The 56,634-nt window shown below is 65.2% G+C and carries 55 protein-coding genes, 2 tRNA genes and 2 pseudogenes (2 of these 59 only partly in view); 28 read left to right on the top strand and 31 right to left on the bottom strand.

Features of this window, described 5'->3' with window-relative positions; genetic code table 11:
- On the bottom strand, window positions 1–778 hold the 5' portion of the coding sequence (uvrA, locus tag G6N36_RS02730; RefSeq protein ID WP_163684736.1) for an excinuclease ABC subunit UvrA. The gene continues 2,126 nt to the left of window position 1, outside the view; only the first 778 of its 2,904 coding nucleotides appear in the window; its start codon is at window positions 776–778; its stop codon lies off the left edge, out of view.
- An 86-nt stretch (window positions 779–864) separates the two neighbouring features.
- On the opposite strand from uvrA, the gene G6N36_RS02725 reads away from it, so the two are divergent.
- Together G6N36_RS02725 and G6N36_RS02720 are read left to right on the top strand one after the other, a co-directional pair.
- Window positions 865–1,536: an MBL fold metallo-hydrolase gene (locus G6N36_RS02725; protein ID WP_163684734.1), complete on the top strand. Its 672-nt coding sequence runs from the start codon at window positions 865–867 to the stop codon at window positions 1,534–1,536.
- A gap of 141 nt (window positions 1,537–1,677) precedes the next feature.
- The gene (locus G6N36_RS02720; RefSeq protein WP_235689953.1) at window positions 1,678–2,007 is read left to right on the top strand and encodes an amino acid aminotransferase; all 330 of its coding nucleotides are present in this window, start codon (window positions 1,678–1,680) and stop codon (window positions 2,005–2,007) included.
- Window positions 2,008–2,158: 151 nt separating this feature from the next.
- On the opposite strand, the gene G6N36_RS02715 is transcribed toward G6N36_RS02720, so the two are convergent.
- The gene (locus tag G6N36_RS02715; protein WP_163684732.1) at window positions 2,159–2,929 is read right to left on the bottom strand and encodes an alpha/beta fold hydrolase; all 771 of its coding nucleotides are present in this window, start codon (window positions 2,927–2,929) and stop codon (window positions 2,159–2,161) included.
- A gap of 167 nt (window positions 2,930–3,096) precedes the next feature.
- On the opposite strand from G6N36_RS02715, the pseudogene G6N36_RS02710 reads away from it, so the two are divergent.
- The 3 genes and pseudogenes from G6N36_RS02710 to G6N36_RS02700 all read left to right on the top strand — a co-directional run.
- A pseudogene (locus G6N36_RS02710) lies at window positions 3,097–3,324 on the top strand (hypothetical protein); the annotation flags it as partial.
- A gap of 70 nt (window positions 3,325–3,394) precedes the next feature.
- Window positions 3,395–3,580, top strand: a complete 186-nt coding sequence (locus G6N36_RS02705; protein WP_163683891.1) for a hypothetical protein — start codon at window positions 3,395–3,397, stop codon at window positions 3,578–3,580.
- Between the two features lie 203 nt (window positions 3,581–3,783).
- Window positions 3,784–4,044, top strand: a complete 261-nt coding sequence (locus G6N36_RS02700; protein ID WP_163684730.1) for a hypothetical protein — start codon at window positions 3,784–3,786, stop codon at window positions 4,042–4,044.
- A 48-nt stretch (window positions 4,045–4,092) separates the two neighbouring features.
- On the opposite strand, the gene G6N36_RS02695 is transcribed toward G6N36_RS02700, so the two are convergent.
- Window positions 4,093–5,394 carry a cytochrome P450 gene (locus G6N36_RS02695; RefSeq protein ID WP_276067457.1) on the bottom strand — a complete coding sequence of 434 codons (1,302 nt, stop codon included), beginning with the start codon at window positions 5,392–5,394 and terminating at the stop codon, window positions 4,093–4,095.
- A gap of 219 nt (window positions 5,395–5,613) precedes the next feature.
- Here G6N36_RS02695 and G6N36_RS02690 point away from each other — a divergent pair, with 219 nt between their 5' ends.
- Together G6N36_RS02690 and lnt are read left to right on the top strand one after the other, a co-directional pair.
- Window positions 5,614–6,498 carry a fructose bisphosphate aldolase gene (locus tag G6N36_RS02690; RefSeq protein ID WP_163684728.1) on the top strand — a complete coding sequence of 295 codons (885 nt, stop codon included), beginning with the start codon at window positions 5,614–5,616 and terminating at the stop codon, window positions 6,496–6,498.
- Between the two features lie 35 nt (window positions 6,499–6,533).
- Window positions 6,534–7,946 (top strand): annotated as a pseudogene (lnt, locus tag G6N36_RS02685) (apolipoprotein N-acyltransferase); the annotation flags it as partial.
- On the opposite strand, the gene G6N36_RS29730 reads toward lnt, so the two are convergent.
- The 4 genes from G6N36_RS29730 to G6N36_RS02665 form a co-directional block, all read right to left on the bottom strand.
- Window positions 7,912–8,358 carry a universal stress protein gene (locus tag G6N36_RS29730; protein WP_163684724.1) on the bottom strand — a complete coding sequence of 149 codons (447 nt, stop codon included), beginning with the start codon at window positions 8,356–8,358 and terminating at the stop codon, window positions 7,912–7,914. The pseudogene lnt and the gene G6N36_RS29730 sit on opposite strands and share 35 nt — an antisense overlap.
- 156 nt (window positions 8,359–8,514) lie before the next feature.
- Complete coding sequence (locus G6N36_RS02675; RefSeq protein ID WP_163684722.1) at window positions 8,515–10,146, bottom strand: UbiD family decarboxylase; 1,632 nt, start codon at window positions 10,144–10,146, stop codon at window positions 8,515–8,517.
- A 10-nt stretch (window positions 10,147–10,156) separates the two neighbouring features.
- Window positions 10,157–10,579, bottom strand: a complete 423-nt coding sequence (locus G6N36_RS02670; RefSeq protein WP_197746599.1) for an SRPBCC family protein — start codon at window positions 10,577–10,579, stop codon at window positions 10,157–10,159.
- An 8-nt stretch (window positions 10,580–10,587) separates the two neighbouring features.
- A complete protein-coding gene (locus G6N36_RS02665) occupies window positions 10,588–12,015 on the bottom strand; it encodes a UbiD family decarboxylase (protein WP_163684720.1) in 1,428 nt (475 codons plus the stop codon).
- Window positions 12,016–12,039: 24 nt separating this feature from the next.
- Between G6N36_RS02665 and G6N36_RS02660 the strand changes: the two genes are divergently transcribed.
- Genes G6N36_RS02660 through G6N36_RS02645 form a run of 4 tightly spaced genes read left to right on the top strand, consistent with a single transcriptional unit; the run spans window position 12,040 to window position 14,778 of the window.
- Window positions 12,040–12,609, top strand: a complete 570-nt coding sequence (locus tag G6N36_RS02660) for a TIGR02444 family protein (RefSeq protein ID WP_163684718.1) — start codon at window positions 12,040–12,042, stop codon at window positions 12,607–12,609.
- Window positions 12,606–13,226, top strand: coding sequence for a UbiX family flavin prenyltransferase (locus G6N36_RS02655; protein WP_163684715.1), 621 nt, complete (start codon window positions 12,606–12,608; stop codon window positions 13,224–13,226). Before G6N36_RS02660 ends, G6N36_RS02655 begins: the two co-directional genes overlap by 4 nt.
- A 29-nt stretch (window positions 13,227–13,255) precedes the next feature.
- Window positions 13,256–13,903 (top strand): UdgX family uracil-DNA binding protein, encoded by a 648-nt coding sequence (locus G6N36_RS02650; RefSeq protein ID WP_163684714.1) that lies wholly within the window; start codon window positions 13,256–13,258, stop codon window positions 13,901–13,903.
- A 14-nt stretch (window positions 13,904–13,917) separates the two neighbouring features.
- Window positions 13,918–14,778 (top strand): alpha/beta fold hydrolase, encoded by an 861-nt coding sequence (locus G6N36_RS02645; RefSeq protein ID WP_163684712.1) that lies wholly within the window; start codon window positions 13,918–13,920, stop codon window positions 14,776–14,778.
- Window positions 14,779–14,858: 80 nt separating this feature from the next.
- On the opposite strand, the gene G6N36_RS02640 is transcribed toward G6N36_RS02645, so the two are convergent.
- Window positions 14,859–15,293 (bottom strand): type II toxin-antitoxin system Rv0910 family toxin, encoded by a 435-nt coding sequence (locus G6N36_RS02640; protein WP_163684710.1) that lies wholly within the window; start codon window positions 15,291–15,293, stop codon window positions 14,859–14,861.
- 24 nt (window positions 15,294–15,317) lie between these two features.
- Window positions 15,318–15,391 (bottom strand) — tRNA-Cys (locus G6N36_RS02635).
- A 116-nt stretch (window positions 15,392–15,507) separates the two neighbouring features.
- Between G6N36_RS02635 and G6N36_RS02630 the strand changes: the two genes are divergently transcribed.
- A complete protein-coding gene (locus G6N36_RS02630; RefSeq protein WP_163684703.1) occupies window positions 15,508–16,239 on the top strand; it encodes an MgtC/SapB family protein in 732 nt (243 codons plus the stop codon).
- A gap of 18 nt (window positions 16,240–16,257) precedes the next feature.
- Entirely contained in the window at window positions 16,258–16,974 is a 717-nt protein-coding gene (locus tag G6N36_RS02625) for a 5'-methylthioadenosine/adenosylhomocysteine nucleosidase (RefSeq protein ID WP_163684701.1), read from the top strand.
- On the opposite strand, the gene G6N36_RS02620 is transcribed toward G6N36_RS02625, so the two are convergent.
- Window positions 16,969–18,360 (bottom strand): MFS transporter, encoded by a 1,392-nt coding sequence (locus tag G6N36_RS02620; protein WP_163684699.1) that lies wholly within the window; start codon window positions 18,358–18,360, stop codon window positions 16,969–16,971. The two genes, G6N36_RS02625 and G6N36_RS02620, sit on opposite strands and share 6 nt — an antisense overlap.
- Window positions 18,361–19,268: 908 nt before the next feature.
- Window positions 19,269–21,419: an excinuclease ABC subunit UvrB gene (uvrB, locus tag G6N36_RS02615; protein WP_163684697.1), complete on the bottom strand. Its 2,151-nt coding sequence runs from the start codon at window positions 21,417–21,419 to the stop codon at window positions 19,269–19,271.
- A 69-nt stretch (window positions 21,420–21,488) separates the two neighbouring features.
- On the opposite strand from uvrB, the gene G6N36_RS02610 reads away from it, so the two are divergent.
- Both G6N36_RS02610 and G6N36_RS02605 read left to right on the top strand, forming a co-directional pair.
- On the top strand, window positions 21,489–22,013 hold the full coding sequence (locus G6N36_RS02610; RefSeq protein ID WP_179964894.1) for a ribonuclease FAU-1 family protein: 525 nt from the start codon (window positions 21,489–21,491) through the stop codon (window positions 22,011–22,013).
- A gap of 81 nt (window positions 22,014–22,094) precedes the next feature.
- Window positions 22,095–22,670, top strand: coding sequence for a hypothetical protein (locus tag G6N36_RS02605; protein WP_235689952.1), 576 nt, complete (start codon window positions 22,095–22,097; stop codon window positions 22,668–22,670).
- Window positions 22,671–22,673: 3 nt separating this feature from the next.
- Here G6N36_RS02605 and coaE read toward each other — a convergent pair whose 3' ends face one another.
- Window positions 22,674–23,885 carry a dephospho-CoA kinase gene (coaE, locus tag G6N36_RS02600; protein ID WP_163684694.1) on the bottom strand — a complete coding sequence of 404 codons (1,212 nt, stop codon included), beginning with the start codon at window positions 23,883–23,885 and terminating at the stop codon, window positions 22,674–22,676.
- A 76-nt stretch (window positions 23,886–23,961) separates the two neighbouring features.
- On the bottom strand, window positions 23,962–25,410 hold the full coding sequence (gene rpsA, locus G6N36_RS02595) for a 30S ribosomal protein S1 (protein ID WP_163684692.1): 1,449 nt from the start codon (window positions 25,408–25,410) through the stop codon (window positions 23,962–23,964).
- A 197-nt stretch (window positions 25,411–25,607) separates the two neighbouring features.
- On the opposite strand from rpsA, the gene G6N36_RS02590 reads away from it, so the two are divergent.
- Complete coding sequence (locus G6N36_RS02590) at window positions 25,608–26,777, top strand: PrsW family intramembrane metalloprotease (protein ID WP_163684690.1); 1,170 nt, start codon at window positions 25,608–25,610, stop codon at window positions 26,775–26,777.
- A 361-nt stretch (window positions 26,778–27,138) separates the two neighbouring features.
- Here G6N36_RS02590 and polA read toward each other — a convergent pair whose 3' ends face one another.
- From polA to G6N36_RS02575, 3 genes are all read right to left on the bottom strand, one after another.
- A complete protein-coding gene (gene polA / locus G6N36_RS02585) occupies window positions 27,139–29,799 on the bottom strand; it encodes a DNA polymerase I (RefSeq protein WP_235690219.1) in 2,661 nt (886 codons plus the stop codon).
- A 94-nt stretch (window positions 29,800–29,893) separates the two neighbouring features.
- Entirely contained in the window at window positions 29,894–30,388 is a 495-nt protein-coding gene (locus G6N36_RS02580; RefSeq protein WP_163684686.1) for a hypothetical protein, read from the bottom strand.
- Window positions 30,389–30,403: 15 nt separating this feature from the next.
- Window positions 30,404–30,790, bottom strand: a complete 387-nt coding sequence (locus G6N36_RS02575; protein WP_163684684.1) for a hypothetical protein — start codon at window positions 30,788–30,790, stop codon at window positions 30,404–30,406.
- 163 nt (window positions 30,791–30,953) lie between these two features.
- Here G6N36_RS02575 and G6N36_RS02570 point away from each other — a divergent pair, with 163 nt between their 5' ends.
- The 4 genes from G6N36_RS02570 (at window position 30,954) to G6N36_RS02555 (ending at window position 33,879) form a co-directional block, all read left to right on the top strand.
- A complete protein-coding gene (locus tag G6N36_RS02570) occupies window positions 30,954–31,391 on the top strand; it encodes a Zn-ribbon domain-containing OB-fold protein (RefSeq protein ID WP_163684682.1) in 438 nt (145 codons plus the stop codon).
- Entirely contained in the window at window positions 31,388–32,587 is a 1,200-nt protein-coding gene (locus tag G6N36_RS02565; RefSeq protein WP_163684680.1) for a lipid-transfer protein, read from the top strand. The genes G6N36_RS02570 and G6N36_RS02565 overlap by 4 nt, the downstream gene beginning before the upstream one ends.
- Before the next feature lie 126 nt (window positions 32,588–32,713).
- Entirely contained in the window at window positions 32,714–33,550 is an 837-nt protein-coding gene (locus G6N36_RS02560) for an SMP-30/gluconolactonase/LRE family protein (protein WP_163684678.1), read from the top strand.
- Window positions 33,551–33,564: 14 nt separating this feature from the next.
- A complete protein-coding gene (locus tag G6N36_RS02555) occupies window positions 33,565–33,879 on the top strand; it encodes a hypothetical protein (RefSeq protein WP_163684676.1) in 315 nt (104 codons plus the stop codon).
- A gap of 55 nt (window positions 33,880–33,934) precedes the next feature.
- Here G6N36_RS02555 and G6N36_RS02550 read toward each other — a convergent pair whose 3' ends face one another.
- The 6 genes from G6N36_RS02550 to G6N36_RS02525 all read right to left on the bottom strand — a co-directional run bounded on the left by G6N36_RS02550 (window position 33,935) and on the right by G6N36_RS02525 (window position 39,851).
- The gene (locus G6N36_RS02550) at window positions 33,935–34,678 is read right to left on the bottom strand and encodes an ABC transporter ATP-binding protein (RefSeq protein WP_163684674.1); all 744 of its coding nucleotides are present in this window, start codon (window positions 34,676–34,678) and stop codon (window positions 33,935–33,937) included.
- Entirely contained in the window at window positions 34,662–35,489 is an 828-nt protein-coding gene (locus tag G6N36_RS02545; protein WP_163684672.1) for an ABC transporter ATP-binding protein, read from the bottom strand. Before G6N36_RS02545 ends, G6N36_RS02550 begins: the two co-directional genes overlap by 17 nt.
- Window positions 35,486–36,676 carry a branched-chain amino acid ABC transporter permease gene (locus tag G6N36_RS02540; protein WP_163684670.1) on the bottom strand — a complete coding sequence of 397 codons (1,191 nt, stop codon included), beginning with the start codon at window positions 36,674–36,676 and terminating at the stop codon, window positions 35,486–35,488. Before G6N36_RS02540 ends, G6N36_RS02545 begins: the two co-directional genes overlap by 4 nt.
- Window positions 36,673–37,719, bottom strand: coding sequence for a branched-chain amino acid ABC transporter permease (locus G6N36_RS02535; protein ID WP_163684667.1), 1,047 nt, complete (start codon window positions 37,717–37,719; stop codon window positions 36,673–36,675). The genes G6N36_RS02540 and G6N36_RS02535 overlap by 4 nt, the downstream gene beginning before the upstream one ends.
- A gap of 82 nt (window positions 37,720–37,801) precedes the next feature.
- Window positions 37,802–39,019: a branched-chain amino acid ABC transporter substrate-binding protein gene (locus tag G6N36_RS02530; protein ID WP_163684665.1), complete on the bottom strand. Its 1,218-nt coding sequence runs from the start codon at window positions 39,017–39,019 to the stop codon at window positions 37,802–37,804.
- Between the two features lie 199 nt (window positions 39,020–39,218).
- Complete coding sequence (locus tag G6N36_RS02525; protein ID WP_163684663.1) at window positions 39,219–39,851, bottom strand: two-component system response regulator PdtaR; 633 nt, start codon at window positions 39,849–39,851, stop codon at window positions 39,219–39,221.
- An 88-nt stretch (window positions 39,852–39,939) separates the two neighbouring features.
- On the opposite strand from G6N36_RS02525, the gene G6N36_RS02520 reads away from it, so the two are divergent.
- Window positions 39,940–40,013: transfer RNA gene (locus G6N36_RS02520), tRNA-Leu, on the top strand.
- Window positions 40,014–40,568: 555 nt separating this feature from the next.
- A complete protein-coding gene (locus tag G6N36_RS02515) occupies window positions 40,569–41,858 on the top strand; it encodes an adenylate/guanylate cyclase domain-containing protein (protein WP_163690329.1) in 1,290 nt (429 codons plus the stop codon).
- A gap of 24 nt (window positions 41,859–41,882) precedes the next feature.
- Here G6N36_RS02515 and G6N36_RS02510 read toward each other — a convergent pair whose 3' ends face one another.
- The 7 genes from G6N36_RS02510 to G6N36_RS02480 are packed head-to-tail and all read right to left on the bottom strand — an operon-like array spanning window position 41,883 to window position 48,655.
- Window positions 41,883–42,371, bottom strand: coding sequence for a Dps family protein (locus G6N36_RS02510; protein ID WP_163684661.1), 489 nt, complete (start codon window positions 42,369–42,371; stop codon window positions 41,883–41,885).
- A 55-nt stretch (window positions 42,372–42,426) separates the two neighbouring features.
- The gene (locus G6N36_RS02505) at window positions 42,427–44,229 is read right to left on the bottom strand and encodes a DUF2339 domain-containing protein (RefSeq protein WP_170311103.1); all 1,803 of its coding nucleotides are present in this window, start codon (window positions 44,227–44,229) and stop codon (window positions 42,427–42,429) included.
- A gap of 45 nt (window positions 44,230–44,274) precedes the next feature.
- On the bottom strand, window positions 44,275–44,931 hold the full coding sequence (locus G6N36_RS02500) for a response regulator (RefSeq protein WP_163684655.1): 657 nt from the start codon (window positions 44,929–44,931) through the stop codon (window positions 44,275–44,277).
- Entirely contained in the window at window positions 44,904–46,034 is a 1,131-nt protein-coding gene (gene macS / locus G6N36_RS02495) for a MacS family sensor histidine kinase (protein WP_179964701.1), read from the bottom strand. The genes G6N36_RS02500 and macS overlap by 28 nt, the downstream gene beginning before the upstream one ends.
- Entirely contained in the window at window positions 46,034–46,786 is a 753-nt protein-coding gene (locus G6N36_RS02490) for an amino acid ABC transporter ATP-binding protein (RefSeq protein ID WP_179964893.1), read from the bottom strand. The genes macS and G6N36_RS02490 overlap by 1 nt, the downstream gene beginning before the upstream one ends.
- 5 nt (window positions 46,787–46,791) lie before the next feature.
- On the bottom strand, window positions 46,792–47,727 hold the full coding sequence (locus G6N36_RS02485) for an amino acid ABC transporter permease (RefSeq protein WP_163684652.1): 936 nt from the start codon (window positions 47,725–47,727) through the stop codon (window positions 46,792–46,794).
- A gap of 10 nt (window positions 47,728–47,737) precedes the next feature.
- The gene (locus tag G6N36_RS02480; protein WP_163684651.1) at window positions 47,738–48,655 is read right to left on the bottom strand and encodes an ABC transporter substrate-binding protein; all 918 of its coding nucleotides are present in this window, start codon (window positions 48,653–48,655) and stop codon (window positions 47,738–47,740) included.
- A 187-nt stretch (window positions 48,656–48,842) separates the two neighbouring features.
- Between G6N36_RS02480 and G6N36_RS02475 the strand changes: the two genes are divergently transcribed.
- The 6 genes from G6N36_RS02475 to G6N36_RS02450 all read left to right on the top strand — a co-directional run bounded on the left by G6N36_RS02475 (window position 48,843) and on the right by G6N36_RS02450 (window position 55,656).
- Complete coding sequence (locus tag G6N36_RS02475) at window positions 48,843–49,439, top strand: HdeD family acid-resistance protein (protein ID WP_163684650.1); 597 nt, start codon at window positions 48,843–48,845, stop codon at window positions 49,437–49,439.
- 62 nt (window positions 49,440–49,501) lie between these two features.
- Window positions 49,502–50,962 (top strand): cytochrome ubiquinol oxidase subunit I, encoded by a 1,461-nt coding sequence (locus G6N36_RS02470; protein WP_163684649.1) that lies wholly within the window; start codon window positions 49,502–49,504, stop codon window positions 50,960–50,962.
- Window positions 50,963–50,971: 9 nt separating this feature from the next.
- A complete protein-coding gene (gene cydB, locus G6N36_RS02465) occupies window positions 50,972–52,021 on the top strand; it encodes a cytochrome d ubiquinol oxidase subunit II (RefSeq protein ID WP_163684648.1) in 1,050 nt (349 codons plus the stop codon).
- A 41-nt stretch (window positions 52,022–52,062) separates the two neighbouring features.
- Window positions 52,063–53,622, top strand: a complete 1,560-nt coding sequence (gene cydD, locus G6N36_RS02460) for a thiol reductant ABC exporter subunit CydD (RefSeq protein WP_170311155.1) — start codon at window positions 52,063–52,065, stop codon at window positions 53,620–53,622.
- The gene (locus G6N36_RS02455; RefSeq protein WP_163684646.1) at window positions 53,615–55,120 is read left to right on the top strand and encodes an ATP-binding cassette domain-containing protein; all 1,506 of its coding nucleotides are present in this window, start codon (window positions 53,615–53,617) and stop codon (window positions 55,118–55,120) included. Before cydD ends, G6N36_RS02455 begins: the two co-directional genes overlap by 8 nt.
- Entirely contained in the window at window positions 55,117–55,656 is a 540-nt protein-coding gene (locus G6N36_RS02450; protein WP_163684645.1) for a DUF4190 domain-containing protein, read from the top strand. The genes G6N36_RS02455 and G6N36_RS02450 overlap by 4 nt, the downstream gene beginning before the upstream one ends.
- Here G6N36_RS02450 and G6N36_RS02445 read toward each other — a convergent pair.
- Window positions 55,653–56,513: an acyl-CoA thioesterase II gene (locus tag G6N36_RS02445; protein WP_163684644.1), complete on the bottom strand. Its 861-nt coding sequence runs from the start codon at window positions 56,511–56,513 to the stop codon at window positions 55,653–55,655. The two genes, G6N36_RS02450 and G6N36_RS02445, sit on opposite strands and share 4 nt — an antisense overlap.
- A gap of 20 nt (window positions 56,514–56,533) precedes the next feature.
- Window positions 56,534–56,634: the end of a pyruvate kinase gene (gene pyk / locus G6N36_RS02440; RefSeq protein WP_163684643.1), read on the bottom strand. 1,318 nt of this gene lie beyond the right edge of the window; only the last 101 of its 1,419 coding nucleotides appear in the window; its start codon lies off the right edge, out of view; it ends in the stop codon at window positions 56,534–56,536.

The following is a 56,634-nucleotide window of genomic DNA, read 5'->3' as shown; positions in this document are numbered from 1 at the left end:
CGTTCGGGCATGCCAGCTTCTCGGAGAACCTCTGCTCGCGGTGCGGGTGGTCGTCTTCCCGGTCGACGAACTCCAACACCACGATGCCGTCGGCCAGGTTCAGCGCCGTCTCCACCGAGTCCGTCAGCCGTTGTTTGGCGCTCGCCTTGACCGTCAACCGGTCGACGACGACCTCGATGTCGTGCTTTTCCTGCTTCTTCAGCGTTGGCGGCTCGGTCAGCGGATACACCACACCGTCGACCCGGACGCGGCTGTAGCCCTGGGTGTTCAGCTTGTCGAACAGGTCGACGAACTCGCCCTTACGGGTGCGCACCACCGGTGCGAGCACCTGGAACCGCAGGCCCTCGTCCATGGCGAGGACCTGGTCGACGATCTGCTGTGGCGTCTGGCGAGCGATGCGCTCACCGCACACCGGACAGTGCGGCGTGCCGGCGCGCGCGTACAGCAGACGCAGGTAGTCGTACACCTCGGTGATCGTGCCCACCGTCGACCTCGGGTTGCGGTTGGTCGACTTCTGGTCGATGGACACCGCCGGCGAAAGACCTTCGATGAAATCGACGTCGGGCTTGTCCATCTGGCCGAGGAACTGGCGCGCGTAGGCGGACAGCGACTCGACGTAGCGGCGCTGGCCCTCCGCGAAGATCGTGTCGAACGCCAGCGACGATTTGCCCGAACCGGACAGACCGGTGAAGACGATCAGCGCGTCACGCGGTAAATCAAGGTCGACGCTACGCAGGTTGTGCTCGCGCGCACCCTTCACAACGAGGCGGTCAGCCACCCGGTATTCCTCCCAAAGACATAGTTGAAGCCCATGCTATGTGCCGCCGCCGACAAGTCCCGGCCAAGCCCTATACCGTGAGGACCATGACCGTCGTCGACGACAACTACACCGGACATGTCGAAGCGCAGACAGCAGCTCGACGCACCCTTCCGGGTGCATCGATCGTCAAGGTTTCGGTGGGCCCGATGGATAACAACGCCTACCTGGTGACGTGTTCCCAGACCTGCGAGACGCTACTCATCGACGCGGCCAACGACCCCGAAATCCTGCTCGAACTCATCGAGCGGTTCGCGCCGAAGCTGTCCCTGATCGTCACCAGCCACCAGCATTTCGACCACGTGCAGGCGCTCGAGCAGGTGGCCAGGAGCACCGGCGCGCCGACGGCGGCTCATCAACTCGACGCCGAGGCGCTGCCGGTCAAGCCCGACCGGATCCTCGCCCAGGGCGACACCATCAAGGTCGGCGACCTGACTTTCGACGTCATCCACCTGCAGGGTCACACCCCGGGTTCGGTGGCGCTCGCGCTCGTCGGAGCGGACGAGGCGACACACCTGTTCACCGGCGACTGCCTGTTCCCGGGCGGTCCTGGACGTACAACACGCCCGGAAGATTTCGACTCGCTGATGAGCGGCCTTGAAACCAAGGTGTTCGACCGCTTCAACGACGCGACCGTGGTCTACCCCGGCCACGGCGACGACACCACCCTAGGCGCCGAGCGCCCGCACCTGGCCGAGTGGCGCGAGCGCGGCTGGTAGCCATCGAGCGGGGCGAACTCGCGCCGACATATGCGGGTGCCGCGACATATGCCAGATTCCGACATTTGCACTGATAGCGACAAATGCCGAATATGCTTGTAGCACTTGGCAATTCACGATCTTCGGTGTTAGCTTCTCCGCATGGCGACCACCGTCGACACCCCGCCCACCGATCCCGAAACCGCGGCGCTGGACTACCTCGTTCGCATCGGCGAAGCCGTTCCCAAAGCGACGGCCCTCGCCGGTGTGTTGCGCGACCTCGCCGGCGTCTTGCACGTTGAGGGCGCGCTGTCCGACCTGACCGCGATGGCCGACGCGCGCGTCGCTGCCGCGACGCGGCCTGCACGGCCGACGATCCCGTCACCGCGCTCAGGATCCGCGCCGCCGCGATCCGTGCCGGGTGCTGGGACTGCGCCAATCCCGACGGGCTCGCCCAGGCGCTCGACGGCGCCGCAACCGTGCTGGACGTGATGTGAGCGGGCCCGCGCCGCGATCGTTCCCGCCGGCGTGGGCTGGCCTGGTCGACGCCTATCTCGCGGTCGAGGCGCGGCACCCGACGCGGTTTGGTCGGCGGCGATCGCCGGCGCGGATTCACGCGTCCGGCTGATGCCACGACAGGTCCTCAGGGCCTGGGCTGTTCGTACAAACGGCAACGCCCGATGAGGATCTCTGCCAGCCGTTCAGGTTCGCTCACCATCAGCATGTGGCAGGTGTCGATCTCAATGAGGGTCTGCACTCCGCCAAGCGCGGCGATGCACTCGCGTTGAATCTTCATCGAGACGGCGCGATCACGCCGAGTGAGTATCCATGTACGTGGCACCTCGTCGGGCATACCACTGCGGTCAACTTTTTCAATCATTATTGAGGGTGATTCCTGACAGGACCCAGCCAGCGTGAACCTGCGCTGTGCAGAAGTCATTCCGTTGCAGAATACAAACCTCGCCAACGCAGTAGGCAAACCTCCCGGGCGTAATGAACGGGATTTCTGCACATTACGTTTCGCGGTGCGACGTGCGTACCAGCTCAGCGCCCCGGAAAACGTGTCCACCAGGGCGCTGCCGTTGGTTGGTACTTGCGCGGTGGCCAAGATCATCTCCCGCACGCGCGCCGAGCCAAGCTTGGTGACAACACCGGGGACGGTCACCCCCGCCAGCGAATGGCCGACGATCACGAGGTCGTCGAGCGCAGCATTCTCGATGTCAGACACCACCGAATCGACCCACCCATCGATACAAGCCGTGATCAGGTCACCGCCTTTATTTCCCCGACCCGGCAAATCAACGGTGAGCACCTTTAGTTCCGGCTCCAGGATGCGGATCACGTCGATGGTTGGCTCCCAACAATCAGCGGCGAACCCGCCTCCGTGCACGAGAACCAATGCGGGCAATCCCATCGCCAGGTCCTCCTTCAGCGTCGTGAGCGCAGGACCGCATCGTAAAGCGTTGCCACGACGGAGCGGTATACCGCGGTCGACAACGACGAGATACGGGCCGCGGCGATGGCTGCGGGCTGATCGGCGGACGCCGCAATCGGTGCGACAAGCTACGTCGCTGCGCAGGTTTGTCGCGCTGTGATTTTACAGTCGATCAGGGGATTGCCTGCTCGATCGACTGTAGGGGGAAGGTCATCAGCCCGAACGCGCGGCCGTGGTCCTACTGGACACGGAACAAGCTGGAAATTCTCAGCGGCTACCTGCCGACGTTCACGAAGGCGGTCAGCGGCAAGTCACCTGAGTGCATCTATCTCGATCTGATGGCGGGCCAACCGAAGAACGTCGAGCGCTACACCGGCGCCGAGTTCGACGGTTCACCAGTCGTCGCGATGAGCGCTCAGCCGCCGTTCACACACGCTCGGCCACATGCTCGCCGAAGCCGAGACCCCGGAGCTGACGGGACATCTCATCTGGGCGCTGTTCAACGACCCTGCGCTGAATTCATCCGATCAGGCAATTCGACCGGATCTTGCGGTGACACTGACGGTGGGCCGCGGAGATGCCTGTCGGCCGCCCGAAAAATGGGAGTTTCAAGAACATCGGACCCAATAAGCGCGGCCCTTGTTGGGTTGAGCGGAAGCCGCGGGGCGCTGCCGCTTCGCGCTGCGGGTCAGGTCGCCGCGTTTCCCCAAGCTTGCTCAGAGACTAGGAAACCCTGCCCTGTCGCCTCGTCAATCTCACTTGGCGGCCATTACTCAACCCTCGCCGCGTTGGCACGATGAGTTCTTATCAACACTCGCCGCGGAGGAGCCACGATGACCACAATCGCCCGCAGGTCCGCCGTCAACCGTGAACGCCGCTTCACCGGTGTGGCCATGCTCATTGCGGTCGGCGCCATCAGTGGGACGGCCGCACTGGGCATCGCTCCCGCCGGCGCCGAGCCACAACAGCCGGTCAAGCCGACCCTCTCCGAGCACGGGGTGGCAATTCCGCCCCAGGGTTTCGAGCGGCAGGCACCAATGAAGTCGAACGCCGACACGGCCAACAGCGTGGTCCAAGCGCTCAAGCCCTCGTAGCTGATTGCCGACTGTCCTCGAACGGGAGCCGATGTGCACCCGCTGACGTCAGGCCGTCCAGGCGACCGGTAACCGCTTGATGCCGTGAATGAACGCCGAGTGCAGGATCGCGGGTTCCTCGATGGCGACCACGTCGGGTATTTGGCGACGCAACTCTTCGAACATCACCCGAATCTCGCGTCGCGCCAGATTCGCCCCCAGGCAGAAGTGGGCGCCACCGCCGCCATATCCGATGTGCGGGTTAGGATCCCGCGTCACATCGAACAGCCATGGATTGGCGAACTTGGCCTCGTCACGGTTACCCGAGTTGTACCACAGGGATACCTTGTCTCCCGACTTCATCTCGACGCCGCGTAGCTCGATGTCCTGAGTTAGGTTGCGCCGCATGAAGATAACCGGAGACGCCCAGCGGACGATCTCTTCCACGGCAGTGGCGGCCACCCCGTCGAAGTCGTTCCACCACCTCTCCCGTTCCTCGGGGTAGCGGGATAGTGCCACCATGCCGTGACTGATGGCGTTGCGCGTGGTCTCGTTGCCGGCGGCCGACAGCAGGATGAAGAACGATGCGTATTCGCTTGACGTGAGCCGCGCCCCGTCGACCTCGGCCTGCACCAAACTGGTGGTGAGGTCGTCGCCGGGATTGGCTCGCCGTTCCTCGGCGAGACCCATGGCGTAAGCCACGATCTCGTTCACTACCGCCATGACTGTGTCGAAATCTCCCGACACTTCGTCGTCACCGAAGCCCAACATCACGTTGGTCCAGTGGAAGACCTTTGCCTCGTCCTCTGCAGGGATACCCATCATGTCGCAGATCACCTGCAACGGCAGCAGTCCCGCAGCCTCGGCGACGAAGTCGGCCCTGCCATCGCGATGGTTGGCAACCATGTTCGTCACGATCGTGCGCGCCCGGTCGCGCACGCTGCCTTCGATGCGGGCCAGCACCTTGGGCGTGAACGCCCGATTGACGATCTTGCGCAGCCAAGTGTGTCGGGGATCGTCGAGGTTGATCATCGATCCGGTGAACTCGGCGACCTCCGGCGGCACCTCGTTCAGCGACGTGCTGGTCGGGATGGAACTGAAGATCTCGGGGTGACGACTGGCGTGGTGGATGTCGTCGAACCTGGTCAGGGCCCAGTGGCCTGCGCCGGCCGGGAAACCCGGGAACTCCGCTACCTCGAAGCGGGTGATCGGCGACTCGCGCCGCAAGGTGGCGAACGCTCCGTCGCGTATGTCGTCGTCGCGCTCCCAGAACTCCAGCGATGCGAGGTCGATGTCGGCCAGAGGCACGTCCGGCGGCGGTACGCCGTTCTCGCGGCGTGCGATCGGCGTGCGGTGCAGTATCGACGTCATAATTGACCCTCTCGCCAATTGGAGTGTCGCACCTTGAACGGCGAATGAACTCGATTCGAGCGCTACATCTTTTGCCTCATGACGGCGTGCTCAAGTCGCATCTTTTGACTGAGCGACGAGCTGAACCGGCGTCACAATGCGTAGGGGTTGGCAATGCTGTGAAACCGCTGTCCTAGGCTGATGCGCAGGACTCGTCGAAGAGAATCTGCAGGAGACACGGTGAATCAGGATCAATTGAAGAAGGCTCAAAGCGGTGCCGGTTTCATCGCCGCGCTTGACCAGAGTGGCGGCAGCACTCCCAAGGCGCTGAAGCTGTACGGCATCAGCGAGGACGCCTACTCCGGTGACGAGCAGATGTTCGACCTGGTCCACGAGATGCGTACCCGCATCATCACCAGCCCCGCCTTCGACGGCGATCGCATCATGGGCGCGATCCTGTTCGAGATGACGATGGACCGCCAGATCGAGGGTCGTCCGACCGCCGACTACCTGTGGAACGTCAAGAACATCGTGCCGTTCCTCAAGATCGACAAGGGCCTGAACGACGAGCAGGACGGCGCGCAGACCATGAAGCCGATGCCCGGCCTCGATGATCTGCTGGACCGCGCCGTGGCCAACGGCGTGTTCGGCACCAAGGAGCGCTCGGTCATCAAGCTGCCCGGCGCGGGCCTGGACGCCGTGGTCGCCCAGCAGTTCGAGGTGGGCCGGCAGGTCCTCGCGAAGGGCCTGGTGCCGATCATCGAGCCCGAGGTCGACATCAAGAGCCCGAAGAAGGCCGAAGCCGAAGAGCAGCTCAAGGCCGCACTGTTGGCCGGCGTCAACGCGCTCGGCGACGACCAGAAGGTCATGCTCAAGCTGACGCTGCCCGACACCGACAACCTCTACAAGGAGCTTGTCGATCACCCCAAGGTGCTACGTGTCGTGGCGCTGTCCGGTGGTTACGCTCGCGACGAGGCCTGCGAGAAGCTGGCCCGCAACACCGGCGTCATCGCGAGCTTCTCGCGCGCGCTGACCGAGGGTCTGACCGCGCAGCAGAGCGACGAGGAATTCAACGCAACCCTGGATCAGGCGATCGCGAGCATCGCCAAGGCTTCCGCTACCTGAGGCCGCCTGAACTGATCAGCGGGCTCGCGGCGGCCTTGGTCGCCGGCGCGATCCCCGCCCTCGCCTTCCCCGCGGTGTCGTGGTGGTGGTTGGCGTGGGTCGGGCTGATCCCGCTGCTGTTCATCGTGCGCGCGGCGCCAACCGCACTACAGGGCGGCGGACGTGGCTGGTTCGGCATGGCCGGTTTCGTGCTGACAAACCAGTACTGGCTGTTTCCGAGCGCGGGCCCGCTGCTGGTCGTGGCCGCGTTCGTCATCGGAGTGCTGTGGTTTCCGTGGGGCTATGCCGCGCAACGGCTGCTATCCGACAGGGCGGCGGCGCGGCAGGTTCTCGCCGCCGTCGTCGTACTCCCCTCTGCCTGGGTGCTCGCCGAGGCGGTGCGGTCGTGGCATCACTTCGGCGGACCGTGGGCGCCGCTCGGCGCGTCACAGTGGAATCAGCCGGCGACGCTAGCGCCCGCTTCGGTGGGCGGCGTAGGGCTCGTCAGCTTCCTGGTGGTCGCCGTCAATGCCGCGATCGTGGCGGCGATCCTGCTGCGCTCATGGCGCGCGGCAGCACTGCCGGTCGCCCTCCTCGCCCTCGGCCCGACGTGGTTCTGGTTGGGTCCGGCACCCGGCGCGGGGCCGACGGTGCGGGTTGCACTCGTCCAGCCGGGCGATATCGACGACGGCGCGGCACGTCAGGCGGCGAGCGAGCGATTGACCGAGGAATTGCGCGGCAGGCAGCTTGATCTGGTGGTCTGGGGTGAAAGCAGTGTGGGCGTCGACCTGACCAGCGACCCGGACGCCACAGCGCGCCTGGTCGAACTGCGCCGCCGGGTCGGCGCGGACGTGTTGGTGAACGTTGACGCACGAGCTCCCGACGGCGGGATCTACAAGTCGTCGGTGCTCATCGGTTCCGACGGCCCACGTGGCTCGTATGCGAAGACGCGGCTGGTGCCGTTCGGCGAATATGTGCCGTTACGAACGGTACTCGACTGGGCGACCCGTCATACCAAGGCGGCCGGTGAGGATCGCCGGCGCGGCGACGGCCCGGTGGTACTGCACGCCGGGGAGCTGGCCGTCGGGCCGTTGATCAGCTTCGAGACCACCTTTTCGGATCTGTCGCGGCGGGTAGTGCGCCTTGGCGCCGAGCTCCTGACGTACCAGAGTTCGACGTCGAGTTATCAAGGCAGCTGGGCGCAACCGCAATTGGCGAGCATGGCCGCCGTGCACGCCGCCGAGACCGGTCATCCCGCCGTGCATGCCGGAACATCCGGTGTCAGTACGGCATTCGACGCGCGGGGCCGTGAACTCGGGCGGTTGCCCGCGTCCGACCAAGGTGTACTGGTAGTCGAGGTGCCATTGGACTCGCGCGTCACTATCTACGATCGGCTCGGTGACTGGCCGATCGTGGTGGCGGCGGTGTTGATCCTTACGGCGTGGTGTGCACGATCAGCACGTCGGTCTTGGACCGGCGTGCGACGTTGGCGGGGACGGAGCCCAGCAGCCGGCCCGCGATCGTGGACAGGCCCACGTTTCCGACGACGAGAAGATCGGCCTTGACCTCTTCGGCGAGATCTACAAGAGCGTCGACGGGTGCGCCGACGATCGCCTTCTCCTCGACGGTCTTGGCGCCCGCCTGCTGGGCACGCTCCTTCGCCTCGCGCAGAATCGCGTAGATGGGGGCGTTGCCCGACATCTTGTAGCCCTCGTCCTTGAGCACGTCGGCCGCGCGCTGGTCTTCGCTCTGGGGGAAGTACGCCGTCGCCACGACGACCGTCGCGCCTGACCCGGCGGCGATCTGGCCGGCCTTCTCCACCGCGCGCAGCGACGAATCCGATCCGTCCGTGCCGACCACGATGGTCGTGTAGCCGCTCATTCGTGCCCTCCCAAGGTAGGTTGCAGCGCCACCCGAGACAGTAACCCGTAGTTCGGCGAACATGGGTGCGAATCACCACACATGAGTGGCGTTCGCCCTGGATTTGGTGGCTTTTGCCCCGACAACGTCACGCCGAACGCTCCAACGTGATCCGGACTACACGCCATGTCGCGGATCGAAATTCGATGGTTCCCGTTCCGGCGCGTCGACGGCGAAATCGCTGTCGGAGAATGTGTATCGATACCAGGGGGCGTCGTTGCAGCGGCCGAGCCGAGGCCGCAGATTGCTGAAGGCGCCATAGACCACCTTGTAGGGCTGGCCGTTGTAGTGCTGAAGGATCTCTTTCCAGGTCCGTGGCGCCTGCCCGATGAGTGCTTCCATGTCCGCGGTCAGCTCGTCCTCGGTCATCGCCATAATCCCCGGCGGCGGATCGCCGAGTTCGAACACCGTGCTGCGATCGAAGTGGGTGGAGTTGAACTTGGGGCTCATGGGAATGGTGCAGTCCAGACCGATTTTCGACGAGGTGCCGGGCGCGGCGTCCTCGGCGATCATCGGGTCCACCGTCATCGTGTTCCCGTTGGGAAGCGTCACGGTGTCCAAGTGCGGCATGTACCGGAACGCCATCGCGAACTGCACGGCGTTGTCGTCCCAGATGTCGACGTCCTCGTCGAACACCATCGCGATCTTCGGCAAGCCTTGTTTCGAGCACGTCAGCATCACGCCGAGCGCCTGCTTGGAATCTCCCGCCCCTCGTGGATTGATCTTTGCGTAGGCGATGTTCGACAGCCCGCCCAGCGGCGCGCGAACTTCTTTGACATCGATACCCGCCATGGCGAGCCCGTTGTACAGGTCGGACTCGATCATGGGCAGCTGCAGCATGTTGTCGGTGTACCAAGGGTGATTGCCACCGATCGTGGCGTGCTGGAAGATGCCGCCCTTGCGAAACGTCATCGCCTTGACGACGGCGCGGAAGTTGGCCTTGATGCCACCGCCGTACATGCCGGTGAACTCACCGTACGGCCCTTCATCGTGGGTCAGCCCCTCGGTGGCCATCAGCTCGCACTCGATCACGATCTCGGCGTTGGCGGGCACCAATAGGTCGATGGTCTCGCACTTGACGAGCTTGGCGGGATGGCCGTAAAAGCTGCCGAGCACCTCGAAGTCGTCGGTCCCCGGCGGCACTCCGGTCAGCGCCGCCACTTTGTCCACCAGTGGTCCGCCAAGCACGATCGCAAGCTCGAGATTTTGCCCCTTGGCTTGTGCCGCTTGGGCATTCAGGCGTGCGCGGTGCGACGTGCAAGTCATGTCGAACATCTTCTCGGTCTTGGTCCGGAACATGCTGCGGTAGATGCCCCAGTCGTAGACACCGGTGTCCGGGTGCTTGGTCACCACCAGGTTGTCGTTGGTGTAGGCATGACCGTCGCGGTCATGGTGCAGGAACAATGGCAGTCGCGTCAGGTCGACGTCGTCGCCGGTGAGGATGACCTCTTTGCACGGCGCGGTGTCGACGATCTCCGGTTTGACCCGACCTTTACCGAGTTCGACCATCCGGCGGCCGGTCTCGCTCTTCTCACAGCCGAGCGCCCACGCCGTCTGGTCCTGGTTGGAGTAGGCGTTGGCCAGGAACTGGAACTCGCAGTCGGTGACCTTCTCCACCAGGACAGCGGTGAGCGGATGAGCTTCCATCACCGCCGGCAGCTCGTCGACCCGCTTCTCCTCCTTGACGCGGACAAGCATGCCCGCCTTCTCCATGTCTTCGACGAAGTCACTGAGGCTCTGTTGCGGCACGGCTGACCCCTTACTCGAATGCCGGTGCGGCGTCGCCGGTTTCGACGTAGTCGCGCAGATGGTGCAGCAGCACTCCCCACGTCGTGTTGCACTTGCGGAAGTTGCCGTGGGTTCCCGGCCAGCCCGCATGCACGTGTTCGACAAGGGTGCGGCCGTCCTCGGTGGCGGCCAGCGAGAACGTCGCCGTCGTGCCGACCGAATCACCCGGTCCCCGGGTACAGCGCCAGACGACACGGTTGGGCGCGTCCGAAGTGACCACCTCCCAACCGAAGTCGGGGTGGTCAGCGAAGGAAAACACCCATTCGCTTCCGACGGCGCCGCTACCGGTTGCCGATGGGGTGTGCCAGCCCTTCACTCCCTGAAGTGTGGTCAGTGCGGCGAAGACCTGCTCGCGAGTGGCGTCGATGTTGAGCTCGTGTTCGATCTCGGGCACGTTGCCTCCTACCTACCGTCGAGTTCTGGAAACGCATAGTCGCGCCAGCCGGGTACGTCAGCCACCTCGACGACCCTCCCGCCGTGCTCCTCCGACGCCGGCCCGCACAGGTCGCCCACCTGCTTGACCACGGTGCCGTACGGATAGGTCGCGTCGATGCCGATCGCCGACCCGGTGCGACGATCCGCCGGCAGCGACTCGTCGGCGGTCGGGTCAAGCGGTCCGCCGGGCAGGTCGTCGACGATGATCACGTCCCGCGCCGGCTGGGTGCGGAAAGCCAAGGCCCACTCGACCTGTTCGGAGTCGTGCACATCGATGTCGGGGTCGACCACGATCACGGTCTTCGGTCGCAGGTTGCTTCCCATCGCCGCGATGAGCGCACTTCGGGCTTCGCCTGCGTAGCGCGGACGCATGGCGATGACCAACCGGAAGTAGACGCCGCCTGACGGTGGGATAGCCACCGCCGTGACGGTCGGGAATTGTTCGCGGAACATGTCGTAGAACGACGCCTCGAACGACAGCTGCTTGAGGATGTGGTTCTCGGTGGTGGGCCTTCCGGTCAGCAGTGCCTGGAAGTACGCACCGTTGCGATGGGTGATGGCGGTCGGCCGGACAACGGGTTTCGGCGAGGCGGGCGTGTAGTAGCCGGTGTACTCGCCCAGCGGCCCTTCGCTGACCGTCTGTGTGAAGTCGACCTCGAACTCGATGACCACCTCAGCGTGTGCGGGCACCGACACGTCGTTCGTGCGGCATCTGACGAGCTCGACCGCCTCGCCGCGCATACCGCCGGCGACCTCCCAGTCGTTGGTGTCCTCGGGAACCTGGATTGGGCAGGTGTACGCGATCATGGGGTCGACACCGATGACGAGGGCAGCACGAAATGTCTTGTGCCCCATCCGCAGTGCCTTGGCTTGATTCTTCGCAAATCGGTGGCTGGGAGCGGCCATCAACGACATCGTCTTGTGGTCGATGATCTCGCAGCGGTAGTGGCCGATGTCCGGGACACCGGTCTCGGGGTCGTGACTGACGACGAATCCCGGGGTGATGTAGGGACCGCCGTCGTCGGGGCTGTATCGCGGGACGGGCAGAATCGACAGGTCGATGTCATCGCCGAGGATGATGTTCTCGTGTACGGGACCGTCGTCGACGTTCTTCGGGGGAATACGGACTTTCAGTCGCGTCACGATCTCGTCGAAAACGCTGTCCTGATCGCAGTCATATGCGATAAGCGCCTTGGCGTTCGAGTTGTAGACACCGCCCACGAGCGGGAACTGTGTGCCGTTGTTGGTGAACACGACCGCCGGACCGGCCACCGACGCGCTCTTGCGCATCGCCTTGGCCACTTCGAGTTCCAGAGCTACCGGCCGCTCCACATCGATGAGCTCACCGTGGGCCCGCAGAGCGTCCAGGAACTCACGAAAATCTTGGAACGGCACCGGCGGATGCTCCATACTTTTGGCGTGGCGGTCGCTAGCAAATACAACAAGTACCGTGTTCCGCCGCCCGCGGCAAGGGTGACTCTGCGCGGGTTCGCACTTGCTGTCCACGACAAACCTGGTGTCGCCGATGCGTGCGTGTCGCTACAGGATCGTTTCGACGCGGACGTAAATATCTTGTTGTGTGCGGCCTATTTGGGCGCTGTTCGCGGGCGGTCAGTCTCGTCCGACGAGGTCGCCGCAGCGCGCGGCAGAATCGACGCGTGGCATCGCGATGTCGTGCGTCCGCTGCGTGCAGCCCGCCGCCTGCTCAAGACGGGTCCCCCGCCTGCGCCGAACCCGCAAACCGACGAGGTGCGACGGGAAGTGGCAAAGGCGGAGCTCGATGCGGAGTTGGTCGAACTCGACGTCCTCGGCGACTGGGCCGCCGGATTCGGTGACTCATCCAGCGCGGGCACCCGATCCGAACTCGCAAGGACGGCAATGGAAGTGGCTCTGCGGTCTTATTCCAACGCGGTCCTGAGCGAGGACGACCGCAACGCCCTGGCGGTCATCGCCGATACCGCGGCCCGATGCGATGAGGTGGCGTCGTGAAGCGAGTAATTGTCGCGATAACCGGTGCGTCGGGCGCCGCGTACGGAGTGCGCGCGCTGGAGCTGTTGCGCGACGTTCCGGATGTAGAGGCGCACCTCATTCTGACGAGCTCGGCGCACCGCACGATCGAACACGAGACCAAGCGGACACCGGATGCGGTCCGCGCCCTCGCCGACCACCTCTACAGCCCGCGCGATATCGGCGCTGCGATCGCCTCAGGCTCGTTCATCACCGCGGGGATGCTGGTGGCGCCGTGCTCGGTGAAGACGTTGAGCGGCATCGCGCATTGCTACGACGAGAACCTGGTCGTCCGCGCGGCGGATGTGTGCCTCAAAGAGCGACGGCGCGTCGTCTTGCTGCTGCGCGAGACGCCATTGCACGCCGGCCATATCGAGCTGATGGCCCAGGCCACCCGCAACGGCGCGATCATCATGCCGCCCGTCCCGGCGTTCTACGCCCTGCCGACCACGATCGACGACATCGTCAACCAGACGGTGGCACGCGCGCTCGAACTGTTGGACGTCTCGGTGCCCGGATTGAAACGGTGGCGCGGCACCGACGCTACGTCGGGAAGCAACGGTCGGCTCACGCAAAGTGCTGACGGGTCTCGTGGATAGCGGCGCCGATCGGCGGGTAACCGCCGGACATGGCAGCGCATACCGCGGCCGAGTTCGTTCCCGACAGCCGCGACCTACCGGATCTCGCAGCGGCCGCGAACAGCTGTAAGGGCTGCGACCTGTACCTGGACGCAACCCAGACGGTGTTCGGCGCCGGTTCGGCTGCAGCGGACCTCATGCTGGTCGGCGAACAGCCCGGCGATCAGGAGGACAGGGCCGGCGAGCCATTCGTCGGGCCTGCGGGCAAGCTGCTCGACAAGGCCCTGGTGGCGGCCGGCGTGGAACGAGATCGGCTGTATGTCACGAATGCGGTCAAACACTTCAAGTACACGCTTCCCGAGCGTGGCAAGCGCCGCATCCACAAGACACCGAGTCGAACCGAGGTGGTGGCCTGCCGGCCGTGGCTGCTCGCCGAGCTGATGGCCGTGCAGCCCAAGGTGCTGGTAATGCTCGGCGCGACGGCCGCACAATCGCTGATGGGCAGCGGATTTCGGCTCACCGCCCATCGCGGCGAGGTGCTGCACCTGCCCGACTCCGACGATGTCGCGTTCGATCCGCAGATCGTGGCGACCGCACACCCGTCGTCGGTGCTGCGCGGCCGTCCAGAGGACCGCGAGAAGGCATTCGACGCGCTGGTGTCGGATCTGCGATTCGCGGCCGACCTGCTGGCCTCCTAGGCCATCATCAGTGCATGGAGGCCACGGTTGCGCGCCGCATCCGTCTCCGCGACGGACGATCGATGGCCTATTCCGAATACGGCACGCCCGATGGCTTCGTGGTCGTCAACGCACACGGTGGCCTTGCCTGCCGCCTCGACGTCGAATCGGCAGACGACGTCGCCGCAGCGGCCGGGATTCGGCTGATCTCACCGGACCGGCCCGGTGTCGGGCGCTCAGATCCAGATCCCGGGCGCACCACATTGAGCTGGGCATCAGATGTCGAAGACTTGCTCGACCGACTCGGTGTGGATCGGTTCGCCGTGATGGGCTGGTCGATGGGCGGACAGTACGCGGCGGCGGTCGGACACGCCCTGCGTGACAGGGTGAGCCGGGTCGCGATCGTCGCCGGGGCACTGCCGCTGACCGAATCCGGGGTGTTCGATCAACTGCCCGCGATGGACCGATACCTCACCCGCATGTCCGAGCGCGCGCCGTGGCTGGCGCGACAGTGGTTTCGAATCATGGGACTTGCGCCACGGCTGGCCCCCGTGCTGTACGGCCGCCTCGCCGCACGTGATTTGGGGCAGGCCGACGGCGCTGTCATCCGCGGCGAGGGATTCCGGACGTTTTCGAGGATGTCGCGCGAAGCGATGTGCCAACCGGCAGGCGCCGTCGAAGAATACCGCGCATGGATGCGACCCTGGGGGTTTGCACCCGAAGACCTCGACGTACCCGTCGAAATCTGGGCGGGCACTGACGACCAACTGGTCAACCCGAGTTGGCCGCAGCGCCTCGCATCACGAATCCCGAACGCGACCTTGAACATTCGCGACGGCGGACACTTCGTCGCGCACCTGCACTACCGGGAGATATTCGACTCGCTGCGTCGCTAGCAGACGGCGGGCGTATCGCCGGCTCGCATAGCCGTTTCCGTGACGTCGCTATGTACGCTGAACGTGATTCAGCCGCAGCGTTATTGAGCGTACAGCGTTTCGAATGTGCGTATCGACCGTTCGAGGTCGCCCTTCACCGCCCGCACCGCCGCCATTCCGATGGGCCCGAACAGCGGTGCACCGCCCAGTTCCATCTTCATCGTGAACGAACACCCCTGCTTGGTCGGCTTCACCGTCATCTTCAGTGCGTACTTCGTTCCGCCGACGCCGTCCCCGGTGATGGCGATCAGCCGCGGCGGATCGTATTCGCGGATCGTCCACTTGACACGGTTGCGCATCCCCTTGGCACCCGCCACGCCGACGATCGACGTGCCCTCTTCCAGCTCCGAGGGCAGCTCACTACGCCAACCCTCGTGCATCGACAGCCAGTCGCCGAGTGAATTCAGGTCGGACACGTGAAGCCACGCATCCTCGGGGCTCAACGACAGGTCACGCGACAGCTCGAGCTTGGCCACGCTCAGATGTTAACCATGATCTCCTGGAGCGAGTGACGGGATTCGAACCCGTGTAAACGGCTTTGCAGGCCGGTGCCTTGCCTCTCAGCCACACCCGCGTTGGCCTTGACGGTGCCACGGTGCCGCGCCCACGCCCACCGTTGCAATCGCGATGATGCGAACCGACGGCGCGCCGAACCGTCAGTGCACTGGTCCCGGGGGTTAATTTGTGCGGATGGATGTCTTGTTGGCCGCCGATCCACCGTTCTTCGGCGGTCCCGGGCAGGGCACGCGCCAGATCGTCGAGCTATTCGTCGCGTTCGGGCTCACGGCGCTGATCGGTCTCGAACGCGAACTCCAGGGTAAAAGCGCCGGCGTGCGCACACAGACGATCGTCGGCACGGCCTCGGCCCTGATCCTGCTGGTCAGCAAGTACGGCTTCCAGGACGTTCTGCAGGACGGACTCGTCGTTGTCGACCCGTCCCGTGTCGCCGCCCAGATCGTTTCGGGCATCGGCTTTCTCGGTGCCGGCATCATCATCTTCCGCCGAGGCTCGGTACACGGGCTGACCACCGCTGCGGCCGTCTGGGAGTCCGCGGCGATCGGCATGGCGGCCGGGTCCGGTCTGCTTCTGCTCGCGGTCACCGTGACAGCCATGCATTTCCTCGTCGTCGTCGGCTTCCTGCCGCTGGCCCGCTGGCTCACCTCCCGACTGAGCGGATCGGTGACCATGCACGTCAGCTACCGGGAAGGTCAAGGTGTGCTGAGTCGTCTTCTACAAGCGTGCGAGCGGCGGCAATGGCAACTCACCGACCTCGCAGCCGACAGCGCGGAACTGTCGGCTGACCCAGGACACGCCGGCGTCCTGATGACGCTCTCGGGCAGAGGGATCGTGAACGCGCCGATGGTCCTGGGCGGAATCGACGGTGTCATCGGAATCCACCAGTTCGACGACGACCCAGATTAGGCCGCGTCAGAATGCACTGTGACCATCGGACTCATCTGCGCCGTCCCGCAGGAACTCGACGCGCTGCGCGGCGATCTGGCGGAAACCCACTCCGAAGCCAGAGCGCACACCCGGTTCGTCACCGGCGTCCTCGACGGCCACGACGTCGTCTTGGCTGGGTCCGGGATGGGCAAGGTCAACGCAGCGATCGTCACCACGCTGCTGGCCGACCGGTTCGGTTGCCGCACAGTCATTTTCTCCGGTGTGGCAGGCGGGCTCGACCCCGCGCTGTCGATCGGTGACGTCGTCGTGGCCGACCGCATCGTCCAGCACGACGCCGGTGTCCTCGAGAACGAGAAGATCCGCCCCTATCAACCGGGCCACGCGCCGATCATCAACGAAACCGATCGCCTCGGCTATCCGGTGGATCCCGAGCTTTTCGGCAGGGTCAAGGACCGCCTCGCCGGCATGTCGCTTCCCGGTCAAATCGTCTACGGCACAGTCCTTACCGGCGACCAGTATCTGAATTGCGATTCCACGCGGGAGTGGCTGCTCGCCGAGTTCGGAGGCAGGGCGATCGAAATGGAGGGTGGTGCGGTCGCGCAAGTCTGCGAGGCGTTCGGTCTTCCCTGGTTGGTCATCCGCGCGCTATCCGACCTCGCCGGCGGAAACGCGCTTTTCGACTTCACCGCATTCGTCAACCAGGCGTCGGCAACATCCGCCACGATCCTGCGCCGCCTGCTGCCGGTGCTATGACGTTGTCCGACTACCACTTTTCGTAGAGGCGACGACACCGACGACAGCCAGCACCGCGAACGTGGCGAACAGCCAGCGCGCCGCCGTCGCACCGCCCTGGTCGGTGGCGTTGACCACGATGCCCGCCACCCCGGCCCCGAACGCTCCGAAGATCAGTTGCACAGTGTTGATCGCCGCCGCCGCGCGGCCGCCCTCGCTCGCATCGTCGACACTGCCCATCGCCCACGCCGACAGGTGTGGCCACGCCATACCGACTCCCACGCCCGTCAGCGCCAGCGCCGCCACCCAGACCGCGATCAGCCAGCCCGATGCGTCCTCGAACTGACTCACCGCCGCCAGCGCCAGCCCGACGGCCATCACCAGCGGTGCGACGGCGACGATCCGCTTCACCATTTTCGTCCGGGAGACCGATGCGCTCACGATCTCGCTGAACGTCCAGCCGATCGCCAGCGCCACCCCGAGGAATCCCGCCGCGACGGGTGTCAGGTGCGCCAGCCGCTGACCGAAGAACGGCACGTACAGGTCGACCATTGTCGCGGCCATCAAGATGCCGAGGGTGAGGTACATCCACTTCAGCGGGCCGGGCCGAAACGCCGTGGGCGGCAAGACCGCCGCGGTCGCACGACGATCGACGATCAAGAACACCGCGATCAGAATCGCGCCCAGCGCGACCAGCGCGATGGTCCAGGCGACGTTCCGCGGAACCCCCGCGACGCTGATCGCCAAGGCCGCGGAACCGAGCAGCAGCAGCGACCACACCGGGATGCGGTCCCGTACCGGGACGTCCGTCCGGGCGGGCAGCGCGAACGGCACCAGCACAGCGATCCCCACGGCCAGCCCGACCAGCACACCGAAAGCCCAACGCCACGAACCGTATTGCGCAAACAGACCGCCGGTCGCAGGGCCGAGTAGAGTACCGACACCCCACATCGCCGAGACGAGGGCCGATGCCTTGGTCCAGAGTGATTGCGGCAGCGTGGAATTGATCACCGCGTAGCCAAGCCCTGCGAGCAATCCGCCCGCTGCGCCCTGGACCACACGACCGACGAGTAGCAGTTCCATCGTCGGCGCCAGCGCGCAGAACAGGCTGCCCAGCGCGAACACCGCGAGTCCGGATAGGTACGCCCAGCGGGGACCCACCCGCGCGAGAACAGCGCTCACGGTGGTCGCCGCCACGACCGAGGCGACCAGGTACACCGTGGTCACCCAGACATAGAGGCGCTGGCCGCCGATGTCGGCGACCGTACTGGGCAGCAGGCTGATGGTGAGGAACTCGTTGGTGGCGTACAGCGCCACCCCACCGGCCAGCACAGTCGACGCCCCGAGGTTCTTCGGACCCAGCAGCTCCCGCCAGGCGCCGGTGCGAAGGCCCACAGTGTCAGTCACGAGGACCACGTTAGAAGCTCAACCTCGATTCAGGTCAAGCCGAAAACGGCCGCCGCAAGCTGGGCCGCACCTTGAGGACTGCGGCCGTGGCGGAGGCCGCGCATCGCGGAATCTTGTGAGATAGCCGAAACGGGCCATCCACCGAAGATGGCCGCATTGGGCGATGCGCGGCGGACGTGGCCGCTTCTACGTTTGCGGCGTGACCCCGGCTGTTCCGTGCGGCCGGACATGAACGCGTCAGAAAACTCATCAACTAAGGAACCCACATGAGGACACGAAACAAGTTCCGCAAGCCTCTCCGGACGCTCGACGAGCCATCAACCGAAGTAAGAGAAAGGGTCACCCACCGCGTGCGCACGTTTAAACGATCCACCGCGGCCACCGTGCTCGGGGCAGCGGCGCTCGCATTGGCGCTCGGCGGCCTCAGTGAACCCGCGGTCTCGCACGCGGAAAGAAAGTGGGACAGCGACTCCTACGCGAGTTGCGCAAATGTGGCGTTAAAACGTATGGAAAAGGCACGACCACTATCGCGCAAATGAGGGAGGAGCTCAAATTCTGCTGCTGGAGAGCTGGTGGACAGATGAATGGGTCGAGATGCGAACCGGCCCCGCTGCAAGGGCCTCCAATGCCCTCGGACAGCCCCGAAGTGGCAAACCCAGGGCCGGTCGTGGGAGGTCAGAACCCCCCGCCGGCAGCGCCGCCGGAACCGGTGGCGCAGCCAGCGCAACCCGCACCGCCGCCACCACGGCCCGGTTGGGGGGTCCCCGACATCATTCGCGGCTGAGAGTGCTCGTAGGACGTGCACTGGCCTCGTGGAGCACCCGATGCAGGCGGGCGGAGGTCGGGCCGCCCGCCTTGGTCGGACGGGCCAAGGAGAGGAGCATTGGCTCCACCGCCTGGGCGGCTGACTACTTCAAACCTGCGGCGTCCATACCGCGCAATTCCTTCTTCAGGTCGTGAATCTCGTCGCGGATTCGCGCCGCCAACTCGAACTGCAGATCGCGCGCGGCGGTCATCATCTGCTCGGTCAGATCCCTGATCAGGTCGGCCAGCTCGGCGCGCGGCATGTTCGTGGTGTCGCGGCCCTCGATGATGCCTGCGCTGACGGCGCGGCCCGGCTCACCCTGCGCGCGACGGCCACGTGACGCGTTGCGACCGGAGCCACCGATCTCGACATCGTCGGCCTCCCGGTAAACCTGGTCGAGGATGTCAGCGATCTTCTTACGCAACGGCTTTGGATCGATGCCGTGTTCCTTGTTGTAGGCGATCTGTTTGGCCCGGCGCCGATCCGTCTCGTCGATGGCTTCCTTCATCGAGTCGGTGATCTTGTCGGCGTACATGTGCACTTCACCGGACACGTTGCGCGCCGCGCGGCCGATGGTCTGGATCAGGCTTCGCGGCGAGCGCAGGAAACCTTCCTTGTCGGCGTCGAGGATCGCGACCAACGACACCTCGGGAAGGTCGAGCCCCTCGCGCAGCAGGTTGATGCCCACGAGCACGTCGTAGTCACCGAGCCGGAGTTGTCGCAGCAGTTCGACGCGGCGCAGCGTGTCGACCTCCGAGTGCAGGTAGCGCACCCGAATGCCCATCTCGAGCAGATAGTCGGTCAGATCCTCGGCCATCTTCTTGGTCAGCGTGGTGACCAGCACTCTCTCGTCGCGCTCGGCGCGCTTGCGGATCTCCCCGATCAGGTCGTCGATCTGACCCTTGGTCGGTTTGACCACCACCTGCGGGTCGACCAGACCCGTCGGGCGGATCACCTGCTCGACGAACTCACCGGCGGACTGACTCAGCTCGTAGGGTCCCGGTGTGGCCGATAGGTACACCGTCTGACCGATCCGGTCGGCGAACTCCTCCCAGGTCAACGGCCTGTTGTCGACAGCCGACGGCAGCCGGAACCCGAAGTCGACCAGGTTGCGCTTACGGGACATGTCGCCCTCGTACATGCCCCCGATTTGCGGGACGGTCACGTGCGACTCGTCGATGACCAGCAGGAAGTCCTCTGGGAAGTAGTCGATCAGCGTCGCCGGCGCCGATCCCGCGGGGCGGGCGTCAATGTGGCGCGAATAGTTCTCGATGCCCGAGCAAAACCCGACCTGCCGCATCATCTCCACGTCGTAGTTGGTGCGCATCCGCAGCCGCTGGGCCTCGAGAAGCTTGCCCTGACCCTCGAGCTCGGCCAACCGCTCCTCGAGTTCCTGCTCGATGGTGGAGATGGCGTGCGCCATCCGCTCCGGACCCGCCACGTAGTGAGTTGCCGGGAAGATCCGCAGGGAGTCGACCTTGCGGACCACGTCGCCGGTCAGCGGGTGCAGGTAGTACAGCGCCTCGACCTCGTCGCCGAAGAACTCGATGCGCACCGCCAGTTCCTCGTAGGACGGGATGATCTCGACCGTGTCGCCCCTGACGCGGAACGAGCCGCGAGTGAACGACATGTCGTTGCGGGTGTACTGCACGTCGACCAGCAGCCGCAGCAGCGCGTCACGCGGGACCTCCTGGCCGACCTGCAGTTCCACCGACCGGTCCAGGTAGGACTGTGGGGTGCCCAGACCGTAGATGCACGACACCGACGCGACCACGACCACGTCACGCCGGGACAGCAGGCTCGACGTCGCCGAGTGCCGCAGCCGCTCCACGTCGTCGTTGATCGAGCTGTCTTTCTCGATGTAGGTGTCGGTCTGAGCGATGTACGCCTCGGGCTGGTAGTAGTCGTAGTACGAAACGAAATACTCAACAGCGTTGTGCGGCAACATTTCCCGCAGCTCGTTCGCAAGCTGGGCGGCCAGCGTCTTGTTCGGCGCCATCACCAGGGTCGGCCGCTGCAGGCGCTCGATGAGCCAGGCCGTGGTCGCCGACTTACCGGTACCGGTGGCGCCGAGCAGCACGATGTCGCGCTCCCCGGCCTGCACCCGACGCTCGAGTTCGTCGATGGCTGCCGGCTGGTCTCCCGCCGGGGCGTACGGACTGACCACCTCGAAGCGACCACCGGCGCGCACGATGGCGTCGACAGGGCGGTACTCCGAGTGCGCCAGCACAGGATGTTCAGTAGCGAAAGCCATATTCACCAGGGTAGAACCCCGGACCGACATGTTCTGTTCCGCGATCAGGGCGCGACGTAGGCTGTGTCCATCCATCCTCCCAAGCACGAGACATTCGACCTGCTGGCGCGCACCAACACCGATCCGAAAGGCATCGTGCGGGCCGTCGATACGTACACCGTCGAACCGTGGGGCCTGTACATGGCCCGTCCTGCGCCGGGCCGCGCGCAATTCCACTATCTGGAGTCGTGGCTGCTTCCGGCGCTGGGGCTGCGCGCCACCATCTTTCATTTCAACCCCGGCTATGAGCGCGATCAGGACTACTACCTCGATATCGGGCTCTTCACACCGAGTGAGACGGTCTGGCAGGCCGAGGACCACTATCTGGATCTGATGGTGCGCACCCGCATCGGGTTCGACCTGGCCGACGTCGACGAGTTGCTCACCGCGGTCAGACACCGCCTGCTCTCGCCCGAGGCCGCTGAACAGGCAATTCAGACGGCGGTGTCGACCATGGACGGGCTCGCCAGAAACGATTACGACCTGGACCGCTGGCTCGCGGGTCACGGGATCACCCTGACCTGGCGATCCCGCGTAACACCGGAACGATCTTGATCGATTTCCCCTGTGATGACGACAACAGCGCAGGTCAACGGCGTGGCTCTGACGAGTGCAGAGCCGGTAAAGTCAGCTGTCATGAGTTCCACCACGCGCCGATGGCAGGCAGTGGCCGCTGTCGCCGCCATCGGCACGGGCATGCTGTCGGCGCCTGCGACCGCGCTCGCTCAGCCCGGCACCGAGCCCGCCGAACCGCAGCCGGCGTCGCCTGACGCGGCCGTCCCCGAGGTGCTCCACAACGTGGTCTACCGTGCCCGGGCCGATGGCACGTCCCGCGACGCCGTGGTGGCGTACAAACAGGACGACACGAACGTCAACAGCGCCACCCCGACGATGCTGCCCGGCCAGACCTTCGAGGTGAACACGGTGCTCGACGATCCCAAGAAGGCAGGTATGACGCTGTCCATCGGATGGCCGTACGGATCGAACCTGCACTGCGAGATCCTGGTCGACGACCAGATCGTCGCTCAGGCGGACCAGTTCATCGCACCTAGGTTCTTCCGCGTCAAGGACGATCCGCTGTACGGGACGCTGCAGTGCGGCGCCCCGTTGGATATCCCGGTCGTCGGGGTCCCCGACCCAGTCGACGCACCCGTCGATCCGGCCGCCACACCGGAAGATCCGAACGCGGCGCCGTCCCCGCCTGCCGCCTGACCGTTACGGGCGCCAGCCGGTGGTGTCCGCCCATTCCCACGCCCGCCGGTAGGCGTCGAGAAACCACGGCTCCTTCGCGTCGGCGTACGCGCCGCTATCAGCGTGCGCCTGTGCCGCCACCTTCCGCTTGTGCGCGACGTAGTCGGCTTGGACCGAAGGATTGTCCCGCAACCAGTCGACAAACAGCAGGGCGAACTGCTGACCCGGCCAACCGTCGACCCTGATGTGGACATTGGTCGGCCGGCCCGGATCGGCTGAGCAGTGAAGTCGCTTGTGCCACAACGATTCTTCGTTCGTGTGATCGAACGCCGCGACCGTACTGCGGGCGTCGGGCTTGCCGACGTCAGCGGTGATCGGGCTGCGCACGTAGCCGGCGGTCGTCAACGCGTCGGCCAGTTCGTCGGCCGCCTCGAGAGAGGCGACCGTCACCTGCATGTCGATCACGTCCTTGGCGTCCACCCCGCGGACGGCCGTCGACCCGATGTGGTCTATGCGCACCGACCGGTGCCCGCATGCGGTGTTGAGCCGCGCCGCGATGCGGCGGCCCTGATCGGGCCATGACGGGTCGCTCGGCACGAGGACCGGTTCGGAGCGCGCGGGCCGGCCGTGGTCGAGGTTGTGGGCGAACGGCAGGATCCGCTCATGCCACAGCGCCCGCGCCTGCTCCACCAACTCCCCTGCGCTGCCCGAGTTGTCGAGCCACACGTCGGCAACGGCGCGGCGCTGCTCCTCGGTGGCCTGCGCCGCGATGCGGGCGCGGGCGTCCTCCTCAGTGAAGCCGCGGTGCTCGATCAGGCGCTTGACCCGTGTCTCCACGTCGGCGTGCACGATCACCACCAACGGAAACATCGGCGCCATGCCGGATTCCACGAGGAGTGGGATGTCCTCGACGATCACGGCATCGTCGGCCGCGGCCGCGATCAGCTCCGCGCGCCGGTGCGCCACCAGCGGATGCACGATTCCGTTCAGCGTCTGCCGCTTCTCGTCGTCGCTGAAGGCGATCGCTGCCAGGGCAGGCCGGTTCAACGAACCGTCCTTCTGCAGGATGTCCGCACCGAACGCGTCGACGAGTTTGCCCAGCCCCTCGGTCCCCGGTTCCACCACCTCGCGGGCGATCACGTCGCCGTCGACGACGATTCCGCCGAGCTCACTGAACGTCGAGGACACCGTCGACTTTCCGGCGCCGATACCGCCGGACAGGCCAATGCGCAGCACCGCCCCAGTCTGTCAGCACCCGAAAACAACGTGTGCCCCGACTCATAGAGCCGGGGCACACGTTGTGTACGAAGAATTACGCGTTGCCTGCGAGCTTCTCGCGCAGAGCCGCCAACTGGGCGTCGCTGGCAAGCGAACCGCCGGCGGCGGGCTCGCCAGAACTCGACGAACCGTTGGACGTCCGCGGAGCCTCGGTGGCAGCTGCTGCCTCGGCCGCGGCGAACTTCTCCATCTGCGCAGTGTGCATCTTGTGGCGACGCTCCGCCTCGGCGTAGCGCGACTCCCACTCCTCACGCTGCTTCTCGAAACCCTCGAGCCATTCGTTCGTCTCGGCGTCGAAGCCCTCGGGGAAGATGTAGTTGCCCGCGTCGTCGTAGCTGTCGGCCATCCCGTACTTCGACGGGTCGAACTCCTCGGTGTAGTCCTCGTTGGCCTGCTTGAGGCTCAGCGAGATGCGGCGACGCTCCAGGTCGATGTCGATGACCTTGACCATCGCGTCGTCGCCGACCTGAACCACCTGATCCGGGACCTCGACGTGGCGCTCGGACAGCTCCGAGATGTGGACAAGACCCTCGATGCCCTCCTCGACGCGGACGAACGCACCGAACGGCACCAGCTTGGTGACCTTGCCCGGCACGATCTGGCCGATGGCGTGGGTGCGGGCGAAGTGGCGCCACGGATCTTCCTGAGTCGCCTTGAGCGACAACGAAACCCGCTCGCGATCCATGTCGACGTCGAGCACCTCGACAGTGACCTCGTCGCCGACCTGCACGACCTCGGACGGATGGTCGATGTGCTTCCAGGACAGCTCGGAAACGTGCACCAGGCCGTCCACGCCGCCGAGATCGACGAATGCGCCGAAATTGACGATCGAGGACACGACACCCTTGCGGATGGCGCCCTTCTGCAGCTGGTTGAGGAACTCGCTGCGCACCTCGGACTGGGTCTGCTCCAGCCAGGCGCGGCGGCTCAGCACCACGTTGTTGCGGTTCTTGTCGAGCTCGATGATCTTGGCCTCGATCTCCTTGCCGATGTACGGCTGCAGATCGCGGACACGACGCATCTCGACCAGCGACGCGGGCAGGAAGCCGCGCAGGCCGATGTCGAGGATGAGGCCACCCTTGACGACCTCGATGACGGTGCCCTTGACGGCCTCGTCCTTTTCCTTGAGCTCTTCGATGGTGCCCCAGGCGCGCTCGTACTGAGCGCGCTTCTTGGACAGGATCAGGCGGCCTTCCTTGTCCTCCTTGGTGAGGACCAGGGCTTCAACCTCATCGCCGACGGAAACGACCTCGTTGGGGTCGACGTCGTGCTTGATGGAGAGCTCACGGGAAGGGATGACGCCTTCGGTCTTGTAACCGATGTCGAGCAGGACTTCGTCACGGTCAACCTTGACGATGGTCCCCTCGACGATGTCGCCATCGTTGAAGTATTTGATGGTTTTGTCGATGGCGGCGAGAAAGTCCTCAGCCGAGCCGATGTCGTTGACGGCTACTTGCGGCGAGGTGACGGAGGGACTTGGCATGTGGTGGGTTGCTCCGGACAGGTTTGGTCGTAGGGACAGTTGTTGTTGGTGTTGCCCGTCCTCGAGGAACTCGAGTCGACTCGGGCCCACGAAAAAGCACAGACAGGTACGGGTAGAGGTTACTCGACTGGGTACATGCTGGACAAACCCGGTCCAGGAAGCCCGCAAACAATCTCATCCTTGATTACCCTGCCTACGTGGCATATGCCGGTGCTCCCCAGCAGTCATGGCCGACGCGACCGCCGTTTGAGCGGAAGATCCGGCAAGTCGGCGCACCGTTGGGCGTGCTCATCCTGCTCGGCATCCTCGCCGGGCTGATCGTCATCGGTCTGACCGCGCTCAACCCGGTCGGCGCATCGATCGGCTTCCTGCTGTCCGGGGTGGCGATCGGCGTGGTCGTCTTCGCCTACATCTGGCTCGATCGGTGGGAACCGGAACCGCCCCGGCTGCTGATTTTCGCATTTCTGTGGGGTGCGTCGGTCGCCGTGATCCTGTCGGTGATCATCGGTCTCTTCCTGGACGCGCTGATCCAACAGGGCAGGTCCGAGGACACCAGCTGGGTGTCCATCGCCATTGGCGCACCGGTCATCGAAGAAGCAGCCAAAGGCGCATTTCTGCTGCTGATGATGACGGGACGACGGCGCAATGAACTCAATTCCCTGACCGACTGCCTGGTGTACGCGGGCCTCGTCGGTGCCGGTTTCGCCTGGTTGGAGGACATCCTGTACATCGCGGGCGGCGAGACTCTGGGCGACTCGCTGCTGACGGCGGGCGTCCGGCTGGTCATGGGGCCGTTCGCACATTCGCTGTTCACCACCATGTTCGCGATCGGTGTGTGGTTCGCGCTGCAGAACCGCAACCCCGCGATGAAGGCCTTCTACATCCTGCTCGGGTACGCCGGGGCGGTGATCATGCACGGTTTGTGGAACGGGTCGTCGGTGATCGGACCGGAAACCTATTTGGCGGTCTATGTCTTCTGGATGGTGCCGGTCTTCGTGTTCGCGATCGTGCTGGGCGTTCGCAGCCGCAGAAGGGAACAGCGGATCGTCGCCGAGAAACTGCCGGGCATGGTCGCCGCCCAGCTCGTCACCCCGAGCGAGGCGACATGGCTGAACTCGATCAAGAACCGCAAGCTGGCGATCGCCCACGCACGCCGTTCCGGAGGTAAGCCGGCCGGTAAGGCGGTCAAGGCTTTCGCCGCCCAGGTCGTGGAACTGGCGTTTGTGCGCGACCGCATCGACCGCGGATTCGGCGACGCGCGGGTGTACGCGATGCAGACCGAGGAGGCCAACGCGGTGCACGTCCTGCGCATGCAGACGCCCGCCTTGGCGGGACTCGCCGGGTTTCACGCTCCGCCGGTGAAGTAGGTCAGGCGCGCGTTCCTGATCGCGTGCGTGAGCCTTGCCCCTGCCCGGGCCGGCGACTGCGCTATTCCTGCACTGCCTGTCGTGACGCGGGACTCGAGGCGCCGCCCCGCCTCGAGCCAGGGACCTCATCGCTTTCGACGAAATGCTGACCCCTACCCGCATTTTCGCTGCATCTCGTGGATAGCGATGGTTTGTCGGTGGACCGGGCACGGTGCCCCGCGGCATCCCGAACCCGGAAGTGTTTGATCGCACGCATATTCATCGTGACTCGAATGTGAGTCATGGGTGGATTTCATGATCGCGGCAGCCTGGAGTTGCGTGGCGTGCAGGGACAGTGGCAGCTCCTGGCGGCCGACGCCCGCTAGTGGGCCGCGGCGTCCCAGCTTCGGCCGTAGCCGACGGACACCTCCAGCGGCACGTCGAGCGGATAGGCGGAACCCATCTGCTCGCGGACCAGCTTCTCGACCGCATCGCGCTCACCGTCGGCGATTTCGAACAGCAGCTCGTCGTGGACCTGTAGCAGCATGCGCGACTTCAGCTCGGCGTCCTTGAGGGCGGTGTCGACGTTGATCATCGCGACCTTGATGATGTCGGCGGCGCTGCCCTGGATCGGCGCGTTGAGCGCGGCGCGTTCGGCGGCCTCGCGTACGTTGCGGTTGCTGCTGTCCAGCTCCGGCAAGTAGCGGCGCCGCCCGAATACCGTCGACGTGTAGCCGTCCTTGCGTGCCTGATCGACGACGTCGCGCAGGTAATCGCGAATGCCACCGAACCGGTCGAAGTACTGCTCCATCTGCTCTTTGGCTTCCTCGGTGCTGATCTTCAGCTGCGCGGCCAGGCCGTATGCGCTCAGCCCGTAGGCGAGGCCGTACGACATCGCCTTCACCCGGCGCCGCAGCTCCGCGGTCACTTCGTCGATCGGCACGCCGAACGCCCGTGATGCGACGAACGAATGCAGGTCCTCGCCGGTAGTAAAGGCTTCGAGCACGCCTTCATCTTTTGAGAGGTGCGCCATGATGCGCATCTCGATCTGGCTGTAGTCGGCCGTCATGAGCTCGGCGTAACCCTTGCCGACGACGAATGCGTCCCGGATACGGCGGCCCGCTTCGGTGCGGATCGGGATGTTCTGCAGGTTCGGCTCGGTCGACGAGAGCCGGCCCGTGGCGGCGATCGTCTGGTTGAACGTCGTATGAATCCGCCCGTCTGCGGCCACAGCTGCCAGCAGCCCGTCGACGGTGACCTTGAGTCGGGTGGCGTCGCGGTGCGCCAGCAGATGCTGCAGGAACGGATGCCCCGTTTTGTCGAAGAGACTCTGCAGCGCGTCCGCGTCGGTGGTGTAGCCGGTCTTGGTCCGTTTGGTCTTGGGCATCTCCAACTCGTCGAACAGCACGACCTGGAGCTGTTTGGGTGAACCGAGATTGATCTGCTTGCCAATCACCGCGTACGCCGCTTCGGCGGCATCGCGGATCTGATCGGCGAACTCGCTCTGCAGTTCGGCCAGTTGCTTCAGATCCACGGCGATGCCCGCGGACTCCATCTCCGCGAGCGCCCGCTGCACCGGCAGTTCCATGTTGCCCAGCAGCGCCGACGAGTCGATGCGCGCCAGTTCCTCGTCCAGAGCGTCGGCGAGGTCCATCACTGCGCTCGCGCGCAGGATCACCGTCTGGACAGCCTGCTCATCAACGCCGTCGGTGTCATCAAGTAGCGAAAGCTGTTGCTGCTCAGGATTATCCGCGCGGAGTTCACGTTTCAGGTACCGCAGCGACAGGTCGTCGAGCGCGAAACTGCGTTGACCCGGGCGCACCAGATAGGCGGCGAGCGCGGTGTCGGATGTGACGCCGGCGAGCTTCCAGCCGCGACCCTCGAGATCGTGCATCGCCAGCTTGGCCTCATGCAATGCCTTCGGTTGGCTCGAATCGGCCAGCCACGACGCGAGCGCGGCCTCGTCGTCGGACTGCAGCACCGCGGTGTCGAGGTAGCGACCGTCACCGTCGGCCGCGACGATCGCCAACGCGGTGGCGTCGGCGTCGAATGCCAAATGCGTACCGACAACGGCCATCCCGAACCGCTTGCCGGATCCGTGTTCGGCCAGCCAGGCCGCCAACTCGCCGGACTCGAGGGCGCCGCCGCGCACGTCGAAGCCCTGATCGACTTCGGGGTCCGCTGAGGCCAGCGTGTCGAACAGCCTGTCGCGAAGTACCCGGAATTCGAGGTCGTCGAACAGGCGATGGATCTGGTCGCGATCCCACGGCTGCATCCGCAACGTGTCGGGCGTCTGAGCCAGTGGGACGTCCTTGACCAGGTCGGTGAGTTCGCGGTTGAGCACGACGGACGACAGATTCGCCCGCAGCGCATCGCCGACCTTGCCCTTTACGGTGTCCACCTGGTCGACCAGCGTCTGCAGCGACCCGTATTCGGCGATCCACTTCGTGGCGGTCTTCTCCCCCACACCCGGGATGCCGGGCAGGTTGTCGCTGGGGTCGCCGCGCAGGGCCGCGAAGTCGGGATACTGCTGCGGGGTCAGCCCGTACTTCTCCAGCACGGCGTCGGGGGTGAACCGAGTCAGCTCGCTGACGCCTTTGCGCGGGTAGAGCACCGTCACGTCGTCGCTGACCAGCTGCAGCGAGTCACGGTCACCCGTCACCACCAGCACCCGGTAGCCCGCGTCCTCGGCCTGCGTGGCCAGCGTGGCGATCACGTCGTCGGCCTCGAAGCCGGGCTCGGCCAGCACAGTGATGCCGAGCGCGCCCAACACCTCCTTGGTGATGTCGATCTGGCCGCGGAACTCATCGGGGGTGGCCGACCGGCCCGCCTTGTACTCGGGGTACTTCTCCAGGCGGAACGTCTGCCGCGACACGTCGAACGCTGCGGCGATATGGGTGGGCTGCTCGTCGCGCAGCAGGTTGATCAGCATCGCGGTGAAGCCGTACACCGCGTTGGTGGTCAGGCCGCCCTGGGTCTTGAAGTTCTCCGCGGGTAGCGCGTAAAACGCCCGGAACGCCAACGAATTGCCGTCCAGCAGCATCAATGTCGGCTTTTCGGTCGCCTTCTCGGTCGTTGCGCTCGCGGTCACGGCCCTACTCTATGCACGGCCGCCGACACGCTGTAGCCGCCGACCACTAAATCTGCCGCGCCCCCGGCGCTCCGGGCCCCGGCGTGGCGCCCGGTGGTGACGGACCCAGTTGGCCGGTGCGGATCCAGTCGATCGCCATGTCCGTCGGATTCTGCGGGTCGACGAACACCGCAAGCGTCATACCCGGCTGCGCACGCGCGACATGCATCTGCGCGACGACCTCGTCGAAGACCGCGCCGTACGGCGCGGTTCCGTCGTCGCGTACGACCTGCCCCTGGATCCGAAGGACCGGCGACATGTTCAGGTAGGACCCGACCTGCCAGACGCCTTCGACACTGACCGTGGCCGGTATGCCGTCACCGTTCATCAGCTGCGAATGACGCATCATCTTCACGCCGATCTCGGTGGCATCGGCGGCCTCGTGAATGCGGTTGGGGATGTCCCCGATCTGGCCGAAGAACGACGACGGGCGACCCTGTGATTCCAGGTACTGCTTGTTGGCGCCGTACACCCGCGCCCAGTCCTTGAACGGGTTGGGCATGCTGACCATCCCCCGTCAGTAGCCGAGGAACTTGCGGAACTGCTGCCCGACGGCCATCGACTGGCCCATCCGCTGCACCCAGCCGTCGAGCGCGGCCTTCGTGTCCGCCGGATCCCAGCCGCGCTCCTGCGCGAGGGTGATCAGGCCGGCCTCGTCGTTGATGCCACGGGCCTGCGCGTCACGAGCCAGCTCGGCATAGTCCTGCAGCGAGATGCCGTTGATGGGCTGCCAAATCGGATCTTCGGCTGACACCGAGCGGGTCGACGGGCCGCCCATGATGGCCGGATCGATGGGTCCGGCGCCCTGCACGTGCACCATGCCGCCCTGCTGCTGGCCGGCCTGCTGCGCGAATGCCTGACTGGCCTGCTGCGCCGCCTGCTTCGCCTTATCAAAGAATCCCATTGATGTTTCCAATCTCATGGGCGCGCCTCGTTGGCGACGCCGGTGCACTCAGTAGAGGTGGTCGCCGCGGCTACCAATCCCAACTACCCGAATTCTGCCCCGCAAGCGCCGGCCAAACTGGAACACGTTTCAGTTCCAGGGCCCGGTTCGTTAGGCTGACCGCGTGTCAGCATCTACTCAGCCCGCGGTCGACGGGTGGTTCGCCACCGACGAATCGGGCGCCGCGTATCTGATCGGCAGCAAATGCCATCTGTGCGGGACGTTCGTGTTCCCCCCGCGTGCCAACAACTGCCCCAACCCGGCCTGCGACGGCGACGAGCTGGCCCAGGTCCCGTTGTCGCGGCGGGGGACGCTGTGGAGCTACACCGAAAACCGTTATGCCCCACCGCCTCCGTACCCGTCACCGGATCCGTTCGAGGCGTTCGCCGTGGCCACCGTTCAGCTGGCCGACGAAGGCATCATCGTGTTGGGCAAGGTCGTCGAGGGAACCCTCGCGGCTGACCTGAAGGTCGGCATCGAGATGGAACTGACCACCATGCCGCTATATGTCGACGACGACGGCATCGAGCGCGTCGTACACGCCTGGAGGATCGCGTCATGAGTCCAGAACCGGTGTACATCCTGGGTGCGGGTATGCACCCGTGGGGCAAGTGGGGCCGTGACTTCACCGAGTACGGCGTCGTCGCCGCCCGAGCCGCGCTCGCCGAAGCCGGCCTGGATTGGCGCCAGATCCAGCTCGTCGCGGGTGCCGACACGATCCGCAACGGATATCCGGGGTTCGTCGCGGGCGCAACGTTCGCGCAGAAGCTGGGCTGGAACGGCGTGCCTGTCACCTCGAGCTACGCGGCATGCGCCAGCGGCTCGCAGGCGCTGCAGAGCGCGCGTGCCCAGATCCTGGCGGGTTTCTGCGACGTCGCGCTGGTAATCGGCGCGGACACCACCCCCAAGGGCTTCTTCGCCCCGGTCGGCGGCGAACGCAAGAACGACCCCGACTGGCAGCGCTTCCATCTGATCGGTGCGACGAACACCGTGTACTTCGCGCTGCTGGCGCGCCGCCGCATGGACCTCTACGGCGCGACGCTCGAGGACTTCGCCCAGGTGAAGGTCAAGAACGCCCGCCACGGGCTGGACAATCCGAACGCGCGGTACCGCAAGGAAAGCTCGGTCGAAGACGTGCTGGCCAGCCCGGTGGTCTCCGATCCGCTTCGCCTGCTTGACATTTGCGCCACTTCCGACGGAGCGGCCGCGTTGATCGTGGCCAGCAAGTCGTTCGCCGAGAAGCATCTCGGCTCACTCGAGGGTGTGCCTTCGGTGCGCGCGGTGAGCCTCCAGACGCCGCAGTACCCGCAGCACCTTCCCGAATTGCCCGACATCGCCACGGATTCCACCGCGGCGGTGCCCGCGCCCGATCGGGTGTTCAAGGATCAGATCCTCGACGCCGCCTATGCCGAGGCCGGCATCGGACCCGAAGACCTCAGCCTCGCCGAGGTATACGACCTGTCCACCGCGCTGGAGCTCGACTGGTACGAGCACCTCGGTCTGTGCCCCAAGGGCGAGGCGGAGCAGTTGCTGCGCAGCGGCGCGACGACCATCGGCGGCAGGATCCCGGTCAACGCATCGGGTGGTCTGGCCTGCTTCGGTGAGGCCATTCCGGCCCAGGCGATCGCGCAGGTCTGCGAGCTCACCTGGCAGCTCAAGGGGCAGGCCACCGGCCGTCAGGTCGAAGGCGCAACGGTCGGCGTCACCGCCAACCAGGGATTGTTCGGACACGGCTCGTCGGTGGTCGTCGCCCGCTAGACACCACCTCCGCGAGCGTGCGTGTTCCCCGCGCTTCGCGGTGGGCCCAGATGGCGACACGCCGGGATTCGACCGAACTTTACGCACGCTCGGCCGCGTTCGGCGAGTCGGAACTAGCCTCTGCCTATGACTGCGCCGGAGTCCCTTGCGCCGCTACCCTTCATTGACGGGATCGTTTACGGGGAAGGACCACGGTGGCACGCCGGCCGCCTGTGGTTCAGCGACGTAATGGCGGGCAAGGTGTATTCGGCCGGCGAAACCGGCGATCTAACGCTGGAGGCCGAGGTGCCGCACGCCTCCGGGCTTGGCTGGCTGCCCGATGGGACGCTCGTGGTGTCGGCGCTCATGGAGCCGAAGATCTATCACGTTGACGCGGATGGGAACATCACTGCCACCTTCGACGTCAGCGATCTCGCATGGACGACCAATGACTTGCTCGCCACCCCGGACGGTCGCGCCTACGTCGACCTGTACCGGACCGAGGGCGACGGGATCGGCCTGGTCGACTCCGGCGGCGCCGTGCGAGTGGTCGCGTCAGGGGTGTCCGTTCCCAACGGCCTCGGCTTGCTGCCGGATGGGGCCACGCTCATCGTCAACGATCTCAACGGCTCGCGGATCCTCACATATCCGATCGAAGCTGATGGAAGTCTGGGCGCGCCAAGCCTATTCGCCGACCTCGGCCCGGACCGACATCCCGACGGTCTGTGCGTCGACGTAGAAGGCGCGGTGTGGATCGGGTGTTATGACTCCGGTGAGTTTCTTCGTGTGGTGCACGGCGGCCATATCACGCATCGCATCGAGATCGAGCGGGGATGGGCAGTCGCGCCGGCGCTCGGTGGATCCGACGGCCGCACGCTCTACATGGTCGTCGACGACACCACGTTCGAGGGTCTGATCGCCGGCGAGTCGACGGGGTGGATCATGCAGGCGCGGGTCGACGTGCCGGGCGCGGGATCGCCCTGAGTTAGCCTGACGTCGTGACCGTTCCCGAGGATTGGGTACCCGAGGCCTGCACTCTGCCGACGTCGGAACGTCCCCTGCGTCTCGCGGAATTCGGCGAACTCTTCACCTGGGTCCTACGATCGGAGAGAGTGCACGACACACGGCTGGATCTCGTGCTGCCCGCCGATGTCGAGTCCGCCGCTAGAGACGTCGCCCGCCGCGAGTCCGAGTGCTGTTCGTTCTTCACCTTCGAATTCGACGGCGCCGGCGACGACGTGGTGATGCGTATCGAGGTGCCTGTCGCTCACACTGATGTCCTCGACGCCATCGAGCGTGCGCAAAGTCAGTAATTTCGTCGGTGTTTCGTGTGCAAACACGCACGGTCGCGCAATGGGGACGGACGAGCTAGGCGACGCCGAGGTAGGCGGCGCGAATGCTGTCGTCCGCCAACAGCTCTCGCGCATCACCGGTGCGGGTGACCTCGCCGGTCTCCAGAATGTAGGCGCGGTCGGAACGGCTCAGGGCCTGCTGCGCGTTCTGTTCCACCAGGAGCACCGTGGTGCCGCTGGCGTTGATTTCGGCGATAATCTTGAAGATCTGCGATATCACCATCGGCGCCAAGCCCATGGACGGCTCGTCGAGTAGCAGCACTCGCGGCCGGGCCATCAGCGCACGGCCGATCGCGAGCATCTGCTGTTCGCCACCCGAGAGGGTTCCGCCGACCTGACTCCGGCGTTCCGCCAGCCGAGGAAACGTCTCCAAAATCCAATCGAGCTGTTCCCGATGCTCGGCCTTGGACTCGAACTTCCTTCCGTAGCAACCCATTTCCAGGTTCTCGATCACCGTCATACCCGGAAACACTCCGCGGCCCTCCGGTGCCTGCACCAAACCTCGAACTGCCCGGTGATGAGCTTTGACCCTGGAGATGTCGGCACCTTCGAACCACACCGACCCCGACGTCAACGGCAGCAGGCCGGAGATCGCGCGCATCGTCGTCGTCTTGCCCGCCCCGTTGGAGCCGAGCAGGGTCACCAGTTCGCCCTCCCGGACCTGCAGCGAAATGCCGTGCAGCGCCCGGATCCGGCCGTATTGCACGACCAGGTCACGCACCTCGAGCAAGATCGGCCTGTCGTCATTCGATGTCGTCATCTGGCACTCCCAAATACGCCGCGATGACCTTGGGGTCCTCGCGGATCTCGGCCGGCAGGCCGTCAGCGATCTTGCGACCGAACTCCAGTACGACGATGCGGTCGGTAACCCCCATGACCAGCCTCATGTCGTGCTCGATGAGCAGCACGGTGTAGCCGTCGTCTCGGATCTTCTGAATCAGCTCGATCAACGCGGCCTTCTCGCGTGGATTGAATCCCGCGGCAGGCTCGTCGAGGCACAGCAGCTTCGGTTCGGTGGCCAGCGCACGGGCGATCTCCAACCGTCGTTGATCGCCGTAGGGCAGGTTCTTCGCCTTCTCCTCGCCGCGATGAGCGATCCCGACGAAATGCAGCAGGGCCGCCGAACGCTCGATCGCCGAGTGCTCCTCCCGGCGATGGCGGGAAGTACGCACGAGCGCACCTGGCACCGACGTGAAGTGCCGTGCGTCCGTGCCGACCATGACGTTCTCCAGCGCGGTCATCTCGCCCCACAGCCGGATGTTCTGGAAGGTACGGGCGATACCGCGACGGGTGATCTGGTGGCGTTTGATGCGACCCAATGGGGCGCCGTCGAAGGTCACCGTGCCGGACGTAGGCCGGTACACCCCGGTGATGGCGTTGAAGCACGTTGTCTTGCCCGCGCCGTTCGGACCGATCATTCCGAGGATCTCGCCGCGCCGAATATCGAAGGTGACCGAGTCCAGCGCGGTCAGACCGCCGAACTTGACCGTCAAATCCTGTGTCTGCAGCAGTGTTTCGCCCTCGGCCGTCTCGATCTCACGGTGGACGCCTGCCAGTTCCTCAATACTCATTTCGCCGACTCCTTCTCCGGCGACCGCAGGAACTCACGCGCGGCCTTGCCGTAGGCGAGTAGTTGCTGACGCGCCGGGAATAGGCCCTGGGGCCGGAAGATCATCAGCGCGACGAGCGCCATTCCGAAAAACAGGTACTTGAGGTCGCCGAGATTGATCCCGAGGAATTCCACGCCCAGTAGGCGGTTCGGCAGATACACGATGATGAACGCGCCGAACACCACGCCTAGTTTGTTGCCCTGCCCGCCGAGCACCACCGCACACAGAAACAGCATCGAGTTGATGATGTTGAACGTCGGCGGTGCAACGTACTGCACTTGGCCGGCGTAGAGCGCTCCGGACAGCCCGCCGATGGCTGCGCCGATCACGAACGCCCACAATTTGAACTTGAACGTGTTGACGCCCATGACTTCCGCGGCGTCCTCGTCTTCGCGGATGGCCACCCACGCCCGTCCCACCCGGCTGCGCTCCAGGTTGCCGACGAGCAGAAGAATGATGACGATCATCACGATGCCCAGCCAGAACCACCAGGTGCCGTAATTCGCGTCGCCCATCGAGTTTCCGCTGGAGAACACTCCCTCGGGCAACGCTTCGGTTTGGCCCACCCGCGGATAGGCGACCTCGTTGAGGCCGCGGGGACCGTTGGTGACGTCGGAGAGGTTGTCGGCCAGCAGCCGGATGATCTCGCCGAACCCGAGCGTGACGATGGCCAGGTAGTCACCGCGCAGCCGCAGCGTCGGCGAGCCGAGGATCAGTCCGCTCAAGGCCGTGATCGCCATCGCCAGCGGGACGCAGGCCAGCCACGCCCAGTCCTGACTGAACCAGCCGTCCGGACCGGTCTGGTTCCAGGGGCTGTTCGGACTGGTCAGCAGCGCGACGGTGTAGGCGCCGACAGCGTAGAAGCCGACGTATCCGAGATCCAGCAGACCGGTCTGGCCCACCACGACGTTGAGGCCGATCGCGATGATCGCCACCATCGCGAACTGCGCCATCGTGCCCCCGAAGCTGATGTTGGGCGTGTTCAGGAACGGCGGCGGGAACAGCGGCAGCAGTGCCAGCAGACCGAATCCGATGACGCCGAAACCCCACTTCTGGACGCGGGACAGCCGATCCCACCACTGACGTAGCCCGTCGCCGGGCGCCATCAACTTGTCGGAGAACCTCTTCGGCTTCTCGCTGAGGCTCATGCTCTTGCCTTCCCGAGGCTTTCACCGAGTATTCCGGTCGGCCGGATCAGCAGCACCAGAACCAGGAGGACGAACGCCACCACGTCGCGCCACTGCGTACCGAAAACCGCCTGCCCGTAGTTCTCCATGATCCCGAGCAGCAGGCCACCCAACAGCGCACCCCGCAGGTTGCCGATACCACCGAGTACGGCGGCGGAGAACGCCTTGATGCCGAGCAGGAATCCGCCGGAGTAGATGATCCCCTGCGGCACCTTCAGCGTGTAAAGCAGCGCGGCCGCGCCGGCGAGCAGGCCACCCAGCAGGAACGTCGTCATGATGATGCGTTCTCGCGAGACGCCCATCAGGGTCGCCGTGGTGGGGTCCTGGGCGACGGCGCGGATGCCCCGGCCGAACTTGGTTCGGTTGATCGCCATATCGGTCAGTAGGGCGAAGATCAGCGCGGAGGCGACGATCACCAGCGTGACGTTGGAGACCGTCGCGCCGAAGATCGTGAACTGAGTCTTGGGCTGCATCAAGATGATCGGCTGCTGAGCGTTGCTACCGCCGTAACCCGGGAGCAGCTTGGGCAGCACGAAATGCACGAACTCCTGCAGCACGAACGACATACCGATCGCCGTGATCAAGAACGTCAAGGATCGCGCCCCGCGTTTTCGCAGCGGCCGGTACGCGATGAACTCCAGGCCGACCGCCGCCGAACCCGAAACCAGCATCGCGAAAAGCATTGCGGCGCCGAGATACAGCACCGTGAGCGCGACGCCTTTCTCGTAGTCGTTACCGCTCGGCGTGAACCCCAGGATGATGTCGAGGCAGAAATAGGCACCGAACATGCCCAGCATGAAGATCTCGGAATGCGCGAAGTTGATCAGACGGAGCACACCGAACACCAGCGTGTAGCCGACCGCCACCAGAGCGTAGATCGCACCCCAGGACAGGCCGTCGATCGTCAACTGCCAGAAGCCATTTCGCAGGCCGTCGAGATTGAAGTTGATGTTCGCGGCCAGACAGGCGTACTGGGCTCCGTGATCCACGCACTGGGAAATCACCGGCGGCGGCTCCTTGCAAAAATCACCGTGCGAACGAGAACGCGCCCGAGCCCTGGGCCTCGGACGCGTCTCGAGCAGCTTCCTACTGGACCTTGTACATCCAGATCAACGTGGTTGTCAGTTCACCGGTGGGACTCCACTGGTATCTGCGGCCGACGCCCTGGCCGTCGTACGTACGCACGAACTCCAGCAGGTCTGGCCGCGTGATCTTGCCGGAGTCGATGCCCTTCAGCATGATCGCGCCGAGATCGTAACCCTCGACACTGTACGTGCCAGGCTCCTGGTTGAACGCCTTCGTGTACTCCTCGGCGAATTTTCCGGTGGCTGGTCCGCACGGGCAGGACAGGACGGCGTCCTTGGACGACTCACCTGCCTGCTTGACGAACTCCGGGTCCTTGGTGCCGTCGCCGCTGACGAACGTGCCCTCGAAGCCGCCGTCCTTGAGCTGTTGAACGAGCGGAGCCGCCTCGGCGTAGTACCCGCTGAAGAACACCCCGTCCGGAGCAGCGCCCTTGATCTGCGTGACCGCGGCCGAGAAATCCTTGTCGCCCTTCTTCACGGAGATGTTGCACGAGGAGTCCGCGACCGGACCGAGCGTCTCCCGGATGGCCTGGGCCAAGCCCAGCCCGTAGTCGGTGCTGTCGTCGACCACACAGACCTTCTGGAATCCGAGCGCGTTCTTCATGTAATTGGCAACCGATGGCCCCTGCACGCCGTCGTTGGCCAGCCCGCGGAAGAAGGTCTTCCATCCCTTCTCCGAGAGCGTGACGTTGGTGGCCGACGCCGTGGCGGCAACCAGGCCGGCCTGGTTGAACACGTCGCCGGTGGCGTTGGTCTCGCCGGAGAAGGCCGGTCCGATCAGGCCGATGGTGAAGGCGTCGTTGATGATCTGCGGTGCGACCTGGGTGGCCTTCTGCGGATCACCTTCGGTGTCGAACGTCTTCAACTGCACCTGGCAGCCCTTGTTGGCGGCGTTGTGCTGGTCGACGGCGAGCTGGATGCCGTTCTTGATGTTGATGCCCAGCGCGGCATCCGGCCCGTTCAGCGCGCCCGCCATGGCCAGGGACACCGGCGGGCACTGTGCGTTGCCGTCACCGGCGGGATCGAGCGGCGTCACACCTTCGGGAGGCTTGACCTCGGTGCCGTTTTCGTCGATCTGGACCTGTTCGACGATCTTCAGGTCAGTGGGTGCCGCGCCGTCCTCGCTCGGCTCGGATTGTTGTTGGCAGCCGGCTATGCCGAGCACGACCAAACTTGCGCTACCGATAGCAAATGCTTTCCGTGCCACGCGACCGCGCACGCTTCACCTCCGGGTTTATGTTTTCGTCGGCATCATCGGCCCTGCCCAGGTCGGCGCGGTCGGCGATGCTTCGGGACGACCATAGCCAACACATGGCGGCAGTGCGTGATGTTGACGAAGGGACCGTGTCGATCTGGTGGGCAATCGGGCCAAACTGCGGCGTCGGAAACGAACAATTAACGGTGGCCCGGGGTGATCGCTAGTTCGACGGGGACGTGTCGGTGGGCGTGTCAAGGGTCTCCAGCACGACCTCAGCGACGCGCTTCATGGTGGTGCGGCGATCCATCGCCGCGCGCTGAATCCACTTGAACGCCTCAGGCTCTGTCATACCCTGGTTGGCTTGCAGCAAACCCTTCGCGCGCTCGACCAGTTTTCGGGTTTCCAACCGATCCGACAGTTCGGCGACTTCATGCTCCAGTGCGGCGATTTCACTGAAACGACTCACCGCCACCTCGATTGCCGGAATGAGGTCGTTGATGTTGAAAGGCTTGACCAGATACGCCATGGCGCCGGCGTCGCGGGCCCGCTCGACGAGCTCGCGCTGACTGAACGCGGTGAGAATGACGATCGGAGCGATCCGCTTGCCCGCGATCTCCGATGCGGCATCGATACCGTCGCGACGAGGCATCTTCACGTCCATGATCACGAGGTCGGGCTTCAGGCTCTCGGCCAGGTCGACGGCCTCCTGCCCGTCGCCGGCCTCGCCGACGATTTCGTAACCCTCTTCGCGCAGCATCTCGGCCAGGTCCATCCGGATGAGGGCTTCGTCTTCGGCGACGAGAACGCGTCGTGGTTTCTCGTTGCCGTTCGGTGACTCGGGAGGAACTGCCATGCAAGACATTGTGGCGGTAGCGGCCGCGATCAGCGACCTCGGGGGCATCCTCTATGGTGGAAAGCCGCTGCGTTGCCGACGCGCGAACGCCCTCGTATCCCAATTGGCAGAGGAAACGGATTCAAAACCCGTCCAGTGTGAGTTCGAGTCTCACCGAGGGCACTCAGCACACTCCAACCGCTCGGGATGGCAGGTCAGTCGCCGTATATGCGCAGCCCTGCTGCGGACCACATTATGTGATCCGCAGCAGGTACCCCTCGTTCTATGCTGCGATGAAGCGTTCTGAGACGAGCGACACGTTGCGGCTTCCCCGCAGTCACCGCCGTCGGCCAAGCCATCCAAGCTGGGCCAGAGCCACCACGCGCAGCCCCGTAGCAGTAGCAAATTGTTGACGTGACGATTCCGGATGGTCATAAAGTCCACGGCAACCTCCGGCGCGACGAGCACTTCATTGCACGTGCGGATGAATTTATCGCATCGCTTCGAATCTCGTACGGGATCACGACAGGTGGGTCGAAGTTCTATTGCGTCGTATTGCATATCGGCCGCCGCGAGGATGTTGGGTCCAGTAGTGCCCAGGCAAACTAATTGACTCCGAGTCGCGCGTCCGAGAAGCAAAACCAAGAGGCCACAAAACGAACGCGCCGCAACTCCTCTCCTGCACGCCCGAAAACCGCAGGTAGCTACCAATTCGGAGTTAGGCTTCGGGTTGTGGCGATGAGAGGCCGGCCGGTCTGCGTGCCCGACGTGGCCGTGGAACGGCGCGGCCCCGGGCGCACCCGCCTCCTTTCTGAGCGCGCATCCCGGCGCCGACGCGTGCTAGACGTGACCGCAATGATCAGTGCCGCGATCAGCGCGTTCTTCGGCATCCAGGGATTGTTGATCGGTCAGGACTGGTGGGTCACCGTCCTCAACTTGGGCAGCGCGGCAATCTTCGTGATGATCCCGCGATTGTGCGGCATGGGCGAACTCGTCGCTCCCGTGGTGTTTTTCGTGATCTCGTACTTCACCATCACGGTGCTGTGCGTCTATCTGGGCACGGGTTCGGGGCTGCAGTTCTATTTCGTCGTGGCCGCAGCCATCGTGCTGGTGATTCTCGGTTCCGACCACATTGTCCTGGCCTCCATACTGGCCGCTATCGGCGCCGCGACGGTGGTCCTGCTCGAATTCTTCGTGCCCAACGACACCGGGACCCAACCGCCGTGGGCGTTCAAGGTCTCGTTCACGCTGACGGTGATCACAGCGTGGATCCTCGTGGTCGCGACCATCTGGTTCGCGCTGCGCGAGCTACGCCGCACCCGAGAGGCGATGGAGGCGGAGTACGAGCGATCCGAGCAACTGCTGACCAACATCCTGCCGGCGTCCATCGCCGAGCGGCTCAAGGATCCGTCGCGAAACATCATCGCCGACAAGTACGACGACGCCTCGATCCTGTTCGCGGACATCGCCGACTACACCAAACGTGCAAGCGACACCACGCCGAGCGACCTCGTGCGGTTCCTGGACCGGCTCTACACCGACCTCGATCTCCTGGTCGACAAACACGGTCTGGAGAAGGTCAAGACCAGCGGCGACTCGTACATGGTCGTCAGTGGAGTGCCCGAGCCACGGCCCGACCACATTGAGGCGTTGGCATGCCTGGCATTGGACATGGCCGAGGCCGTCGCCGATCTCAAAGACCCGAACGGACGTGCGGTGCCGCTACGAATCGGCCTGGCGGCCGGGCCGGTGGTGGCGGGTGTCGTCGGCGCGCGCAAGTTCTTCTACGACGTCTGGGGTGACGCCGTGAACGTCGCGTCGCGCATGGAAACCACGGATGTCGAGGGCCGGATCCAGGTGCCGCAGGACGTGTACGAACGCCTGAACCACGATTTCGTACTCGAAGAACGCGGTGGGGTCGACATCAAGGGCAAGGGCGTCATGCACACCTGGTACCTGGTCGCGCGTCGTGACGACGATGCCGTCCGAAGCGCGGTAGAACAGGGCGCGGCCGCGGGTCGTTCATAGGCTGAGCGCGGGGTGCCCGTGGGCCTAGACCTTGCGGTTCTCCGACTTGATGAGCCATGCCAGCTTTTCCAGACCATCGATGAGCTGGTGCAGAATATCGGCGGTGCTGGGATCCTCGGCATCCACCGCGTCATGCACACTGCGCAGGGTGTCGACAGCCGCGTAGATGCGATCGGTGATCAGGTCGACGACCTCGTCGGTGCTGTGTTCGTAGGGCGGGAACTGCGGCAGTGTGGTGCCCGCGGTGACGGTATCCGACCGGCCGTCCGGCACAGCCCACAGCGCCCGCATTCGCTCCGCCACGGTGTCGCTGGCCTCGCGCGCGAAGTCAACGACCTCGTCGAGCTGCAGGTGTAGGTCGCGGAAGTTGGTACCGACGACGTTCCAATGTGCCTGCTTGCCCTGCAGGTGCAGCTCGATCAGGTCGACCAGGACCCGCTGGAGGTTCTTGCTCAGCTCCGCCGATGCCTGGAATCCGTGTACGTCTGTGTCAGTGCGTCGTTGTGTACCCATGCTCCAGTCAACGTCTGCCAATCTGGAATGACTCCAGATTATGCCGTGACTATGCTCACAACGTGGTGTCTTGTTGCTGGTCCTGCTTGTCGAGCAGGCGAGCATAGCCGGCGCCCATACCCAGCAGTATCAGGCCGACGACGATGAACACCGCAACCCGGAAGATGCCGTCCAGGGTGCCGAGGTCGAACAGGAAGAGCTTGGCCATCGCCGCCCCCACGAGCGCCAATCCCCCGCCGATCGGCAACGATCGAGTAGCTCGTGGTAACCGCGCGGCGTAGATGAGCAGGGCGGCCGCCATCACGATCCAGCAGATCGTCGCGGCCATGTGCCCAGCGAAGAAACCGCGCTCTTCGCCACCGATCAGCACCCCTGCGGTGACGGTGAAGGTGGTGATCGCATACGTGGCAACCGCAGCCGCCCCCGCCCACATAGCCGAATCGGAACCGTCGAGCGTCCACACGATCACCACGGCGAACGCGATCAACAGCAGGCTGGCGATCAGCGTGGACACCGCTGCCGCGGTATGGGTTTCGGTGGCGTATATCAGCGAGCTGGGCGGTGCGTAGCCGAGATAGAACGCGGCACCGACGCCGGCCAGGCCGAGCGCGACCCACCGCGCAGTCGCCTCATGACGCGCGGCGACGGCCACGACGATGGCCATGGCCAGCAGGATCGGACCTGCGACGTAACCGTCGAACGCGACCAGCACCGCGATCGTCGCCGAGATCGCCGACAGTGCAGCCCAGATCGGCCGCACCGCGCCGTCGACACCGGTCACGCGGTTACCGATGAGCACGATCGCCAGGAACGTCGCCGCCACGACGCCCGCCATCAAAGCGGCGACCACCCGGTCGGCAACCAACGCCACGCACAGCACGGGCAGTACACCCGCGCCGGTCACCAGCGCCATCAACACACGATTGGTGGTCCGGGGCAACAGGATCAGCGCGGCGACCACGGCCAGCCCCGCCGCGATGGCGCATGCCCCCACCAACCACAGGTCGCGCCGGTCGTCGAAGTGCAAGGCCAGTAGGGCGATGAGCAACGGCAATGTGCTGGCGGCGATGCGCGCACAGTGCAGCCAGATCCAATCCTTGCCCAGCTGCACCGGTAGCGACGCGGCGGCGAGCGCCAGCATGAAGCCAACGAGCACCAGGGTGACACCGTCGGTCACCACGGGTGCCAGCACGATCAGCGGGACCAGTACCAGCACACCGAGCTGCTGTGAGTCCCACTGCCGGGCCAAGGTCAGCCCACCGCCGCCGATGATCGCGGCGGTGACGAGGCCGACGGGCGCCGACACCCAGCCGTAGATGGTCGTCACCGCGATGACGTCGATGTAGGCCGCGGCGACACCGGTCGCGGCCAGGGCGATGGCGCCGACTCGGCCACCGGGCCGCCGGTACAGCCAGGCGCCTACCCCAACCAGCGCGCCGGCCAGCAACGCACCGCCGGCCACCCGGATCTCGGGACGCAGAATGCCTGCCTGTGCGGCCAGCACGACCAGCAGCACGACCCCGATCAACGTGACGGCCACCCCCGCGACGGCGAGCAGCTTGCCGATCCACCCCTCATCGCGCGGCGGCTTCTGCGCCACCGGAGGCGCCGGGTAGGCCGGTGGCGTGGCAGGTGTCTGGACGTGCAGCGGGTACTGGTACTGCGGCCCGTACGGCACCGGATAGGGCTGGGGTTGGGCCACCGGTTGTGCTACCGGTGGTGCGACCACAGCCGGCTGCGGCTCTTCGGACAGCAGGCGGTCCAGTGCGCTGAGGTCTGCCGATACCCTCGCCATGTACTGCGATATCGCCGAGAAATCGGCGGAGACGCGAGCGATGAGGGCGCGTTGTTCGGTCATGACTGACATCGTGGCAGCCGGATCACTGCTTGCGGATGAGTAGGACTACTCGTCCAGGCCGTGTTCGATCGCGTACCGGGCCAATTCGACCCGATTCGCCACCTGGAGCTTGCGGAACGTGGCCTGGACGTGGTTCTCGACAGTCCGGTGGCTCAACGAGAGACGGGTGGCGATCTGCTTCGCGGTCAGTCCCTTCGCGACGTGCCGCAGAATCTCGGTCTCCCGTTCGGTGAGGCTCGGGGTGGCTGGCCCTGCTTCCGGGCTCGCCGCGATGCGCCGGTACTCGCCGAGGACCAAACCCGCCAGTCCCGGAGTGAAGACGGCCCGGCCCTCCGCGGTGGCCCGCACCGCGTCACCGAGTTCCTGCTTCGAGGCACTCTTGACGAGATAGCCTGTCGCACCGGACTTTACCGCTTCCAGAACGTCTTCCCGTTCATCGGACGCGGAGAGCACCAGGATCCGCGAAGACGGCGAGACCGCAAGCACCTCCGCGGTCGCCTGCGCCCCGTCGCCATCGGAGAGTCGCATGTCCATCACGACGACATCCGGGAGCACGACCGCGGCCCGGCGACGCGCCGCCGCCACACCGTCCGCGGTGGCGACGACGGTGAATCCGTCCTCGGCGAGATCGCGGGCCACGGCGTCCCGCCAGATCGGATGGTCGTCCACCACCATCACCGTCGGGGTACTGTCAGCTCCCATTCCGTCCCACATCCCGGCGAGGTGGTGAGCTTCGCGCTTCCACCCAGCCAATTCATTCGTCCGACAATCGATTTGGCCACCCCGACGCGGCCCTCCCCGACCGCTTGCTCTAGCCTGCCCTTCGCTATTCCGACGCCGTCGTCGCGGATGCTGACCGTGACCGAGTCGCCGAGGTCCTCGAGCAGGACGTAGGCACGGGCGTCGGGGCCGGCGTGGGCAGTCACGTTATCCAACGCGTTCGCGGCGGCGGCGTACAGCTCGCCCGCCGTGGCGGTATCCAGCAGCACCGGTTCGGCAGGCACACTCACCGACACCACGTCCGACGCCCGCTTACGCAACAGCGCGCCGACGTCGGCCATCGCCCCGGCCGGTGTCTCGGTGTCGGCCGAGCTGACGAGTCGGCGCAGGGCGCGCTCCTGCTCGCCCGCCAGCTCAGCTAATTCGGCTGTGGCTCCGCCGATTTCGCGGCCGCGACGGGATACCAGCGCCAGCACCTGGATGGCACCGTCGTGCACCTGGCGGGACAACCTCTCCCGTTCCTGGTGCGAGGCGGCCAGCCGCGCGGCCTGTTCGAGTTCGGCGTGCGCCCGCCGTGCCGTCTGTGCCGCCATGCCGACCGCGAGTCCGACCGCGAGCTCGATCACGATTGTCGCGTTGCGACCCAGGTCGTAGTTTATGAAGCCCTTCACGATGGTGCTGGCGATCATCACCGCGACCCCGGCCAGCATCCCGGCGATCGGTCCGGACAGGATGGCCGCAGAGATCGTGGCGTTGGTCGCCCACAGCGTCGTCGGCCACGACTGGTTGGCGAACGCCCATTGCTCGGAGGCGACGAACTCGGTGGACAGGATCAGCACGACGACGACGACGATCTCGGCCACCACCCAGGACGCGCGCCTGCCGAAGCCACGCAGATATGCGAACGCACACAACGCACTCCAAGCGAGCAGCACGGCGAACAGCGCCCACCCGATCGCCGGACGGTCTAGTTCGCCGTTGACGGCGATTTGAAAGCCCAGTGCGTAGATACAACTGAGCAGACGGAAAACCTGGGCTGCCCGCCATAGCGGCGTCGCCGGATCCGGTTGGCTCACCGCAGGCACTACAACACCTTTGACAGAAACGCCTTCGTTCGTTCGTGTTGTGGATTGCTCAGCACCTCGCGTGGCGGCCCGCTCTCCACCACCACTCCCTCATCCATGAACACCAGGTGGTTGGCGACCTCGCGGGCGAAGCCCATCTCATGGGTCACCACCACCATCGTCATCCCCTCGGCGGCAAGCTTTTTCATCACCTCGAGAACCTCACCGACCAGCTCGGGGTCCAGTGCCGAGGTGGGCTCGTCGAACAACATCAGCTTTGGGCTCATCGCCAGGGCGCGCGCGATGGCGACCCGCTGCTGCTGTCCGCCGGAGAGTTGAGCCGGGTAGGCCTCGGCCTTCTCCGACAGTCCCACCTGGTGCAAGAGATCTCTGCCCCGTGCCACCGCATCGCTCTTCTTGACCTTTTTGACGTGGATCGGCGCCTCGATGACGTTCTCCAGTGCCGTGCGGTGGGGGAACAGATTGAAGTGCTGGAACACCATCCCGATGTCGCGGCGCTGCTTTGCGGCGTCACGGGGCGACATCTCATACAGCTTCGCGCCCTTGTCGCGGTAGCCGATCAACTCGCCGTCGACATAGAGCCGGCCGGCATTGACCTGCTCGAGATGATTGATGCACCGCAGGAACGTCGACTTACCGGAGCCGGACGGGCCGACCATGACCAGCACCTCGCCCTTGCCGATCTCGAGCGTGATGCCCTTCAGAACGTCCAGCGCGCCAAAGCTTTTGCAGACCGATTCGGCCTTGACCATCGGAGTCATGGATGCGCCTCTCCCGCAAGTCCCTGTGCCTTGGCAAGCGCCTCGAGCTGTTTGGTCGTCAACTTGCGGGACGCACCGCGGGCAAAGTGTCGCTCCAGGTAGTACTGCCCGACCATCAGGATGCTCGTGATCACCAGGTACCAGGTCGCCGCGACCAGCAGCAGCGGCACCGGTTCGAAGGTCCGCGCGGCGATTTCACGCGAGGTGATGCCGTACAGGTCGAGCGTGAACGGCACGGCCGTGACCAGCGACGTCGTCTTGAGCATGCTGATCACCTCGTTGCCGGTCGGCGGGATGATCACGCGCATCGCTTGCGGCAACACGGTGCGCCTCATCGCCATCCCCCACGACATGCCCAACGCGGTCGAGGCCTCCAGCTGCCCCTCTGGCACGGAACTGATTCCGGCACGGATGATCTCGGCCATGTAGGCAGCCTCGTTGAGCGCCAAACCGAGGATCGCCAGCAGGAACGGAATCGACAGCACCTGAAGATTGAGCTCGAAGAACGCCGGGCCGAAGGGCACCCCGAGCCGGATGTTCTGGTAGATCGTCGGGATCAGGCCCCAGAAGACGAGCTGAACATAGATCGGCGTGCCGCGGAAAATCCACAGATACACCCACGACACCGCCTGGAAGATGGGGTTCGCCGAAAGTCGCATCACCGCCAGCACGACACCCAGCACGATCGCCAGCACCATGGAGTAGAGGGTCAATTGCAGTGTGTTGAGTACACCGACAGACAACACCCGCTCGTTGAACAGGTACTGCGTGTAGACGCTCCAGCGGTACGCCGGATTCGTGGCCGCGCCATAGAGAAACAGCGCGACGAGGATGATGATGACGACCGCCGCCACCCACCGCCACGGGTGACGCAGGGGAATTGCATCGATTGCGGCCGGAGCGCTGGGTGGCGACGTGTCGACATCAGTCATGTGGGGACCTCTAGTTGATGGCGCCGTTGATCACTGGCTTGTCGATCATCCCGTTCTCGACGCCCCAGTTCTTGGCGATCTCCTCGTACTTACCCGACTCGATCAGATGCTCGAGCGCCTTCTGCAGGGACTGCGCCAGCGGCGAACCCTTCTGAACCGGCCAACCATACGGCGCGGAGTCGAAGATCTCGCCCGCAGCTTCCAGCTTTCCGTTGCTCTGCTTGATCGCATACGACGTCACGGGCGAGTCGGCGGACATGGCGTCCACCTGACCGAGCACTACGGCGTTGGTTGCGGCGTCCTGCCCGTCGAACGACACGATCTCGATCGGCGGCTTGCCCGCGTCGACGCATGCCTTGCTCTTGGCAGGCAGCTCCTCGGTCTCCTCGGTCGTAGTGGCTTGCACCGCAACCTTCTTGCCGCACGCGTTGTTCGGATCGATCGGCGAGCCGGGCCGTTGCGCCCAGAGAATGCCCGCACTGAAATACGTCACGAAGTCGACCGATTCCTCGCGCTCTTTGGTGTCGGTGAATGACGACATCCCGACGTTGTATGTGCCGCCCTGAATCGATGGAATGATCTTGGCAAAGTCCGATTCGCGGTACTCGGCTTCCAGCCCCAGAGTTCCGGCTATCGCATTCATCAGATCGACGTCGAAGCCGACGATCTTGCCGCTGGGATCCTTGAATTCGTTCGGCGCGTAGGGAATGTTGACGCCGACGATCAGCTTGCCGGACTCTTTGATCGCCTCTGGAACGGTGTTCGCGATTTCCTCGACCTTGTCGGCCGCGGCCGTCGGGCTGCCGGTCTCATTTTCGCTGGTGTTGGTACCGCTCGCGCACCCCGAGAGGAGCAGTGCGCCAGTCGCAGCAAACACACCCGCGATACGCAGAAGTTTCCCTCGGCGGTCTTGACACTCACGTAGCACGGTTTCCTCTACTTTCTGCCTCGTTGATCCAGCGAGATGCGCCGGTAGGGGAACAGTAGTAGAGACCTACGCAGGCGGCAGGGGAACACGAACGGCCGACGAATTCCGTACCGCTCCAATGACACGGTTTGCATACGGAACGGGGAATACTCGGGCCTCGCAATTGCCTTTGTGCGAAACTTCGCGGATGGAAAGTCCTGCTCAACCAAGCATGCTGCGGCACCTTTGGAAGTCGGCGCTGGCCACCGGAATCTTGGTGCTGATTCTCGGGGTTCTAATCCTGTGGCGGCCCGCTGCGGCGATCTTCGTCACGGCCATTTTCTTCGGCGCTTATCTTCTCGTCACCGGCATCTCGCAAGTCGTCATGGCCTTCAGTCTGAAGTCGTCCCTCGGCGGCAGAGTCCTCTTGTTCATCGGCGGCGCAGCGGCACTGGTGCTGGCCGTCCTCTGTTTCATCAACTTCTCGAACTCGATCGAGCTGCTGGCCATCTGGATCGGCATCGGGTTCATCTTCCGCGGCGTCGCGACGCTGATGTCGGCGGTCTCGGACCCCACCCTGCCGGGACGCATCTGGGAAATCTTCATCGGCGTGCTGGGTCTGATCGCGGGCATCATCATGTTCGCGTGGCCCATGGAAGGGCTGGTCGCCGTCACCCAGGTCACCGGCATCATCCTGATTTTCCTCGGCGCAGCCGAGATCGGCACGGCATTCGCCATCCGCAGAGCCTCCAAGGGCCTGGGCGGCGCCGCGCCTGCACCTTCGACAGAAGCGCCGGTGAGCTAACGCACACTGATTTCTACTACGCTCTGTCGTAGGCTGGTGCGACAGCCACGGGAGAGGTTCACATGGACGCACTCGATGTGTCGCGGTGGCAGTTCGGAACGACCACCGTCTACCACTTCATACTCGTCCCCCTCACCATCGGGCTGGCTCCGCTCATCGCCGCCATGCAGACGGCGTGGATCATCACCGGCAACCCCGCGTGGTACCGGCTGACCCGGTTCTTCGGCAAGCTGTTCCTGATCAATTTCGCGCTCGGCGTCGCAACCGGCATCGTGCAGGAGTTCCAGTTCGGCATGAACTGGAGTGAATACTCGCGCTTCGTCGGCGATATCTTCGGCGCGCCCCTGGCGTTCGAGGGGCTGATCGCGTTCTTCTTCGAGTCGACGTTCATCGGGCTGTGGATCTTCGGCTGGACCCGACTACCGCGTCTCGTGCACCTGGCCTGCATCTGGATCGTCGCGTTCGGGGTCAACGCCTCGGCCTACTTCATCATCGCCGCGAACTCGTTCATGCAGCATCCCGTTGGCGCCAAATACAATCCGGAGACCGGGCGCGCCGAACTGGTCGACTTCGGCGCCCTGCTGACCAACAACACGGCGATCTGGGCATTCCTGCACGCCGTGGCCGGAGCATTCCTCACCGCAGCCGTTTTCGTCGCCGCGGTGAGTGCCTGGCTGATGGTGCGGTCGGCCAAGCGTGCGGACGAAACCGAAGAGGCACGCACCATGTACCGGCCCGCGACCATCGCGGCCAGCCTGGTCGCGCTGGTGGCGGCGGGCGGCTTGTTCTTCACCGGTGACTTCCAGGGCAAGCTGATGTTCGTCCAACAGCCCATGAAGATGGCCTCCGCAGAGTCGTTGTGCCACACCGAAACCGATCCTGACTTCTCGATCCTGACCGTCGGCACCCACAACAACTGCGACAGCGTCACCCACCTCATCGAGGTGCCGTACGTGCTGCCCTTCCTTGCGGAGTCGAGGTTCAGCGGCGTCACCCTTGAAGGCGTCAACGATCTGCAGCAGGAATATCAGCAGAAGTTCGGCCCCGGCGACTACCGGCCCAACCTGTTCGTGACCTACTGGGCGTTCCGGGCGATGATCGGACTGCTTCTCGTGCCCGTCGTGTTCGCGCTCGCCGCGCTATGGCTGACGCGTCGCGGCCGTATACCCGACCAGCGGTGGTTCAGCCGGTTCGCGTTGATCACCTTGCCTACACCGTTCCTGGCCAATTCGGCGGGCTGGATCTTCACCGAGATGGGCAGGCAACCCTGGGTGGTGGTGCCCAACCCCACCGGCGATCAACTGGTGCGAATGACCGTGCAGGAGGGCGTATCCAGCCATGCGACGGGCATGGTGGTGCTCTCACTTACCGTCTTCACGCTGCTGTACGGGGTACTCGGCGTGATCTGGTTCTGGCTGCTACGCCGGTATGTGGTCGAGGGTCCGCTGGAGCACGACTCCGAGCCCGTACCGCCGCCCGCGCCGGACGACGAGGACGTCGCTCCCCTGTCCTTCGCGTACTAGGAGTGTGTGATGGGCCTACAAGAGATGTGGTTCTTCATCATCGCCGTCCTGTTCGGCGGCTTCGTCCTGCTCGAAGGCTTCGACTTCGGGGTCGGCATGCTGATGGCTCCGTTCGGACGGGCGGGCAAGAGCAGCGGCGCGGATCCCGAACAGCGCAGGCGCGCCGCGCTCAACACCATCGGTCCGGTGTGGGATGCCAATGAGGTCTGGTTGATCACCGCGGGCGCAGCGATGTTCGCAGCGTTTCCGAACTGGTACGCCACGATGTTCTCGGCGCTGTACCTGCCCCTGCTGATCATCCTGGTCGGAATGATCGTGCGCGTCGTGGGCATCGAATGGCGCGGCAAGATCGACGATCCGCGTTGGCGCACATGGGCCGACGCCGGTATCGCGGCCGGATCCTGGTTGCCCGCCATCCTGTGGGGCGTCGCATTCGCGATCCTGGTTCGGGGTCTGCCCATCGATGCCGACGGCCAGGCTCACCTGTCGATCAGCGATGTCCTCAACGGCTACACGGTTCTCGGCGGCCTGGCGACCGCGTCGCTGTTCGCGTTCTACGGTGCGGTGTTCGTGGCATTGAAGACCGCAGGTCCGGTGCGCGACGACGCTTTCCGCTTCGCCCGCGTGTTGTCGCTGCCTGCCATCGTGTTCGCGGGCGGGTTCGGACTCTGGACGCAACTGGCGCACGGCAAGACATGGACATGGTTGCCGCTGGGGATCGCCGTGATCGCGTTGTTGACGGCGGTGGCACTGATGCTGACTCGCCGACGTGAGGGCTGGGCGTTCGCCTCGACCATGGTGGTGGTCGCCTCGGTCGTGGTGCTGCTGTTCGGCACCATGTATCCGAATCTGTTGCCGTCCACCCTGAATCCGGACTGGAACGTGACGATCTACAACGGCTCATCGACGCCGTACACGCTGGCGATCATGTCGTGGGCGTCCTTGACGCTGCTGCCGCTGGTGCTCGGATATCAGGGGTGGACGTACTGGGTGTTCCGCCGCAGGATCGCCGCCGATGCCATCCCGGCCTCAATCGGATTGTCACGGCAACGCACGTGAACGGTCCTGTCGACCCGCGCCTGTGGCGTGCATCGACAGCGATGCGCCGTTTTCTGGTGTCGTCGACCGCATGCAGCGTGCTGATCGCCGGCGCCACGATCGCCTCCGCGGTGGCGCTGGCCGACATCGTGGCCCGCGTGATCACCGATCCGGATGCGCGCAGCCTCAGCCGATTGGCTGGGCCGCTGTCGATTCTGGTGCTGCTGTGGACATTCCGGACGGTGGTGACCTGGCAGCAGGGCCGGCTTGCACAGCGTGGGGCGAGCGAGGTGATTGCCGACCTCAGCCGGTCGGTGCTGGCGGCGACGACGGCCTTGCCGCCACGCCAGTTCGCGCGGCGCCGTGACGACGCCGCCATCCTCGTCACCCGGGGCCTCGACGGCCTGCGCACGTACTTCACGGCATATCTACCCGCTCTGCTCGCGGCCGTGCTTCTGACACCGGCGACCGTCGCCGTGATCGCTTGGTATGACTGGCGATCCGCATTGATCGTCTCGATCGCACTGCCACTCATTCCGGTTTTCATGATCCTGATCGGCCTGACCACCTCCGAGCGCTCTGCTGCGGCGCTACGTGCCATGGCCACGCTGCAGTCGCGCCTGCTGGATCTGGTGGCGGGCCTACCGACGCTGCGGGCCCTGCGACGCGTGGGAGGCTCTGCGACGCGGATCGCCGAATTGGGCGCCGCACATCGCCGTTCGACGATGGCGACGTTGCGCATTGCCTTTCTGTCTTCGCTGGTGCTCGAATTGCTGGCCACACTGGGTGTCGCGCTCGTCGCGGTGAGCGTGGGGCTGCGGCTGGTGTACGGCGATGTGACGTTGACTGCGGGTCTCACGGCGCTGCTACTGGCACCCGAGGTGTTCTGGCCACTGCGCCGCGTCGGTGCGGCGTATCACGCCGCGCAGGACGGAAAGACAGCCGCCGACAAAGCGTTCCGCCTCGTCGACATGCTGCCGTCCTCGGCGGGCGGGACGCGCCACGTGACGGCCGCGGGTGCCGCAATCGACATCACGGCACTCGACGCCACCGTCGAGCCCGGCCGGGTGACCGTCATCGCCGGGCCCAACGGAGCGGGCAAGACCACGCTGTTGCACGCCATTCTCGGTCTCACTGAGCCGGAGTCCGGCCGGATTCGCGTCGACGCTATCGATGTGGCCGATCTGGACCTGCCCGCCTGGTGGGGACAGGTCGCCTGGCTCGCGCATCGCCCGGCGATCATTCCCGGTACCGTGCGACAGAATCTCGAGCTCTTCGGACCGCTCGACGATATCGAGAAGGCCTGCCGGATGGCCTGTTTCGATGAGGTGCTGGCCGACCTGCCCGATGGCCTGAACACCATGCTTGGCAGCGGCGGGATCGGCCTTTCGCTCGGTCAGCGCCAACGACTCGGGCTGGCCCGGGTGCTCGGATCGGCCGCTCCCGTCCTGCTTCTCGATGAGCCGACCGCACACCTCGACGCCGATACCGAAAACAATGTGCTCAACGCCATCACCACCCGCGCCGCCGCCGGTGCGACGGTGATCGTGGTCGGCCACCGCGCACCGGTGCTCGCCATCGGCGAGCGCGTCCTGCAGCTCGGGAGCCTCATCGATGTTTGAGTTGTTGCGCCCGCGGCTTCCGCGGCTGCTGCTCGCCATCCTGTTCGGGGTGCTGTCCCTTGGCAGTGCGCTCGCTCTGGCGGGCGTGGCGGCATGGCTGATCACCAGGGCTTGGCAGATGCCGCCGGTGCTTCACCTTACGGTGGCGGCCGTGGCCGTCCGCGCACTAGGCATCTCGCGCGGAGTGCTGGGCTACTGCGAACGGCTGGCATCGCACGACACCGCCCTGCGCGCCGCCGCCGACGTCCGGGAGCGACTGTACGCACAGCTCGCCGCAGGACCGGCCGACGCGGTGCTGCGGCGGCATACCGGTGAACTGGTCAGCGACATCGGCGCATCGGTCGACGAGCTCTCCGACGTGCTCGTGCGCGCGGCGATACCCATATCGGTAGCGGCCATCCTCGGTACCGCTGCCACGGTGGTCATCGCGGTCATCTCCCCCACGGCCGCCATTGTCATGATGTTGTGCTTGTTGCTTGCCGGCGTCGTCGCACCCGTTCTGACCGCTCGAGCCGCGACGGCCGCTGAACAGCTTGCCGCACAACATCGTTCACAGCGCGATACAGCAGCCATGATCGCACTCGAACACGCGCCCGAGCTGCGGGTGAGCGGTCGGCTCGACGAGCTGCTGGCCGACGCCGACCGGCAGCAGCGCGACTGGGGCCGCACCATCGACCGGGCCGCGGCACCCGCCGCATTGGCGTCGGCCGCTCCCATCGCGGCCATCGGCGCCAGCGTGCTGGGTGCTGTCATCTGCGGAATCGCCCTGGCGCCGACCGTGGCGCCGACCACGGTCGCGATACTGATGCTGTTGCCGCTCTCCGCTTTTGAGGCGACGACAGCGCTGCCCGCCGCCGGTGTCCAGCTGGCACGTTCACGCCTCGCCGCACGCCGCCTGCACGTGCTGGTGAACCCGGACAGCGACGACGCGCGCCGTCCGACGGTCCCCGAGATCACCCTCGAACCCGGTGCCAGACTGGCAGTCACCGGCCCCAGTGGCTCTGGGAAGACGACACTGCTCATGCACCTCGCGGGTCTACTGCCCGAGGAGATCCCATCGCAAACCGCCTTCTTTGCCGAGGATGCACACCTGTTCGCGACGACCGTTCGCGACAACCTCCTTGTCGCGCGTGGCGATGCGACCGACGACGAGCTCCGTGCAACTCTGCATCGAGTGGGGCTGGCCGATTGGCTCGACACGCTGCCCGTCGGCCTGTCCACCGTTCTCGTCGGCGGGGCCGCCGCCGTTTCGGCGGGGCAGCGCAGGAGACTGCTGCTGGCCCGCGCGCTCGTTTCGAAGATGCCGATCCTGTTGCTCGACGAGCCCACCGAACACCTCGACGCCGCCGACGGCGATCGGCTACTCGCCGAGATGCTGACCCCCGGCGCTCTGTTCCCCGCCGAGCGCGCGGTCGTCGTCGCCACCCATCACCTGCCGGCCGACTTTGAAAGTCCCGTCCTCAATCTCGGAGCCTGCGAGTACCCTCAGACACCATGAGCGAGCCGGACAAACCCGAAACGCCACCCCCGCCGCCGCCTGCGTCCCCGCCGGCACCCCCGCCCCCGCCGGCCGGACCCCCACCACCGTCCTACGGTGCGTATCCCGGCAGCTATCCGCCGCCGCAGCAGGCGCCGTACGGCGGGTACGCACCGCCACCGTCCGCACCCCAAAACGGTTTGGGAATCGCGGCATTGGTGACCGCCATCATCGCGCTGCTGACCGTCGTCGGTGGCGTCGTACTCGGCGTCGTCGCAGTGATTCTCGGGTTCCTCGGGTGGGGCAAGGCCAAGCGCGGGGAGGCGACCAACGGAGGCGTCGCTATCGCCGGGATCGTGCTCGGATTCCTCAGTATCATCGAGGCCATCGTCGTAATCGGGTTGTTCATATGGGGATTCGGTGAAGTCGGCGGAACCGACCTCGTCGACTGCCTGAACCGGGCCGGCTCGGATCCGGCCGCCCAGCAGGAGTGCTCGGACCAGTTCACCCAGAACCTCGAGGACCAGTTCTCGATCACCGTCACCCCAACGCCTTAGCGCGGGAAGTGCTTGACGATGCCCTCCTGCACCACGGTCGCCAGCAACTGACCCGACCGGTCGAAGAAGTGCCCCGTGCCCAGGCCACGTGAATCGGCGGCCACGGGCGACGAGGTCGAATACAGCACCCATTCGTCGAACCGCACCGGGCGGTGAAACCACACCGAGTGGTTGGTGGTGACCGCGAAGATCCGGTCGAACCCCCACGACAGTCCGTGGGTGGTGATGATCGAGTCCAGCACCGTGGTGTCCGACGCATAGGCCAGTGCTGCGGCGTGCAGTGCGGGGTCGTCGGGCATTTGGCCCTGGGCCTTCATCCAGACCCTGTTGTAAGTGAGCTTCTCCCCCTTTGAGCGCATCACCCACGTCGGATCGTTGGTATAGCGCCAATCGATCGGCCGCAGCGCGTTCACGAAATGCGGAACAACATCCTCGTATCCGCGCAGCAGGTCGTCGACCGGTGGCACGGTCAACGGGTCCGGCAGCTCAGGCGGCTCGATCCCGTGCTCCAGGCTGCGGCCACCGGCCAGATACGACACCATCGCGCTGGTCAACAGCGCGCCGTCCTGCATCACGTCGACGCGGCGGTTGGCGAAGCGGCGCTCGTCCCGAAGCCGCGCGATGTGGAATTCGAGGTCCTTCTCCGGGTCGCCACCGGCGATGAAATGCACGGACAGCGCGCTCGGCGGCAAGTCATGTTCGAGACTGCGGGTCGCCGCGATCAGCGACTGCGCCATCATCTGACCGCCGAATGTGCGCACCGGATTCTTACTCGGATGCGAACCGACGTACGTGTCGTCGTCCACCTGACGGAGATCCAGTATCGCCAGCAGCTCATCCAAATCTGCCGTTGACACTTGGCCCCCTATCCGTGCGACTAGACGTCGTCCTCCCCGATCCGGTGCACGTGGATCAGATTCGTGGAGCCTACTGTGCCCGGTGGAGCGCCGGCGATGATGACCACCAGGTCGCCCCTCT

The sequence above is a fragment of the Mycolicibacterium gadium genome (genome assembly GCF_010728925.1).
Classification (GTDB): Bacteria; Actinomycetota; Actinomycetes; order Mycobacteriales; family Mycobacteriaceae; genus Mycobacterium; species Mycobacterium gadium.
This window is presented reverse-complemented; position numbering and strand designations above follow the sequence as displayed.

Excerpts from the sequence above, each read along its gene's own strand:
- cydB (WP_163684648.1), top strand. The coding sequence starts at position 50,972 with ATGGGCCTACAAGAGATGTGGTTCTTCATCATCGCCGTCCTGTTCGGC.
- G6N36_RS02695 (WP_276067457.1), bottom strand. The coding sequence starts at position 5,394 with ATGACGTCGATACTGCACCGCACGCCGATCGCACGCCGCGAGAACGGC.
- G6N36_RS02475 (WP_163684650.1), top strand. The coding sequence starts at position 48,843 with ATGGAAAGTCCTGCTCAACCAAGCATGCTGCGGCACCTTTGGAAGTCG.
- G6N36_RS02515 (WP_163690329.1), top strand. The coding sequence starts at position 40,569 with ATGAGAGGCCGGCCGGTCTGCGTGCCCGACGTGGCCGTGGAACGGCGC.
- G6N36_RS02580 (WP_163684686.1), bottom strand. The coding sequence starts at position 30,388 with ATGCCCAACCCGTTCAAGGACTGGGCGCGGGTGTACGGCGCCAACAAG.
- G6N36_RS02725 (WP_163684734.1), top strand. The coding sequence starts at position 865 with ATGACCGTCGTCGACGACAACTACACCGGACATGTCGAAGCGCAGACA.
- G6N36_RS02575 (WP_163684684.1), bottom strand. The coding sequence starts at position 30,790 with ATGGGATTCTTTGATAAGGCGAAGCAGGCGGCGCAGCAGGCCAGTCAG.
- G6N36_RS02650 (WP_163684714.1), top strand. The coding sequence starts at position 13,256 with ATGGCAGCGCATACCGCGGCCGAGTTCGTTCCCGACAGCCGCGACCTA.
- G6N36_RS02525 (WP_163684663.1), bottom strand. The coding sequence starts at position 39,851 with ATGGCAGTTCCTCCCGAGTCACCGAACGGCAACGAGAAACCACGACGC.
- G6N36_RS02715 (WP_163684732.1), bottom strand. The coding sequence starts at position 2,929 with ATGGGATTGCCCGCATTGGTTCTCGTGCACGGAGGCGGGTTCGCCGCT.
- G6N36_RS02705 (WP_163683891.1), top strand. The coding sequence starts at position 3,395 with ATGCTCGCCGAAGCCGAGACCCCGGAGCTGACGGGACATCTCATCTGG.
- G6N36_RS02605 (WP_235689952.1), top strand. The coding sequence starts at position 22,095 with ATGAGTTCCACCACGCGCCGATGGCAGGCAGTGGCCGCTGTCGCCGCC.
- G6N36_RS02540 (WP_163684670.1), bottom strand. The coding sequence starts at position 36,676 with ATGAGCCTCAGCGAGAAGCCGAAGAGGTTCTCCGACAAGTTGATGGCG.
- G6N36_RS02470 (WP_163684649.1), top strand. The coding sequence starts at position 49,502 with ATGGACGCACTCGATGTGTCGCGGTGGCAGTTCGGAACGACCACCGTC.
- G6N36_RS02630 (WP_163684703.1), top strand. The coding sequence starts at position 15,508 with ATGGATGTCTTGTTGGCCGCCGATCCACCGTTCTTCGGCGGTCCCGGG.
- G6N36_RS02485 (WP_163684652.1), bottom strand. The coding sequence starts at position 47,727 with ATGACTGATGTCGACACGTCGCCACCCAGCGCTCCGGCCGCAATCGAT.
- rpsA (WP_163684692.1), bottom strand. The coding sequence starts at position 25,410 with ATGCCAAGTCCCTCCGTCACCTCGCCGCAAGTAGCCGTCAACGACATC.
- G6N36_RS02565 (WP_163684680.1), top strand. The coding sequence starts at position 31,388 with ATGAGTCCAGAACCGGTGTACATCCTGGGTGCGGGTATGCACCCGTGG.
- G6N36_RS02510 (WP_163684661.1), bottom strand. The coding sequence starts at position 42,371 with ATGGGTACACAACGACGCACTGACACAGACGTACACGGATTCCAGGCA.
- G6N36_RS02490 (WP_179964893.1), bottom strand. The coding sequence starts at position 46,786 with ATGGTCAAGGCCGAATCGGTCTGCAAAAGCTTTGGCGCGCTGGACGTT.
- G6N36_RS02455 (WP_163684646.1), top strand. The coding sequence starts at position 53,615 with ATGTTTGAGTTGTTGCGCCCGCGGCTTCCGCGGCTGCTGCTCGCCATC.
- G6N36_RS02700 (WP_163684730.1), top strand. The coding sequence starts at position 3,784 with ATGACCACAATCGCCCGCAGGTCCGCCGTCAACCGTGAACGCCGCTTC.
- G6N36_RS02500 (WP_163684655.1), bottom strand. The coding sequence starts at position 44,931 with ATGGGAGCTGACAGTACCCCGACGGTGATGGTGGTGGACGACCATCCG.
- G6N36_RS02645 (WP_163684712.1), top strand. The coding sequence starts at position 13,918 with ATGGAGGCCACGGTTGCGCGCCGCATCCGTCTCCGCGACGGACGATCG.
- polA (WP_235690219.1), bottom strand. The coding sequence starts at position 29,799 with ATGCTGCTGGACGGCAATTCGTTGGCGTTCCGGGCGTTTTACGCGCTA.
- cydD (WP_170311155.1), top strand. The coding sequence starts at position 52,063 with ATGCGCCGTTTTCTGGTGTCGTCGACCGCATGCAGCGTGCTGATCGCC.
- uvrB (WP_163684697.1), bottom strand. The coding sequence starts at position 21,419 with ATGGCTTTCGCTACTGAACATCCTGTGCTGGCGCACTCGGAGTACCGC.
- G6N36_RS02450 (WP_163684645.1), top strand. The coding sequence starts at position 55,117 with ATGAGCGAGCCGGACAAACCCGAAACGCCACCCCCGCCGCCGCCTGCG.
- G6N36_RS02505 (WP_170311103.1), bottom strand. The coding sequence starts at position 44,229 with ATGACCGAACAACGCGCCCTCATCGCTCGCGTCTCCGCCGATTTCTCG.
- G6N36_RS29730 (WP_163684724.1), bottom strand. The coding sequence starts at position 8,358 with ATGAGCGGCTACACGACCATCGTGGTCGGCACGGACGGATCGGATTCG.
- G6N36_RS02720 (WP_235689953.1), top strand. The coding sequence starts at position 1,678 with ATGGCGACCACCGTCGACACCCCGCCCACCGATCCCGAAACCGCGGCG.
- G6N36_RS02550 (WP_163684674.1), bottom strand. The coding sequence starts at position 34,678 with ATGACGACATCGAATGACGACAGGCCGATCTTGCTCGAGGTGCGTGAC.
- G6N36_RS02545 (WP_163684672.1), bottom strand. The coding sequence starts at position 35,489 with ATGAGTATTGAGGAACTGGCAGGCGTCCACCGTGAGATCGAGACGGCC.
- G6N36_RS02560 (WP_163684678.1), top strand. The coding sequence starts at position 32,714 with ATGACTGCGCCGGAGTCCCTTGCGCCGCTACCCTTCATTGACGGGATC.